This is a genomic window from Pseudomonas sp. GYB4201, assembly GCF_056312595.1.
The window spans coordinates 222,446-277,092 of record NZ_JBWGIG010000002.1 but is presented as its reverse complement, the minus strand read 5'-3'; the positions used below and the strand labels follow the sequence as shown (position 1 = coordinate 277,092).

At 65.1% G+C, this 54,647-nt stretch carries 54 protein-coding genes, 1 tRNA gene and 1 riboswitch (2 of these 56 running past the window's edge); of the genes, 21 read left to right on the top strand and 34 right to left on the bottom strand.

Features of this window, described 5'->3' with window-relative positions; genetic code table 11:
* Positions 1-2,873, top strand: partial view of a non-ribosomal peptide synthase/polyketide synthase gene (locus AC0Z2B_RS03465; protein WP_476295138.1) — the 3' portion only. Its footprint begins 11,161 nt before the window's first position; only the last 2,873 of its 14,034 coding nucleotides appear in the window; its start codon lies off the left edge, out of view; the stop codon is at positions 2,871-2,873.
* 26 nt (positions 2,874-2,899) lie between these two features.
* Positions 2,900-3,868 (top strand): alpha/beta hydrolase, encoded by a 969-nt coding sequence (locus tag AC0Z2B_RS03460; protein ID WP_476295136.1) that lies wholly within the window; start codon positions 2,900-2,902, stop codon positions 3,866-3,868.
* Between the two features lie 229 nt (positions 3,869-4,097).
* Here the strand turns inward: AC0Z2B_RS03460 and AC0Z2B_RS03455 are convergent, their stop codons facing one another.
* From AC0Z2B_RS03455 to AC0Z2B_RS03435, 5 genes are all read right to left on the bottom strand, one after another.
* Positions 4,098-6,569, bottom strand: coding sequence for a TonB-dependent siderophore receptor (locus tag AC0Z2B_RS03455; RefSeq protein ID WP_476295135.1), 2,472 nt, complete (start codon positions 6,567-6,569; stop codon positions 4,098-4,100).
* Between the two features lie 79 nt (positions 6,570-6,648).
* Positions 6,649-7,386 (bottom strand): siderophore-iron reductase FhuF, encoded by a 738-nt coding sequence (gene fhuF, locus AC0Z2B_RS03450; protein ID WP_476295134.1) that lies wholly within the window; start codon positions 7,384-7,386, stop codon positions 6,649-6,651.
* Positions 7,383-9,401 (bottom strand): Fe(3+)-hydroxamate ABC transporter permease FhuB, encoded by a 2,019-nt coding sequence (gene fhuB, locus AC0Z2B_RS03445; RefSeq protein WP_476295133.1) that lies wholly within the window; start codon positions 9,399-9,401, stop codon positions 7,383-7,385. Before fhuB ends, fhuF begins: the two co-directional genes overlap by 4 nt.
* Positions 9,394-10,284, bottom strand: a complete 891-nt coding sequence (locus AC0Z2B_RS03440; protein WP_476295131.1) for an ABC transporter substrate-binding protein — start codon at positions 10,282-10,284, stop codon at positions 9,394-9,396. Before AC0Z2B_RS03440 ends, fhuB begins: the two co-directional genes overlap by 8 nt.
* A gap of 10 nt (positions 10,285-10,294) precedes the next feature.
* Entirely contained in the window at positions 10,295-11,965 is a 1,671-nt protein-coding gene (locus tag AC0Z2B_RS03435; RefSeq protein WP_476295129.1) for a cyclic peptide export ABC transporter, read from the bottom strand.
* A gap of 256 nt (positions 11,966-12,221) precedes the next feature.
* On the opposite strand from AC0Z2B_RS03435, the gene AC0Z2B_RS03430 reads away from it, so the two are divergent.
* Both AC0Z2B_RS03430 and AC0Z2B_RS03425 read left to right on the top strand, forming a co-directional pair.
* Positions 12,222-13,568, top strand: a complete 1,347-nt coding sequence (locus tag AC0Z2B_RS03430; RefSeq protein WP_476295127.1) for a lysine N(6)-hydroxylase/L-ornithine N(5)-oxygenase family protein — start codon at positions 12,222-12,224, stop codon at positions 13,566-13,568.
* 253 nt (positions 13,569-13,821) lie between these two features.
* Positions 13,822-15,117 (top strand): lipase family protein, encoded by a 1,296-nt coding sequence (locus AC0Z2B_RS03425; protein ID WP_416422499.1) that lies wholly within the window; start codon positions 13,822-13,824, stop codon positions 15,115-15,117.
* On the opposite strand, the gene AC0Z2B_RS03420 is transcribed toward AC0Z2B_RS03425, so the two are convergent.
* Both AC0Z2B_RS03420 and AC0Z2B_RS03415 read right to left on the bottom strand, forming a co-directional pair.
* Complete coding sequence (locus AC0Z2B_RS03420; RefSeq protein ID WP_475507077.1) at positions 15,071-15,868, bottom strand: ATP-binding cassette domain-containing protein; 798 nt, start codon at positions 15,866-15,868, stop codon at positions 15,071-15,073. The genes AC0Z2B_RS03425 and AC0Z2B_RS03420 overlap by 47 nt on opposite strands.
* A gap of 161 nt (positions 15,869-16,029) precedes the next feature.
* Positions 16,030-16,899, bottom strand: a complete 870-nt coding sequence (locus AC0Z2B_RS03415) for a restriction endonuclease (protein ID WP_476295126.1) — start codon at positions 16,897-16,899, stop codon at positions 16,030-16,032.
* 315 nt (positions 16,900-17,214) lie between these two features.
* Here AC0Z2B_RS03415 and AC0Z2B_RS03410 point away from each other — a divergent pair, with 315 nt between their 5' ends.
* Together AC0Z2B_RS03410 and AC0Z2B_RS03405 are read left to right on the top strand one after the other, a co-directional pair.
* Positions 17,215-18,198 (top strand): Abi family protein, encoded by a 984-nt coding sequence (locus AC0Z2B_RS03410; protein ID WP_476295125.1) that lies wholly within the window; start codon positions 17,215-17,217, stop codon positions 18,196-18,198.
* 423 nt (positions 18,199-18,621) lie between these two features.
* Positions 18,622-18,966 carry a BRO-N domain-containing protein gene (locus AC0Z2B_RS03405; RefSeq protein ID WP_476295123.1) on the top strand — a complete coding sequence of 115 codons (345 nt, stop codon included), beginning with the start codon at positions 18,622-18,624 and terminating at the stop codon, positions 18,964-18,966.
* 165 nt (positions 18,967-19,131) lie between these two features.
* On the opposite strand, the gene ychF is transcribed toward AC0Z2B_RS03405, so the two are convergent.
* From ychF to AC0Z2B_RS03365, 8 genes are all read right to left on the bottom strand, one after another.
* On the bottom strand, positions 19,132-20,232 hold the full coding sequence (gene ychF, locus AC0Z2B_RS03400; RefSeq protein WP_416422505.1) for a redox-regulated ATPase YchF: 1,101 nt from the start codon (positions 20,230-20,232) through the stop codon (positions 19,132-19,134).
* A gap of 21 nt (positions 20,233-20,253) precedes the next feature.
* Positions 20,254-20,838: an aminoacyl-tRNA hydrolase gene (gene pth / locus AC0Z2B_RS03395; RefSeq protein ID WP_008373249.1), complete on the bottom strand. Its 585-nt coding sequence runs from the start codon at positions 20,836-20,838 to the stop codon at positions 20,254-20,256.
* Between the two features lie 146 nt (positions 20,839-20,984).
* Positions 20,985-21,581, bottom strand: a complete 597-nt coding sequence (locus AC0Z2B_RS03390; RefSeq protein ID WP_416422508.1) for a 50S ribosomal protein L25/general stress protein Ctc — start codon at positions 21,579-21,581, stop codon at positions 20,985-20,987.
* 137 nt (positions 21,582-21,718) lie between these two features.
* Positions 21,719-22,660, bottom strand: a complete 942-nt coding sequence (locus AC0Z2B_RS03385; RefSeq protein ID WP_008373254.1) for a ribose-phosphate pyrophosphokinase — start codon at positions 22,658-22,660, stop codon at positions 21,719-21,721.
* A 48-nt stretch (positions 22,661-22,708) separates the two neighbouring features.
* Positions 22,709-22,783 (bottom strand) — tRNA-Gln (locus AC0Z2B_RS03380).
* 10 nt (positions 22,784-22,793) lie between these two features.
* Positions 22,794-23,669, bottom strand: a complete 876-nt coding sequence (ispE, locus tag AC0Z2B_RS03375) for a 4-(cytidine 5'-diphospho)-2-C-methyl-D-erythritol kinase (RefSeq protein ID WP_473005402.1) — start codon at positions 23,667-23,669, stop codon at positions 22,794-22,796.
* Between the two features lies 1 nt (position 23,670).
* On the bottom strand, positions 23,671-24,288 hold the full coding sequence (lolB, locus tag AC0Z2B_RS03370) for a lipoprotein insertase outer membrane protein LolB (protein ID WP_416422511.1): 618 nt from the start codon (positions 24,286-24,288) through the stop codon (positions 23,671-23,673).
* A gap of 4 nt (positions 24,289-24,292) precedes the next feature.
* Positions 24,293-26,020, bottom strand: a complete 1,728-nt coding sequence (locus tag AC0Z2B_RS03365) for a tetratricopeptide repeat protein (protein WP_476295121.1) — start codon at positions 26,018-26,020, stop codon at positions 24,293-24,295.
* A gap of 174 nt (positions 26,021-26,194) precedes the next feature.
* Between AC0Z2B_RS03365 and hemA the strand changes: the two genes are divergently transcribed.
* From hemA to AC0Z2B_RS03335, 6 genes are all read left to right on the top strand, one after another.
* The gene (hemA, locus tag AC0Z2B_RS03360) at positions 26,195-27,472 is read left to right on the top strand and encodes a glutamyl-tRNA reductase (protein ID WP_416422513.1); all 1,278 of its coding nucleotides are present in this window, start codon (positions 26,195-26,197) and stop codon (positions 27,470-27,472) included.
* The gene (prfA, locus tag AC0Z2B_RS03355) at positions 27,469-28,551 is read left to right on the top strand and encodes a peptide chain release factor 1 (protein ID WP_416422514.1); all 1,083 of its coding nucleotides are present in this window, start codon (positions 27,469-27,471) and stop codon (positions 28,549-28,551) included. Before hemA ends, prfA begins: the two co-directional genes overlap by 4 nt.
* Positions 28,552-29,382 (top strand): peptide chain release factor N(5)-glutamine methyltransferase, encoded by an 831-nt coding sequence (prmC, locus tag AC0Z2B_RS03350; protein WP_476295120.1) that lies wholly within the window; start codon positions 28,552-28,554, stop codon positions 29,380-29,382.
* Entirely contained in the window at positions 29,376-30,131 is a 756-nt protein-coding gene (locus tag AC0Z2B_RS03345; protein WP_476295119.1) for a molybdopterin-synthase adenylyltransferase MoeB, read from the top strand. Before prmC ends, AC0Z2B_RS03345 begins: the two co-directional genes overlap by 7 nt.
* Positions 30,124-30,915: a glutamate racemase gene (gene murI / locus AC0Z2B_RS03340; RefSeq protein WP_473005405.1), complete on the top strand. Its 792-nt coding sequence runs from the start codon at positions 30,124-30,126 to the stop codon at positions 30,913-30,915. Before AC0Z2B_RS03345 ends, murI begins: the two co-directional genes overlap by 8 nt.
* Before the next feature lie 116 nt (positions 30,916-31,031).
* The gene (locus AC0Z2B_RS03335; protein ID WP_416422518.1) at positions 31,032-31,559 is read left to right on the top strand and encodes an acyloxyacyl hydrolase; all 528 of its coding nucleotides are present in this window, start codon (positions 31,032-31,034) and stop codon (positions 31,557-31,559) included.
* A 224-nt stretch (positions 31,560-31,783) separates the two neighbouring features.
* On the opposite strand, the gene AC0Z2B_RS03330 is transcribed toward AC0Z2B_RS03335, so the two are convergent.
* The 10 genes from AC0Z2B_RS03330 to AC0Z2B_RS03285 form a co-directional block, all read right to left on the bottom strand.
* On the bottom strand, positions 31,784-32,254 hold the full coding sequence (locus AC0Z2B_RS03330) for a DUF2878 domain-containing protein (protein ID WP_476295118.1): 471 nt from the start codon (positions 32,252-32,254) through the stop codon (positions 31,784-31,786).
* Complete coding sequence (locus tag AC0Z2B_RS03325) at positions 32,247-33,512, bottom strand: class I SAM-dependent methyltransferase (protein WP_416422520.1); 1,266 nt, start codon at positions 33,510-33,512, stop codon at positions 32,247-32,249. Before AC0Z2B_RS03325 ends, AC0Z2B_RS03330 begins: the two co-directional genes overlap by 8 nt.
* Positions 33,505-34,299: a DUF1365 domain-containing protein gene (locus AC0Z2B_RS03320; RefSeq protein WP_476295117.1), complete on the bottom strand. Its 795-nt coding sequence runs from the start codon at positions 34,297-34,299 to the stop codon at positions 33,505-33,507. Before AC0Z2B_RS03320 ends, AC0Z2B_RS03325 begins: the two co-directional genes overlap by 8 nt.
* Positions 34,296-35,540 carry an NAD(P)/FAD-dependent oxidoreductase gene (locus tag AC0Z2B_RS03315; RefSeq protein ID WP_476295115.1) on the bottom strand — a complete coding sequence of 415 codons (1,245 nt, stop codon included), beginning with the start codon at positions 35,538-35,540 and terminating at the stop codon, positions 34,296-34,298. The genes AC0Z2B_RS03320 and AC0Z2B_RS03315 overlap by 4 nt, the downstream gene beginning before the upstream one ends.
* On the bottom strand, positions 35,540-36,316 hold the full coding sequence (locus tag AC0Z2B_RS03310; protein ID WP_476295113.1) for an SDR family NAD(P)-dependent oxidoreductase: 777 nt from the start codon (positions 36,314-36,316) through the stop codon (positions 35,540-35,542). Before AC0Z2B_RS03310 ends, AC0Z2B_RS03315 begins: the two co-directional genes overlap by 1 nt.
* Entirely contained in the window at positions 36,309-37,754 is a 1,446-nt protein-coding gene (gene phrB / locus AC0Z2B_RS03305) for a deoxyribodipyrimidine photo-lyase (protein WP_476295111.1), read from the bottom strand. Before phrB ends, AC0Z2B_RS03310 begins: the two co-directional genes overlap by 8 nt.
* Before the next feature lie 22 nt (positions 37,755-37,776).
* A complete protein-coding gene (locus tag AC0Z2B_RS03300) occupies positions 37,777-38,706 on the bottom strand; it encodes a MerR family transcriptional regulator (protein WP_476295109.1) in 930 nt (309 codons plus the stop codon).
* Between the two features lie 4 nt (positions 38,707-38,710).
* Positions 38,711-39,667 carry a YbgA family protein gene (locus AC0Z2B_RS03295; RefSeq protein ID WP_476295108.1) on the bottom strand — a complete coding sequence of 319 codons (957 nt, stop codon included), beginning with the start codon at positions 39,665-39,667 and terminating at the stop codon, positions 38,711-38,713.
* A gap of 210 nt (positions 39,668-39,877) precedes the next feature.
* Entirely contained in the window at positions 39,878-40,093 is a 216-nt protein-coding gene (locus AC0Z2B_RS03290; RefSeq protein WP_416427536.1) for a TIGR02450 family Trp-rich protein, read from the bottom strand.
* Between the two features lie 8 nt (positions 40,094-40,101).
* Complete coding sequence (locus tag AC0Z2B_RS03285; RefSeq protein WP_416422527.1) at positions 40,102-41,088, bottom strand: NAD(P)/FAD-dependent oxidoreductase; 987 nt, start codon at positions 41,086-41,088, stop codon at positions 40,102-40,104.
* Between the two features lie 192 nt (positions 41,089-41,280).
* Between AC0Z2B_RS03285 and AC0Z2B_RS03280 the strand changes: the two genes are divergently transcribed.
* Positions 41,281-42,183 (top strand): TIGR01777 family oxidoreductase, encoded by a 903-nt coding sequence (locus tag AC0Z2B_RS03280; protein WP_416422528.1) that lies wholly within the window; start codon positions 41,281-41,283, stop codon positions 42,181-42,183.
* A 14-nt stretch (positions 42,184-42,197) separates the two neighbouring features.
* Entirely contained in the window at positions 42,198-43,220 is a 1,023-nt protein-coding gene (gene hemH / locus AC0Z2B_RS03275) for a ferrochelatase (RefSeq protein ID WP_476295107.1), read from the top strand.
* Between the two features lie 66 nt (positions 43,221-43,286).
* Here hemH and AC0Z2B_RS03270 read toward each other — a convergent pair whose 3' ends face one another.
* The 4 genes from AC0Z2B_RS03270 to upp form a co-directional block, all read right to left on the bottom strand.
* Entirely contained in the window at positions 43,287-43,691 is a 405-nt protein-coding gene (locus AC0Z2B_RS03270) for a helix-turn-helix domain-containing protein (RefSeq protein WP_476295106.1), read from the bottom strand.
* 3 nt (positions 43,692-43,694) lie between these two features.
* On the bottom strand, positions 43,695-43,982 hold the full coding sequence (locus AC0Z2B_RS03265; protein WP_476295104.1) for a type II toxin-antitoxin system HigB family toxin: 288 nt from the start codon (positions 43,980-43,982) through the stop codon (positions 43,695-43,697).
* Positions 43,983-44,164: 182 nt separating this feature from the next.
* Positions 44,165-45,427 (bottom strand): uracil-xanthine permease family protein, encoded by a 1,263-nt coding sequence (locus AC0Z2B_RS03260; RefSeq protein WP_416422531.1) that lies wholly within the window; start codon positions 45,425-45,427, stop codon positions 44,165-44,167.
* Between the two features lie 2 nt (positions 45,428-45,429).
* Positions 45,430-46,068: a uracil phosphoribosyltransferase gene (gene upp, locus AC0Z2B_RS03255; protein ID WP_416422532.1), complete on the bottom strand. Its 639-nt coding sequence runs from the start codon at positions 46,066-46,068 to the stop codon at positions 45,430-45,432.
* Between the two features lie 164 nt (positions 46,069-46,232).
* Here upp and AC0Z2B_RS03250 point away from each other — a divergent pair, with 164 nt between their 5' ends.
* The 3 genes from AC0Z2B_RS03250 (at position 46,233) to AC0Z2B_RS03240 (ending at position 47,794) form a co-directional block, all read left to right on the top strand.
* A complete protein-coding gene (locus AC0Z2B_RS03250) occupies positions 46,233-46,790 on the top strand; it encodes a hypoxanthine-guanine phosphoribosyltransferase (RefSeq protein WP_416422533.1) in 558 nt (185 codons plus the stop codon).
* 179 nt (positions 46,791-46,969) lie between these two features.
* Complete coding sequence (locus tag AC0Z2B_RS03245; protein WP_476295102.1) at positions 46,970-47,440, top strand: hypothetical protein; 471 nt, start codon at positions 46,970-46,972, stop codon at positions 47,438-47,440.
* A gap of 66 nt (positions 47,441-47,506) precedes the next feature.
* Positions 47,507-47,794, top strand: a complete 288-nt coding sequence (locus AC0Z2B_RS03240) for a PA4642 family protein (protein ID WP_476295100.1) — start codon at positions 47,507-47,509, stop codon at positions 47,792-47,794.
* A 54-nt stretch (positions 47,795-47,848) separates the two neighbouring features.
* On the opposite strand, the gene mqo is transcribed toward AC0Z2B_RS03240, so the two are convergent.
* Positions 47,849-49,363 (bottom strand): malate dehydrogenase (quinone), encoded by a 1,515-nt coding sequence (gene mqo, locus AC0Z2B_RS03235; RefSeq protein WP_416422536.1) that lies wholly within the window; start codon positions 49,361-49,363, stop codon positions 47,849-47,851.
* A gap of 778 nt (positions 49,364-50,141) precedes the next feature.
* Here mqo and AC0Z2B_RS03230 point away from each other — a divergent pair.
* A complete protein-coding gene (locus tag AC0Z2B_RS03230) occupies positions 50,142-50,726 on the top strand; it encodes a YajG family lipoprotein (RefSeq protein WP_416422537.1) in 585 nt (194 codons plus the stop codon).
* A gap of 66 nt (positions 50,727-50,792) precedes the next feature.
* Here the strand turns inward: AC0Z2B_RS03230 and AC0Z2B_RS03225 are convergent, their stop codons facing one another.
* Positions 50,793-50,999, bottom strand: a complete 207-nt coding sequence (locus tag AC0Z2B_RS03225; RefSeq protein WP_416422538.1) for a hypothetical protein — start codon at positions 50,997-50,999, stop codon at positions 50,793-50,795.
* A 160-nt stretch (positions 51,000-51,159) separates the two neighbouring features.
* Positions 51,160-52,326 (bottom strand): 1-acyl-sn-glycerol-3-phosphate acyltransferase, encoded by a 1,167-nt coding sequence (locus AC0Z2B_RS03220; RefSeq protein ID WP_476295098.1) that lies wholly within the window; start codon positions 52,324-52,326, stop codon positions 51,160-51,162.
* A gap of 102 nt (positions 52,327-52,428) precedes the next feature.
* Here AC0Z2B_RS03220 and AC0Z2B_RS03215 point away from each other — a divergent pair, with 102 nt between their 5' ends.
* Genes AC0Z2B_RS03215 through AC0Z2B_RS03205 form a run of 3 tightly spaced genes read left to right on the top strand, consistent with a single transcriptional unit; the run spans position 52,429 to position 53,534 of the window.
* The gene (locus AC0Z2B_RS03215; protein ID WP_008371118.1) at positions 52,429-52,617 is read left to right on the top strand and encodes a CPXCG motif-containing cysteine-rich protein; all 189 of its coding nucleotides are present in this window, start codon (positions 52,429-52,431) and stop codon (positions 52,615-52,617) included.
* A complete protein-coding gene (locus AC0Z2B_RS03210; protein ID WP_416422540.1) occupies positions 52,617-52,877 on the top strand; it encodes a putative signal transducing protein in 261 nt (86 codons plus the stop codon). Before AC0Z2B_RS03215 ends, AC0Z2B_RS03210 begins: the two co-directional genes overlap by 1 nt.
* A gap of 36 nt (positions 52,878-52,913) precedes the next feature.
* Positions 52,914-53,534, top strand: a complete 621-nt coding sequence (locus AC0Z2B_RS03205; protein ID WP_416422541.1) for an SOS response-associated peptidase — start codon at positions 52,914-52,916, stop codon at positions 53,532-53,534.
* Between the two features lie 67 nt (positions 53,535-53,601).
* Here the strand turns inward: AC0Z2B_RS03205 and AC0Z2B_RS03200 are convergent, their stop codons facing one another.
* Positions 53,602-54,189 carry a TMEM165/GDT1 family protein gene (locus AC0Z2B_RS03200; protein WP_027979127.1) on the bottom strand — a complete coding sequence of 196 codons (588 nt, stop codon included), beginning with the start codon at positions 54,187-54,189 and terminating at the stop codon, positions 53,602-53,604.
* Positions 54,190-54,277: 88 nt separating this feature from the next.
* A riboswitch (yybP-ykoY riboswitch) is annotated at positions 54,278-54,401 on the bottom strand.
* A gap of 42 nt (positions 54,402-54,443) precedes the next feature.
* On the bottom strand, positions 54,444-54,647 hold the 3' portion of the coding sequence (locus AC0Z2B_RS03195) for a methyltransferase (protein WP_476295097.1). 792 nt of this gene lie beyond the right edge of the window; only the last 204 of its 996 coding nucleotides appear in the window; its start codon lies off the right edge, out of view — the gene reads right to left on this strand; its stop codon occupies positions 54,444-54,446.

Genomic DNA, 54,647 nt, shown 5'->3' with positions numbered 1-54,647 from the left:
CTGCCTACCTGCCGCTGGACATCGACTACCCGCCGGAGCGCCTGGCCTACCTGATGCGCGATTCGGGCATGCGCGTGCTGCTCACCGATCGCGCCACCCAGGGCCGCCTGCCGCTGCCTGAAGGGCTGGAATGCTGGGCACTCGAGGACCTGCCGGTGGACGGCGCCGGCCTGCCGCCGCTGCAGCCGAAGCTGCACGCCGACAGCCTCGCGTACCTGATCTACACCTCTGGCTCCACCGGCCTGCCCAAAGGCGTGGCGGTGGCCCACGGGCCGCTGGCCATGCACTGCCAGGCGATCGGCGAGCGCTACCAGATGACGCCCGAAGACCGTGAGCTGCACTTCATGTCGTTCGCCTTCGACGGCGCCCACGAGCGCTGGCTCACGCCGCTCAGCCATGGCGGCTGCGTGGTGCTGCGTGACAACCAGCCGTGGAGCATCGAGCAGACCTGGCAGGCCTTGCATGAGCAGCGCATCAGCGTGGTGGCGTTCCCGCCGGCCTACCTGCAGCAATTGGCCGAGCAGGGCGCGCGCGACGGCAACCCGCCGCCAGTGCGCATCTACTGCTTCGGCGGCGACGCGGTGCCCGAGGCCAGCCTGGCGCAGGTGCGCCGTTACCTGCGGCCGCAGCACGTGATCAACGGCTACGGCCCCACCGAAACCGTGGTCACCCCGCTGCTGTGGAAAGCAGCGCCCGAGACGCCGTGCGGCGCGGCCATCGCGCCCATCGGCGAGCGGGTCGGCGCGCGGACCACCTGGGTGCTGGACCCGGACCTGAACCCGGTGCCGGCCGGCACCAGCGGCGAGCTGTACATCGGTGGCCAGGGCCTGGCCCGTGGTTACCACCAGCGCCCGGGCTTGAGCGCCGAGCGCTTCGTTGCCGACCCGTTCAGCCAGGAGGGCGGGCGCCTGTACCGCACCGGCGACCTGGTGCGCGCCCGCGCCGACGGTACCTACGATTACCTGGGGCGTATCGACCAGCAGGTGAAAATTCGTGGCTTCCGCATCGAGCTGGGCGAGATTGAGGCGCGCCTGCGCGCCGAGCCGCAGGTGCAAGCAGCAGTTGTCGTGGCCATGGAAACCGCCGGCGGCAAGAAACTGGTGGGCTACGTGGCTGCCGCGCGCATCGACGGCCTGGCCGAGCGGCTGCTGGCCAGCCTGCACAGCCAGCTGCCCGAGTACATGGTGCCGGCGCAGATCCTGGTGCTCAGCCAGCTGCCGCTGAACGCCAACGGCAAGGTCGACCGCAAGGCGCTGCCCGAGCCGCAGTGGCAGGGCGGCGACTACGTGGCACCGCGCAACGCGCTGGAAGCCCAGTTGGCGGCCATCTGGGCGCAAGTGCTGGGGGTCGAGCAGGTGGGTGTGTTCGACAACTTCTTCGAGCTGGGCGGCGACTCCATCCTCAGCCTGCAACTGGTGTCCAAGGTGCGCAACAGCGAGGGCCTGGGCATAGAGATCAAGCTGCGCGACCTGATGCGCTACCAGACCATCGACGCCTTGCTGGCGCGCAGCGCCGACGATAGCGATACCTCGCCGATGGCGCTGGACAGCCAGCCCCAGGGCGCTGGCGAGCGCTTTGGCCTGTTGCCGATTCAGTCGTGGTTCTTCGAACAGCGCATGGCCGAGCCGCACCACTTCAACCAGGCGCTGATGCTGAGCATGGTCGCGCCGCTGGACGTCGCCGCGCTGGAGCAGGCGTTGCAGGCGCTGGTGCAGCACCACGATGCCCTGCGCCTTCGCTTCGAACAGGCTGGCGATGGCCAGTGGCAACAGCGTTATGCCGAGCATGACGCCAGCCAGGCGCTGCTGTGGGATGAACGGCTGGCGTCTGCGGAGGCTATCGAAGCCTTGGCCAACCGTGCCCAGCGCAGCCTGGACCTGCACGCCGGGCCGTTGCTGCGCGCGGTGCAAATGCACCTGCCCGACGGCACGGCGCGGCTGCTGCTGGTGATTCACCACATGGTGGTGGATGGCGTGTCCTGGCGCATCCTGCTGGACGATGTGCAGGCGCTGTACCAGGCGCAGGTCAGCGGCGTGCCAGCAAACCTGCCGGCGCGCACCAGCAGCTACCGCCTGTGGGTGGAGCGCTTGCAGGCCATGGCCGCCGACGAGCAGGGGCTGCCGTTCTGGCTGCAACTGCTGGACGACGCCCCTCGCGAACTGCCACGCGACAACCCCCGCGGCCGCAACCTGGTGGGCGTGCGCGGCAACGCGCAGATGAACCTTGACCGTGAGCGCACCCAGGCGCTGCTCAAGCGTGTGCCGGGGGCGTTGCAGGCGCAGATCAACGACCTGTTGCTGACCGCCCTGGCCCGCGTGCTGTGCCGCTGGACCGGCGACAGTTCGGCGCTGATTCAGCTCGAAGGCCACGGCCGCGAGGACCTGTTCGCCGACCTCGACCTGAGCCGCACCCAGGGCTGGTTCACCACCATGTACCCGGTGCACCTGAAACCCGGCACCGGCAGTGATTTCGCCGAGGCGGTGGGCCGCGTGCGCCGGCAGTTGCAGCGCATTCCCGACAAGGGCATCGGCTACGGCCTGCTGCGCCACGCCGGCAGCGCACAGGCGCGCCAGCAGTTGCAGGCCATGGCGCAGCCGCGCATCACCTTCAACTACCTGGGGCAGTTCGACCAGACCTTCGAGGGCGGCCTGTTCACCCCGGCGCGCGAGTCCATGGGCGATGTCTACAGCCCGGTGGCGCAGTTGGCCAACTGGTTGGAAATCATCGGCCAGGTCTACGACGGCAGCCTCAGCCTGCGCTGCGTGTACAGCCGCAAGTGCTACCGGCCAGAGACCGTGCAGGGCCTGATGGACGCCCTGCGCGCAGAGCTTGAGCAACTGGTGGACAGCACCTTGGCGGTGGCCGCGCTATGAACCTTCTTTCGCATGGAAAACAGACAATGGCGTTGAACGCTGAACTGGCGGCCTTTCTCGACCTGGTGGACGAGGGCCGCGACGCCGGGCGCCCGGCAATGCACGAACAGACAGTGGCGCAGGCGCGCGCCGAATTCGAACGCTCCACCCAGGAGCTGGGCTGGCAGGTGGCGGGGCCGGTGACGGTCAGCCAGCACCGGTTCAGCGGCCGTGACGGCGCCAGCGTGCCGGTGCGCCTGTACCTGCCCGCCGATGTGCCGGAGCGCCGGCAGCCCTGGCCGGTGCTGGTGTATTACCACGGCGGTGGTTACGTGGTGGGCAGCCTCGACTCCCATGACCAGGTGTGCCGTGAGTTCTGCTGGCGCACGCCGTGCGCGGTGCTGTCGGTGGGTTACCGGCTGGCGCCGGAGCAGCCGTTCCCGGCGGCGGTGAACGACGCCGAGGACACCCTGGTGTGGTTGTGGGAGCAGGCGCCGGCTCTGGGCCTGGACCGCAACCGCGTAGCCTTGGCGGGTGACAGCGCCGGCGCCACCCTGGCCACGGTGGCGGCGATTGCGGCGGGGCAGGGTGCCTTGCCTATGCAGCCGTGCCTGCAAATGCTGTTCTACCCGGTGACCGATGCGGCCGGCAGCACCACCTCGGCCGACCTGTTCGACCAGGGCTACCTGCTGGAGACGCCGACGCTGGCGTGGTTCTACGACCATTACCTGCCCAACGTGGAACAACGCAGCGACTGGCGCGCCTCGCCGTTGCGCGCCCAGATCCCACCGGCCACCGCCCCGGCCTACATCGCCGTGGCCGGCTTCGACCCGCTGCTGGACGAAGGCCGCGCCTACGCCGCCCACCTGCGCGCCGCCGGCGTACCGGTGACCCTGCACTGCCAGGCCGACCTGACCCACGACTTCCTGCGCATGGCCAGCATCACCCCGGCGGCGCTGCCCCTCTACGAAACCTTCACCGCCGTGCTCGCCCAGGCGCTCCACGCGAAAGCCTGACGCAGCCTTCGGCAGCTGCTACGCAGACGCGCGCAACCTGCCGATCGCGGCCAAGGCCGGCTCCTACCCCGCACGGCGTAGGAGCCGACTTTAGTCGCGATGCAGACGCCGCCGTTTTTCAACCCGTAGCAGTGGCCGCAGGCCGCGTCCCTAGACGCCGCAATCACCCGCCCATAAAAAAACGCCAACCCCGCAAGGGGCTGGCGTTTTTTTGTGCCGCAGGGGGCGCTTACCAGTTGTAGCTCAAGGTCGCGATCACGTTGCGGCGCGGGCCGTAGTAGCAGGCGGCGTAGTTGCTGCAGCTGGCCACGTATTCCTTGTCGAACAGGTTGCTGGCGTTGACCGCCACCTTGGTGCCGTCCAGTTTGCTCGACAGTTTGCCCAGGTCGTAGTGCACGGCGGCGTCGACGATGGTGAAGTTGCCGGTCTCGATGCGGTTGTACACCGCCGATGGCGAGGACACGCTGCTGCCCCACAGGTCGCCGGTGTAGCGCGCGCCCAGGCCGGCGCCGAGGCCGTCCATCAGGCCTTCGTGGAAGGTGTAGTCCAGCCACGCGGAGGCTTGCTGGCGTGGGGTGAACGGCAGTTCGTTGCCCTTGTCGGTGTACGACGAGGTGACATAACCGGTGCGGGTCACTTCGCTGTCGGTGTAGGTGTAGGACGCCAGCAGGTCGAGGTTCTTGCTCAGCACGGCCTTGCCTTCCAGTTCGAAGCCGCGGCTTTCGGCGGCGCCGATCTGGATGGTGTTGTTGATGTTGGTCGGGTCAGCCGTGGTCACGTTCTTCTGTTTCAGCTTGTACACCGAGGCGGTGATGTAGCTGTCCTGGCCCGGCGGCTGGTACTTGATGCCCAGCTCGTACTGTTCGCCCTCGGTGGGCTTGAAGATCGGCGTGGCGGCGCTGACCGCGGTGTTCAGCTGCGGGTCGAACGACTGCGAGTAGCTGAAGTAGGGCATCACGCCGTTGTCGAACAGGTAGGCCACGGCGTAGCGGTAGGTGCCCTTGTGGTTGTCCTGGTCGATGTAGCGGTTGGTGGCGTTGCTGCGGTCGGGGCGGTAGTGGCTTTCCGAGTCAGCCCAGTCGAAGCGCCCGCCCAGGGTGAACAGCCAGTGGTCCAGCTTGATCTGGTCTTGGGCGTACACGCCGGTCTGCTTCTGCACCTGGTACATGTCGCGCGAGGTGTAGATGTTGGTGCGCGTGCCGCTGCTGTTGCCGCCGGCGTAGGGGTTGGTGGTGGTGTAGCTGCTGTTCACCACGTTGTTGTCCAGGGTGCTGCGGCGGAAGTCCAGGCCGGTGAGCAGGGTATGCTCCAGCGCGCCGGTGTTGAATTTGCTTTCCAGCTGGTTATCGACGTTGAAGATCTGCAGGTTGCGCTTGATGTCCGAGGTCAGGCGCGACAGGTTCGGGCTGGTGGCTTCGTTGACGTAGCCGTTGCCAAACGCGGTGCGGTTCTCGATGTTGACCTGGCTGTAGCGCAGGTTCTGGCGGAAGGTGAACACGTCGTTGAAGTGGTGCTCGAACAGGTAGCCCAGCTGCGAGCTTTCGCGGCGCAGCTTGTCGAAGTCGCTGTCACCCAGCAGGGTGTCGCTGGAGATCTTGCCGTACTGGGAGTGGTGCAGGGTGCCCGACTCCGGGTAGTACTGCTCGGTGCTGCCACCCCAGTCGCGCTGGTAGTTGGCCAGCACGGTCAGCGAGGTGTCGTCGTTGGGGCGCCAGGTGAACGCCGGGGCGATGAAGTTGCGGTTGTTCTGCACGTGGTCGACCTGGGTGCCGCTGTCCTTCACCAGGCCCGTCAGGCGGTAGCTGAACACGCCCTGGTCGTCGATGGGGCCGCCGAAGTCGAAGCCCAGCTGCTTGAGGTCATAGCTGCCGCCCTGCACCTGGATCTGGTGGTAGGGGGTGCTGGTGGGCATCTTGCTGGTCAGGTTGATCAGGCCGCCTGGGCGGCTCTGGCCGTAGAGCATGGACGCCGGGCCGCGCAGCACTTCCACGCTTTCCAGGCCGTAGGGTTCGGACATGCCGCCCTGGCCGCTCTCGCCGTAGGGCAGTTGCAGGCCGTCCTGGAACACGTAGGGCGAGAAGCCGCGGATGCGGAACTGTTCGCGGGTGTTGTTGGCGCCGGTGTATTCGCCGAACACGCCGGGGGTGTAGCGCACGGCGGAGCTGACGTCCTGCACGGCCTGCTCGTCCATCTGCTTGCGGGTGACCACCGAGATCGACTGCGGGGTCTCGCCGATGGGCGTGTCGGTCTTGGTCGCGGTGTTGGTGCGCTTGGCGACGATGCTGTATTCGGGGGTGTAGCCGCTGCCGTCGCCGGCGGCGTTGATGTTGACGTTCTGCAGCAGCATGGCGTTGCCATCGGCGGTGGCGGCGCCCACGGTGATGGTGTTGCCGTTCACTTCATAGCGCAGGCCGGTGCCGCGCAGCATCTGTTCCAGGGCCTGCTGTGGCTCCATGGTGCCGTCAACGCTGAGGCTGTTGCGGCCTTTGATCGAGTCGGCGCTGAACAGCACCTGCATGTTGGTCTGGGTGCCGAACTGCATCAACGCATTGGACAGCGGTTGCGCCGGGATGTGCACGGCTACCGGTGCCGCCAGGGCCTGGGCGCTGTACGCGGCCAGGGCCAGGCTTGCCGCCAACAGGGTCTTGGTGAAACCGGATCCTTGTGTTTCACGCCCTTTGTTGTGTCGAAACTCGAACATTATTAGCACTCGTTAAGGTTAGCTTATAAGAATCGTTTCCAATAAGACGAAACCCGCGCGCAAAACCAGAATGATTTTTTCACTTTTTTTTGCACTGCCGCCGATTGGCTGGCAACGGGCAGGACGGGCAGTAATCCACGCTGTCCAGGCGGTAGCGCAGGCAGCACACGCGGCGGGTGCTGGCGCTGGTTTCGTCATCGGCTACGGCGAAGCGCACGGGTTCGAACAGCGGGTTGCTGCAGCCGTTCGGCCACTGTTTGGCGCTGAGCAGTTCACGCCCCGGCGCCGCCCGTTCAGCGCCGCCCAGCGGGTGGCGGGCGACCACGCCCACGGCCCAGGCCACGCGCACCCCGGCGTTGCTCCACAGCACCCGTGGCGACAGGCCGCTGAACTGGGCGAGGGTGGCGCACAGCGGCGCCAGGTGGTCGAACACCAGTGGCGCGAAACGCTCGAACGCCGAGCGCGGCTGGCGCACCTGGCCGTCGTCGCTGAGTTCGACCCGCTGCGGGTTGCCTTCGGCGTCCAGGTGCAGGCGGGTGTGGTCGAGGCTTAGTGGCAGCAGGCGGTCCTGCAGCAGGTCGAGGATGACCACCGGCGGCACCAGCACCGAGAAGTACCATTGCGTCCACAGTGACACCAGCGCCTTGGTGTCGCCGCCGGGGTAGCGCTGGGCGAACGCCGCCAGCGGTGGCTGGTAGCGCTGCGGGTCGAGCAGGTCGCTGAGGATGATGCCCGGCGCGGCGCCGTCGGCCAGCGCCAGCGACTCGCCGACCCCGGCCAGTGGCCCGGGAAAGGCGCTGGCGAAGGCGGCGATCATGCGCCACCCCGGCGGCGGATCATCAGCCACATGAAGTACGGCCCACCGACGAAGGTGGCCAGCAGCCCGGCCGGAATCTGCCAGGGGAAGATCAGCGTGCGGCCCAGCCAGTCGGCCACCACCATAAGCAGCGCGCCCAGCAGCGCCGCGCCGTACAACTGCACCAGCGCCCGGCGCAGGCCCAGCAGCCGCGCCATGTGCGGCGCCATCAGGCCGACGAAGCTCAGCGGGCCGACCACCAGGGTGGCAGCGCCGGTCAGCAGCGCGGTCAGGGTCAGCAGCGCCAGGCGGCTGCGGCCCAGGTTCAGGCCGAGCATGCTGGCGGTGCTGGGGCCCAGGGCCAGCAGGTCGAGCCAGCGGCGGATCAGCGGCGCCAGCGCCAGGCCGACCACGGCCACGGCGCAGGCGACCACCGCCTGGGGCGCGCTGACCCGGTAGGTGGAGCCGGCCATCCAGCTGAGCAGGGTGCCCAGGCGCGGGTCGCCGCTGACCAGAATGATGCTGGAGAAGGCCCCGGAGATGGTCGCCAGGGCGATGCCGGTGAGCAGCAGCCGCTCGGGTGAGAAGCCGTGGCGCCAGCCAAACGACAACAGAATCAGCAGGGTGACCAGCGCCCCTGCGCTGGCGGTCAGCAGGATGACGCCGGGGTTGAGCGGCAGGTTGGCGAGGAATACCAGGATCACCCCCAAGGCGGCTCCGGAGCTGACCCCCAGCACTTCCGGGCTGGCCATGGCGTTGCCGGTGGTGCGCTGGATCATGGTCCCGGCCATGGCCAGCATGGCGCCCGCAGCCATGGCGGCGAACAGCCGTGGCGCACGCCAGGGCAGCAGTTGCAGGGTTTCACTGACGCTGCTGAAGGCCCAGCCGCTGGGGCCGGGGGCCAGGGTCAGCGCCAACGCCAGGCACACCACCAGGGCCACGGCGCTCACCGCGACGATGCGTGCCGGGTGGCGCGGTTTGGGCTGCTGGGCGTCGGGCGTGCTGCGCGGCGGGTGCAGGCTGCGGCGCATCTGCGGCAGCAGCCACAACAGCAGCGGCGCGCCCAGCAGCGCGGTGGCGGTGCCAGTGGGCAGCAGCGGGGCGAAGTTCTGGATGACCTGGTCGGCCAGCCACAGCAGCAGCGCGCCGAACAGCGGCGCGCACCACAGCTGCTGGCGCAGCCGGCGAGCACCGAGCAGCCGCGCCAGGGCCGGCGCGGCCAGGCCGACGAAGGCGACCATGCCGATGTGGCTGACCACCGTGGTGCTGAGGAACACCGCCAGCGCCAGGCCCAGGGTGCGGCTCCAGGACAGCGACAGGCCCAGGCTGCGCGCACTTTCATCGGACAGTTGCAGCACGTCCAGCGGCCGCACCAGCAGCAGCGCGGCGAGCATGCCGGGGATCAGGCTGAAGGTCAGGTCGCGGGTCAGGCCCCAGCCGTTCTGGGCCAGGTTGCCGGTCTGCCAGACGAACAGCTCGCCCAGGTATTCGTGGTTGAACAGCACCATGATCGAGCCCAGGGCGCCGCAGTACAGGCCGATGATCAGGCCCGCCAGCACCACCGCCAGCGGTGCCAGCGCCTGGCGCCAGGCCAGGGCGAACACCAGCAGCATCGCCAGGCCGCCGCCGGCGCTGGTCAGCAGGGTGCGGCCCTGGTCCAGCAGGCCGGGGGCGAACAGCAGGCCCACCACCAGCATCAGGTTGGCGCCGGCGGAAATGCCCAGGGTGGAGGCGTCGGCCAGCGGGTTGCGCAAAATGCTTTGCAGCAGCGCGCCACTCAGGCCCAGGGCCGCGCCTGCCAGCAGGCTCACGGCCAGGCGCGGCAGCCAGGCGTGGTGGACCAGCAGCTGCGCGGTGTCGCTGGCGCTGGGGTGCACGGCGGCGCTCCACCACAGGCCGGGCGGCAGGTGGCGCAGCAGGCCGTGCAGGCTCAGGGCCACGGCGGCCAGCGCCAGCAGGCCGACCACCAGCAACCAGCGCCGCTGCTGCGGGTTGCGTGTTTTTGCGGCGGCGTAATCGAGGGCGGAACTAGCCATGGGCGTACTCCGGGTCGGCGGGCAGGTGTTCCACCAGCAGCTCGGCGAAGCGCGCCGCAGTCTGCGTGCCGCCAAATACGTAGGTCGGGGGGATGGCGCTCAGACGTCCTTCGCGCACGAAGGGCAGCACGTTCCACAGGGTGCTGGCACTCAGGGTCTTGAGCGAGCGCTGGCTGGCCTTGCCGAAGTTCAGGTAGAGCATGCGCGCCTCGGGGCGTTCCACCAGTTGTTCCAGCGGCACCAGGGCGAAGCCGGCCGGGCCCAGTTCGCCGTCCCAGGCGTTCACCAGGCCGACCCGCGCCAGGGCGTCGCCCAGCAGGCTGTTGTGGCCCCACAGGCGCACGTGGCTGCCGCCCTGGTCGATGTCCGCCAGGTATATCGGCCGGTGCTGCTGGCCGAGGATGCGCGTGCGGGCAGCGTCCAGGCGGGCGCCGAGGCTGGCCACCAGGGCCTGGGCCTCGGGCTGGCAATGCAGCCACTCGCCCACTTCGCTGATGGCGGCCAGGCCACGGGGGATGGGCGCAAGAGTAGTGGGCACGTCCAGCACCCGCACCGGGGCGATGGCGGCGTACTGCGCCTGGGCCATCTGCTGCACGGGGCTGAGCAGGATCAGGTCGGGCTTGAGCCGTGCCAGCAGTTCCAGGCTCGGCTCCCATGACGCGCCCAGGTCCAGCACGCCGGCCGGCAGCGGCGGCTGCGGCACGCGGGCGCGGTACATGTCCAGGCTGGGAATGGCCAGCGGAGAAACGCCAAGGCCGAGCATGATCTCGGCCAGTTGCCAGTCCAGCGGGGCTACCCGCCGGGCCTGGGGTTGAGCGTGGAGCAGCGGGCTTGCCGCCAGTGCCGCCACGCTCATCAGTTGCAGGAATGAGCGCCTGTGCATGATCGCGTTGTCAGGCCTCCACGGAGTGTTGCTGGCGGGTGTCTTCGTAGATGCGCCCCGGCTCCATGCGCACCAGGCGGTCGGCGATATGGAAGTAACGGTCGTCGTGGGAAATGACGATGATGGTCTTGCCCAGGCGTTGCAGGTCCGGCAGCAGTTCGGTGTAGAAAATGCGTCGGAAGGCCGGGTCCTGGTCGGCGGCCCATTCGTCGAACACCAGCACCGGCCGGTGGTCCAGCCAGGCCTGCACCAGGGCCAGGCGCTTGCGCTGGCCGGTGGACAGGTCGGTGGTGGTGAAGTTGCCGTCCTGGATGCTGACCTTGTGGCTGATTTCAAGGCGGTCGAGGTACTGGTGGGCCTCGTCGGGCAGTTTTTCGTCGGGGCCCATCAGGTCGTCGAACAGGAAGTAGTCGGCGAAGATGGTGGTGAACAGCTGGCGGTAGTCGTCGCGGTTCTCCACGCCCACTTCCTGGCCGTCCAGCAGGATGCTGCCCTGCTGCGGCGCGTACAGGCCCAGCAGCACCTTGATCAGGGTGGTCTTGCCGGCGCCGTTCTCGCCGGCGATGAACATGATCTCGCCAGCGTTCAGGCGCAGGTTCACCGGGCCCAGGGTGAAGGGTGTCACGCCTTCGACGCTGGGGAAGGTGTAGCGCGCGTCACGCAGTTCGATGCTTTGCAGCGGCGTCGCCGGTTTCACAGTGCCTTCGAGCAGCAGGTGCGGCTCGGGCGAGGCGAACTGCGCGGACAGGTCGGCGATGCGGCGGAACGACACCTGCGCGCGGCTGACGATGGGCAGGTTGCCGATCAGGTGTTCCAGCGGGCCCTTCATGAACAACAGCACCAGGATGAAGCCGCTGAGGGTGGCCTTGTCGGTGTTGGGGTAGAGGCTCTGGTACACCAGCACCACGCCGATGACGATGAAAAACAGCGTCGAGCCGAAGGTCTTGGCCACCACGAACAGCTTGATCGAGCGCAGCTGGATGTCGCAGATTTTCTCCACGGTCTTCTGCAGGTGGTCGCGGTACACGCGGAAGCGGCGCGGGCGGTGGATGCGCAGTTCCTTGGCGCCTTCGGAGATGGCGCGGTAGTGCTTCTGCAGGTCATCCTCGGCCTCGCGGGCCTCGAAGAAGCCGCGGATGCCTTTCAGGCGCGCGAAGTACTGGGCGGTGGTGCCCAGCAGGATCGCCACCACGGTGCAGACGAACATCGGGAACGACAGGTGCGCCAGGTAGCCCATGCAGCCCAGGGTCACGGTCAGCGACACGGCCAGGGGCGAGAAGGCGAAGGCGAAGTCGCTGATGACGTCGACGTCGTGGGTCAGCACCGGGATCAGCCGGTGCGACTTGTAGCGCTCGATCTGCTCGATGGGCGCGGAGAGGATCTTGCTGCCCAGGTCCTTGCGCAGCTTGGCGATGACGTGCTGGCCGACGTGGTTGGTGCCGATGTCGGAGAAGATCGACCCCAGCAGCGCCAGGCTGCACAGGCCGCCGAACGCCAGCAGCAGGGTGCCGGCGGCGGGGCCGTCGGCGTGCAGGCTCTGGTTGATGGTGGCCAGCAGCGCGGTGATGCTCAGGCCGCCCATGATGCCCAGGGTGATGGACACCGCCAGGATGGGCCAGAACGGCTTGAGCAGGCTGAACAGTTCGGAGAGCGTACCTTTGGGGGGCTTGGGCTGCGTCATTGGGCTGTCGTCACAAATGGGATTCATATCCAGATAGGACGCACGAGCGGGGTAAAACCTTAAAAATTAATTTCTTGGCGGCGTTGGGCGATATCGCGAATGAGTGCCGTTTAAATTTTCCCACAGGCTTCTCGTCACCACTTGGGTAAGCGTTCCGACAGGGGACGCCGTTCCTGGGCGATACGCCTGGCGCCGCCCTTGGGGCCGCCGCGGGTGTTCGTGCCAATCGACTAATGGATCGAAAGGTATTGGCGAGATGACTCAAACAGTAACTACAAGCACGCCGCTGGATGTGCTGGGCATCGGCTTCGGGCCTTCCAACCTCGCGCTGGCCATCGCCCTGGAAGAGCTGGGCGTGAAGCGCGGCCGGCACCTGGACGCGCTGTTCCTCGACCGCCAGCAGGACTACCGCTGGCACGGCAACACCCTGGTGGCGCAGAGCGAGCTGCAGATCTCGTTCCTCAAGGACCTGGTGACCCTGCGCAACCCCACCAGCCCCTTCAGCTTCGTCAATTACCTGCACCAGCACGGGCGCCTGGTGGACTTCATCAACCTGGCCACCTTCTACCCCTGCCGCATGGAGTACAACGACTACCTGCGCTGGGTGGCCGGACACTTCACCGAGCAGTCCGCCTACGGCGAGAACGTGCTGGCGGTGGAGCCGGTGCACAGCGGCAACAGCATCGAGCAACTGCGGGTGATTTCCCAGGACAGCCAGGGCCGCGAACAGGTGCGCCACACCCGCTCGGTGGTGCTGAGCACCGGCGGCACGCCGCGCATTCCCGAGGTGTTCCGGGCCCTCAAGGGCGACGCCCGGGTGTTCCACCACTCGCGCTACCTGGAGCGCATGAACGAGCAGCCCTGCGCCAACGGCCAGCCCATGCGCATTGCGGTGATCGGCGGTGGGCAGAGCGCTGCCGAGGCGTTCATCGACCTCAACGACAGCTTCCCCAGTGCCCAGGTCGACATGGTGCTGCGCGCCGCCGTGCTAAAGCCGGCCGACGACAGCCCGTTCGTCAACGAGATCTTCTCGCCGCAGTACACTGACCTGGTGTTCAACCAGCCGGAGCTGGAGCGCGAGCGCCTGATCAACGAGTACCACAACACTAACTATTCGGTGGTGGACCTGAACCTGGTGGAGCGCATCTACTCGATCTTCTACCGCCAGAAGGTCTCCGGGCAGCCGCGCCACGGCTTCCTGTGCCGGCGCTCGATCGAGTCGGCCAAGGCCGATGCCAACGGTATCGAGCTGGTGCTGCGCGACCTGGCCACCGGCGACACCGAGGTGCACCGCTACGACGCGATCATCCTGGCCACCGGCTACGAACGCATCTCGCACCAGCAGATCCTCGCGCCGCTGGCCGAGTACCTGGACGAATACCAGGTGAACCGCGAGTACCGCGTGCAGGCCGACCCGCGCCTTAAGGCGCCGGTGTTCATCCAGGGCTTCAGCCAGTCCAGCCATGGCCTGAGCGACACGTTGCTATCGATTCTGCCGATTCGTGCGGAAGAGGTGGCGACGGCGCTGCATGAGAATCTCAAGTCCGGCTTTGATGGCGCACCGGCGAAGACGGCCCAGCGCGCCACCGCCAGCAACGCTTGAGTGCCGCGCGCCGGCATAGGAATGCCGGCGCATTTTTACGCGTTCGCTATATCCACGTCTTCCCCGGTGGGAGCGGGTTCTACCCGCGAAGAAACCCGCGCGTGTCGCCAGATACCACGCGGTGTTCTTTTCGCGGGTAGAACCCGCTCCCACAAAGGAAACCGTGGCCATAGGTGCGTGAAGACTGCTTGACCAAGGAGCTTCAGTGTCTGATCGAACTCGATATGTGTGTGCAATAACGACGTGGTTGGCCATGCTGGGCGCAGGAACGGCCCAGGCGGATGCAACGGCAGGGCAGCGCGGGACGCTGCTGGAGGTGAAGGAGGTGGCGCGCTACAGCGCCGCGCAGATCAACCAGGCAACGGAAAGCCAAAGGACGTTCGTCGACAAGGTCGACTGCGGTGTGAAGGTGGTAGCGGTGCAATACCGCACCATCGGCGTCAAGGGCGAACCCGCCGACGCCTCCGCCGCGCTGGTGGTGCCCGACGGCGCCGCCTGCCAGCAACCAGCGCCCCTGCTGGGCTGGGCCCGCGGTACCGAAACCGATCGTCACCGGCAACAGGCGCAACTGGCCGCCGCTTCCGCCGGCTACCCCCTCAACTCCGTCTATGCCGCCCGCGGCTACGTGGTCATCGCCAGCGATTACCTGGGCCTGGGCAACTCCCACTATCCGTTCCACCCCTACCTGCACGCCGACTCCGAGGCCAGCACCATGGTCGACGCCTTGCGCGCGGCGCGTTTGGCGGGTGCGCAACTGGGTGTGAGTTTCTCTGGCAAGGTAATGCTCGGCGGCTACTCCCAGGGCGGCCACGTGACCATGGCGACCCAGCGCGCCATCGAGCGCGACCATCTGGGTGAATTCAACCTGGTGGCCAGCGCGCCCATGTCCGGCGCCTACGACCTGCCGCACACCTTCCGCGAGTCGTGGAACGGCGTCACCAGTGCCGGGCCCAATCAGCTGTCGCCCTACCTGCTGGCCTACACAGTGCTAGGCATGCAGCGGGTGTACGGCAACCTCTACGGCCAGCCCGAGGAGGTGTTCAAGGCGCCTTATGCCCAGGCGGTGCAGGGCGCGTTCCCCGGGCCGCTGGGCCTGCGCGCGCTGATCGGCCAGGCGCCGTTCAATCAGCTGCGCTCAATCGATGATATGCGCCAACCCGGGTTCGCCAAGGCCTTTGTCGAGCAGCCGAACACGCCGTTCCAGCAGGACCTGGCGCGCAACAGCACCCTGGACTGGACCCCGCGCACGCCGATGATGCTGTGCGGCACCGACCGCGACGGTGTGGTGCCGTTCGACAACGCCGCACGGGCCCAGGCGGCGTTTGCCGGGCGCGGCGTGCAGGTGCCAGTGGTGAATGTGGACGAGGCGGTGCCGGCCAAGGCCACCGGGGCCCAGGCGCACATGATCTGGGCGTCGCTGGCCTGCTACAGCGCCATGCGCAAGATGCTCTTCGACCCGGCGCGCTGGGGCAGTGCGCTGTCGCTGGCGCGGGGCGCGGCCTTCAGCCTGCCATACCCGCTGCAGTGGCCGGCGAGTCGAGGTAGCTGATCAGCGAACCGTCGCCGGGGTGGCGCATCACGCCCATGGGGATGCCGTAGATGCGCTCCAGGGTCTCGCTCTGCATCAGCTCGGCGGGGCTGCCCTGGGCCAGCAGGCGACCGCTGTGCAGCGCCAGCAGGTGGTCGCAATAGCGCGCGGCCATGTTGACGTCGTGCAGCACCACCAGCACGCCCAGGCCCAGTTGGCGGCTGAGGTCGTGCACCAGTGACAGCACTTCCACCTGGTGGGCGATGTCCAGCGCCGAGGTGGGCTCGTCCAGCAGCAGGAAGCGGCTGTTCTGCGCCAGCAGCATCGCCAGCCATACGCGCTGGCGTTCGCCGCCGGACAGCAGGTCCACCTGGCGTTCGGCAAAGGCGCTGATGTGGGTCAGCTCCAGCGCCCGCTCCACGGCCTCGCGGTCTTCATCGCTGAAACGCCCCAACGCACCGTGCCAGGGGTAGCGGCCGAAGCCCACCAGCTCGCGCACCGTGAGGTTGTCGGCGGCTGGCAGCTGCTGGGGCAGGTAGGCCACCTGCTGGGCGAAATCACGGTTGCCCCAGGCCGGCAGCGGCTTGCCGTCCAGCACAATCTCACCGCTGGCGGGTACCTGCTGGCGCGCCAGCAGCTTGATCAGCGTCGACTTGCCCGAACCGTTGTGGCCGATCAGGCCGATCATCTTGCCGTGGGGAATCTGCAGGTCCAGCGGTTGCAGCAAGGTACGGCCAGGGACTTTGAAGCTGACGGAGCGCAATTCGAACATGAGGCTTCCACGATCGCTTGAAAAGGGCAGGGCACGACAGTAGTAAATTTGCTAATGCTTATCAATTGAATATTCCGTAGCAGCTGCCAAAGGCTGCGTCCCGCCCCAACGCGATCCCCAGGCAGACCGCGTTGGGGCAGGACGCGGCCTGGGGGCCGCTGCTACGGGGGCGGGGTTTGCGGGAAGATGGCGCGCATGCCGCGGCATTTGGGGTAGTCGCTGCAGCCCCAGAAGTTGCCGCCGGCGTTGCGGCCGGTGCGCGCCACCTTGATCACCATGGGTTTGCGGCAATGAGGGCAGGCGGGCGCCTTGGGTTGCGGCTCGACGGGTGGCGGCGGCCCCGGTACTGGGGCCGGGGTCGGCTTGGGCGCCGGCTGCGCAGTCTGTTTTTGCGCCGCGGCAATCCAGCGCCGCAGCTGGCGGCCGTCCACCAGCTTGAGGTTGCGCCCGCTGGCGAACTCACGCGCCGGCTCGCTGAAACGGCCGCTGGTGATCACGAAACCACCCACCGCGCCTTCCGCGGCCATGGCCCCGTACAGTTCGCGCACCACCGGCACACCCACCTGCAGCGCGCGCCAGTGCTTGCACTGCACCAGGTACTTCTCGCCCTCCTTGCGGGCGACCAGGTCCACGCCACCATCGGGCCCGGCGCCGCCGCGTTCCTCGATGCTGAAGCCCTGGCGGCGCAACGCCTCGCCCACCAGCAGTTCGAATTCCTGCCAGGTGAAGTCGTTCACCGCATGGCCGGTGTTCAACAGCTCGCGGCGCTTGCGACGGCCGAGGACCGAGGTGATGGCGCCGATGACGAAGATCAGTGGCAGCAGGTATTGGCCGAAGGTCGCCAGGGTTCTGAACAGGCTTTGGGTCATCACCGATTGCAGTTGCGCTGGGTCGCTGACCACCGCGATGGGCGCCGTGGCCACGCCGTGCAGGTAGACGCCGGAGGCCACCGCCAGGATCAGGCTGGACCACCAGGGGAGCTTGCTGGCGAGGAAGATGAGGTCGTCGAAGGTGGAGGTTTTCTTGGCCATGTCCGTGGTCTGTTGGGGTGGGGGGTGTAGCCGCTGCCGCAGGCTGCGCTGGCCCGTGTGTGCGCTGCATAGCTTCAGCGAGGCAAAGGGCCAGCGCAGCCTGGCGGCAGCGGCTACGGGCGTCAAGTCGGTTTATCTCGGGTGGAGGTAGGGAAGCGTCCTACAGGGAAACCGGAAGTGGGTGGATATCGCGGAGTGGGGCGTGCGGGATAGGCTTTCCCTGCGGTCAAAGTGGCGGCGTTTAGCAACCAGGGCTTCCCCCGACCGCAATTCTGGATAGGGCAGATGTAACCCAAGGCATGGAAGGAACCACCTATGGTTAAGTACGGTAATTCCTGGGCTAGTTTTAATGAACAGCTGGACTACCTGGCCGAAAGGGGAATGATCATCGCAGACAAAGCTGTGGCGGTGAGCTGGCTAAGCCGGGTAGGTTATTTTCGGTTGAGCGGGTACTGGTACGCATTATGCGACCACCGGGTTCATCAGCTATCGCTCGGAGGGAAGGCCACGGCCACTGGCACGCCGGTGGACATCGATGTTTTCAGGCCGGGTGCCACTTTTCAGGATGCTGTTGATCTTTATGTTTTCGACAAGCAGTTGCGCCTATTGGCCTTGGATGCCCTGGAGCGCATTGAAATAGCGTTGAGGGTTGATATTGGTCATTACCTGGGCGGGCTTCATCCCTTCGCGCACACAAAGCCTGATCTTCTCCATCGGGAGTTCAGCGGCAGGATCAATCCCAGGACTGGAGCTAGCAGGCATCAGGATTGGATGCTACGCCATGAGCAATTGGTAAGTCGGTCGCGAGAGGACTTCATTCTCGCCTGCAAAGCCAGGTATGGATCGCAGCTACCGCTTTGGATAGCAGCAGAAGCTTGGGACTTTGGAACGATGTCCACGCTGTACGACGGTATGAGGGCATGCGACCAAGACGCGATCTCGTCCAAATACGGGATTTCAAACGGTCGGATCTTCGCTTCGTGGTTACGTAGTTTGAATTATCTACGCAACGTTTGTGCGCATCATAGCCGGTTGTGGAATCGAAATATTGTCGACCAGCCAAAGCTTCCCAAGGCGGCCGAGGTGCCATGGGTCACTCATTTTCTTGGGAAAGGGCATGCCTTGGCGCGGTGTTATTTGCTGCTGTGTGTCACTCGTCATTTGATTCAGGTGATATATCCGCGATCCAGTTGGCCGCAGCGAATGAAGCAGCAGTTGCAGGCGTTCCCACAGAGCCAAAGTATCGGTTCGAGAGAGGCGCGCATGGGGCTTCACGAGGGGTGGGAAGCATCGTGGTAAAAATGCCAGCCATTAAAAAACCCCTCAGCAGCAGCATCACGAAGTGACGTTGCCGAGAGGGGCCGTGTTGGATCTGATGGTAGAGGTCAACATGAACAAGGTCAATCTGCCTGCCCGGGGCAGTGTGTAACAAAAAGCCCCGGCTCTTGCGAGACCGGGGCTTTTTCATTCCTGGTACGGGCATTAAGTGGAGAAGGGTGGTCTATCTGATGCGTTGGTAGGGAAGCGTCCTACAGCAAAACCGGAAGTGGGTGGATATCGCGGAGTGGGGCGTGCGGGATAGGCTTTCCCTGCCATGAAAATGGCCGGGTTTAGCGACCTGAATACCAGCAGAGCGTTATACGTGGCGGGTAATTGTGCCTGCCGATCTAGCCCTGTACCGATGTCGGCAAAAGCTGCATCGGTTGCAAATGGAACAAGCATATGGAAATTGAAGTTGGTACTTCGTCTTGCCTTACCCCCACCGTTTTCCACCGCAACGAACGAATCCTCCGCACCCTGCTGATCAACGACCGTGCCTGGCTATGTGCCCAAGACCTGGGCCGGCTAATGGGCATTGGGCTGGTCGACCATCGTCTTGCCAAGCTGGACGCCGACCAGCAGTGCACGCTTACCCTGATGACTGGCGGGCATGAACGGGAGCGGGTGATGGTCAGTGACTGCGGGGCGTTTGCGTTGTTGGTGTATCACCTGATTCCAGAGAACCGGGCGTTGCGGCGGTGGTTGAGTTGTGAGGTGTTGCCGCAGCTGCGCACCCACGGCCACTAACGGCTACTGCGCTATCTCGTGTAGCAGCGACCGCCAGGTCGCGTCCGGGGCGTAGCTGACGGACCGCGGTGCCGGTGACGCGGCCTGGTGGCCGCTGCTACGTGAATACCATGAAAAAGCCCCGGCTCTTGCGAGACCGGGGCTTCTTGAATGGCCGTAACGCGCTTACACGTTAAAGCGGAAGTGCATCACATCGCCGTCTTTCACGATGTATTCCTTGCCTTCCAGGCGCCATTTGCCGGCTTCCTTGGTGCCCGCTTCACCGTTGTACTGGATGAAGTCGTTGTAGGCGATCACTTCGGCGCGGATGAAGCCTTTTTCGAAGTCGGTGTGGATCACGCCAGCGGCCTGTGGCGCGGTGGCGCCGACCTTGACGGTCCAGGCGCGTACTTCCTCGACGCCAGCGGTGAAGTAGGTCTGCAGGTTCAGCAGCTCGTAGCCGGCGCGGATCACGCGGTTCAGGCCAGGCTCTTCCAGGCCCAGGGCCTCGAGGAACATGTCCTTCTCTTCGCCGTCGTCCAGCTCGGCGATTTCGGCTTCGATCTTGTTGCACACCGGCACCACGATGGCGCCTTCTTCTTCGGCGATGGCGCGGACCACGTCCAGGTGTGGGTTGCCTTCGAAGCCGTCTTCGGCGACGTTGGCGATGTACATGACCGGCTTCGAGGTCAGCAGGTGGAAGCCGCGGATGACCGCCTTCTCGTCAACACCCATGTTCTTCATCAGGCTGCGGGCAGGCTTGCCGTCGGTGAAGTGGGCGATCAGTTGCTCCAGCAGGCCTTTCTGGACCACGGCGTCCTTGTCGCCACCCTTGGCGTTGCGCGCAACCTTCTGCAGTTGCTTCTCGCAGCTGTCCAGGTCGGCGAAGATCAGTTCCAGGTCGATGATCTCGATGTCGCGCTTGGGGTCGACGCTGTTGGAGACGTGAATCACGTTCTCGTCTTCGAAGCAGCGGACCACGTGGGCGATGGCGTCGGTTTCGCGGATGTTGGCCAGGAACTTGTTGCCCAGGCCTTCACCTTTCGAGGCGCCGGCCACCAGGCCTGCGATGTCGACGAATTCCATGGTGGTCGGCAGGATGCGCTTGGGGTTGACGATGGCAGCCAGGGCAGCCAGGCGCGGGTCCGGCATCGGCACGATACCGCTGTTGGGCTCGATGGTGCAGAAGGGGAAGTTCTCGGCCGCGATGCCCGATTTGGTCAGGGCGTTGAACAGTGTGGACTTGCCGACGTTGGGCAGGCCGACGATACCGCAATTGAAACCCATGGTGATTCCCTCTTCGTGGAGTCAGGCCTTTTGGCTGTGCAGGTTTTTCATCGCGCGATTCCACTCGCCGGCGAAGATATCCGGCAACACGCCGAGGGCAAAATCGATACTGGCGTCCAGTTTGTCCTGCTCGGCGCGTGGCGCCCGGCCCAGGACAAAGTTGGATACCTGACTGGCCACACCCGGGTGGCCAATGCCAAGCCGCAGACGGTGGAAGCCGTTGTTGTTGCCCAGCTGCGCGATGATGTCGCGCAAGCCGTTGTGCCCGCCATGGCCGCCGCCCAACTTGAGCTTGGCGACGCCGGGGGGCAGGTCGAGTTCGTCGTGGGCCACCAGGATGGCGTCTACCGGAATGCGGTAGAAATTCGCCAATGCCGCCACGGCCTGGCCGCTACGGTTCATGTAGGTGGTGGGGATCAACAGGCGAACATCATGGCCCTGATGGCTGAAACGCGCCGTCAGGCCGAAATACTTGCGATCGGCTACCAGGCTGACGCCTTGTTTGGCAGCGATGCGCTCAACGAAAAGAGCCCCTGCGTTATGCCGGGTCTGTTCGTATTCCTGGCCAGGGTTTCCCAGGCCAACGATCAGTTGAATGGCGGTCACGACAGGGGCTCTTCCTTGGAATCGAATTGAACATCGCCACCGGGCTGGCCGGTGGCATGAGGGGACGAGGTCGGTTGTGTAAACTTCGCGATCTCGTCCGCTTATGCTACCGCGATGTCATTACAACTCCGGCGTGCCGAGTAAAATTACTCTGCAGCGCCTTCAGCTTCTGGAGCTACACGTGGAGCGTGGACGTTGGCAACAGCCAGGTCGTTGCCGTGAGCCAGGGCTACGAACTCAACGCCTTTAGGGGCCTTGAGGTCGGACAGGTGAACGATCGAACCGATTTCGGCGTTGGCCAGGTCGACTTCGATGAACTCAGGCAGGTCCTTGGCTTCGCAGGAAACTTCGATCTCGTTGACAACGTGGGAGATCTCGCCGCCTTTCTTCACTGGAGCTTCTTCGTTGACGAAGTGCACAGGAACGATAGCGGTCAGTTTCTGGCCAGCAACAACGCGGACGAAGTCAGCGTGCATGATGAACTGCTTGGCTGGGTGACGCTGCATGGCCTTGACCACGACGTTTTGCTTGGTGCCGTCAACGTTCAGTTCGATAACGTGGCTGAAAGCAGCTTCGTTTTCGAACAGCTTGGCGATTTCTTTGGCCAGGATGCTTACGGATTCAGCTTCTTTGTCGCCACCGTAGATTACGGCTGGGACTTGGGCGGCGAGACGACGCAGGCGGCGGCTCGCACCTTTCCCCAGGTCGGTACGCGCTTGGGCGTTCAGGATGAAATCAGTCATTTTACATCTCCAAAATAGCCATGCCCGGGTAACGTTTGCGACCAGCGTCAAACCGGGATGGGCAAAAAAGCCCCGCCCCAACGGAAGTGTTGGGGCGGGGCGCTTTTCGTCAACGAGGTGTTCGCAGGGCAGGGCCCTTAGCGGAACATCGCGCTGATCGATTCTTCATTGCTGATGCGGCGGACCGCCTCGGCAACTACCGGTGCGATATCCAGTTGACGGATACGTACACAGGCTTGTGCTGCAGCGGACAGCGGGATGGTGTTAGTGACCACCAGCTCGTCCAGCACGGAATTTTCAATGTTCTCGATCGCCCGGCCCGACAGCACAGGGTGTGTGCAGTAGGCAAAGACCTTGGCAGCGCCATGCTCTTTCAGGGCTTTCGCCGCGTGGCACAGGGTGCCGGCGGTGTCGACCATGTCATCGACCAGAATACAGGTACGCCCTTCGACGTCGCCGATGATATGCATCACTTCGGAGTGATTGGCTTTCTCACGGCGCTTGTCGATGATACCCAGATCAACGCCCAGGGACTTGGCAACAGCACGTGCACGCACGACGCCGCCGATGTCCGGGGACACGATCATCAGGTTCTCGAAGCGTTGATCCTCGATGTCATCCACCAATACTGGGGAGCCGTAGATGTTATCTACCGGAATATCGAAGAAACCCTGGATTTGGTCAGCATGCAGATCCACCGTGAGAACACGGTCGATCCCCACCACGGTGAGCATGTCAGCGACGACTTTCGCGCTGATGGCAACACGTGCGGAACGCGGACGGCGATCCTGGCGGGCATAACCAAAGTAAGGAATCACCGCAGTGATTCGGGACGCTGAGGAGCGGCGGAAGGCATCGGCCATCACAACCAGTTCCATCAGGTTATCGTTCGTCGGAGCGCAAGTCGGCTGAATGATAAAGACGTCCTTACCGCGGACGTTTTCATTAATCTCAGTGCTGATTTCGCCGTCGGAGAACTTACCGACAGAGACATCACCCAGTGGGATATGCAGCTGACGTACTACACGCCGAGCCAGATCGGGGTTAGCGTTCCCCGTAAAGACCATCATCTTGGACACGCGCAGTACCTGCCGGCTGAGGGTATACCTGGATGAGTATAAGGAAAATGGCAGGGGCGGCTGGATTCGAACCAACGCATGGCAGGATCAAAACCTGCTGCCTTACCGCTTGGCGACGCCCCTGTATCTGTTGCTACGAGTGCCCAGCACTCGTTTCCTGTGACAGACTCTGTAGTTTTCGGTGCAACATGGAGATGTTGCTGCCTTTGGCTACAAACCCTGTAAGGGTATCTGCAAGAAGGTGCGAAACTCTATCAGCTTCCGCTTTGCTTGGGAAGGCCCCAAACACACAACTTCCAGTTCCGGTGAGTCGTCCATCACCAAATTTCTTCAGTGAATTCAAGGCGTTAAGTACTTCTGGATAACGTCTTGTGACTACCGCTTCGCAGTCATTTCTGCTGTTTCCCTTGGGAACGGGGCGCACTTTAATGGGAAGTGAATCGCGTGTCAACAACGGATCTGAAAAAATTTCTGCTGTACTAACAGAGACTTGCGGGACGAGCACCAGGTACCAGGGTTCCTCGGGCTCGGCCGGGGTAAGGATTTCGCCCACGCCCTCGGCGAACGCCGCGTGCCCGCGGACGAAAACCGGCACGTCGGCGCCCAGGGAAAGGCCCAGCTCGGCCAGGCGGTCGATGCCGGCGCCGGTGTTCCACAAATGGTCCAGGCCCAGCAGGGTGGTGGCGGCGTCGGAACTGCCGCCGCCGATGCCGCCACCCATGGGCAGCACTTTATGCAGCCAGATGTCGGCGCCCAGCGTGGTGCCGGTCAGCGCCTGCAGCTTGCGCGCGGCTTTCACGATCAGGTTGCTGTCGTGGGGCACGCCCTCGATGTCGGTGTGCAGGCGGATCTCGCCGTCCTGGCGCACGGCGAATTGCAGTTCGTCGCCGTGGTCGAGGAATTGGAACAGGGTCTGCAGCTCGTGGTAGCCGTCGGCGCGGCGGCCCAGGATGTGCAGCATCAGGTTGAGTTTGGCCGGGGCGGGCAGGGTCAGGCGTGGCTGGGTCATGTCAGTGCCCCAGCTGCCGTGGCTGCCATGACTTGACCACCAGGGTCACGTCCAGGTCCTGGCCGTGCAGCTTGATGCGCTCGGGCAGGGCGTAGCCGTTCTGTTCGGTGTAGCTGAGGTATTCGACGCTCCAGCCATCCTGTTCCAGGCTGGCCAGGCGGCTGTCGCCGTCCAGGGTCAGCTTGCTCTTGGTGTCCGGGGCGGGCAGGCCGCGCACCCACCACACCAGGTGCGACACCGGCAGGTTCCAGCCCAGCTGTTCGCCCAGCAGTTGCTCGGGGGTGGCTGCTTCATAGCGGCCCTGGTTGGCGACTTCCAGCACCACCTGGCCCGGGCGCCCGGTCAGGCGCGCGGCACCGCGGCCCAGCGGGCCGGACAGGCGGATGTCGTAGTAGTCCTGGCGTTGCAGCCAGAACAGGGTGCCGCTGCCCGAGTCCTTGGGCGCGCGGATGCCGACCTTGCCGTCGATCTGCCAGCCGTCCAGCTGGGTCAGTTGCGCCTTGTGGGCGCTCCATTGTTGCGGGTTGCCCTGGCCCTGCAGGGCCTCGCGGGAACCGAAGCCGGCACAGCCGGCGAGCAGGGCGATCAGGCTGAAGGTGATGACGTGGCGCAAAAACATAAGGTTATAGAGTCTCGGATCCGGTCAGGCGCAGCACGGTGGCGCGCAGGGTAGGGCTCTCGGCGGGTTCTTTCAGGTACTTGGCCCAGATTTCGCGGGCTTCGCGCTGCTTGCCGTTGGCCCACAGCACTTCGCCCAGGTGGGCGGCCACTTCCTGGTCGGGGAAGGCGGCCAGGGCCTGGCGCAGCAGGCGCTCGGCTTCGTTGAGGTTGCCCAGGCGGTAGTTGACCCAGCCCAGGCTGTCGAGCACGGCGGGGTCGTCGGGATTGATGCTGTGGGCGCGTTCGATCAGCTCCTTGGCCTCTGCGTAGCGCGTGGTGCGGTCCGACAGGGTGTAGCCCAGGGCGTTGAGGGCCATGGCGTTGTTCGGCTCGCGCTTGATGATGGCGCGCAGGTCGGCCTCCATCTGCTGCAGGTCGTTGCGTTTTTCCGCGAGCATGGCGCGGGTGTAAAGCAGATTAAGGTCGTCGGGGTAGAGCGTCAGCGCCTTGGCCAGCAGCTGCCAGGCAGCGTCCTGCTGGTTGTTGTTGGCCAGGGTCTCGGCCTCCACCAGGTACAGCTGGATGGCGTAGTCGGGCTGGGCTTCGCGTGCCGCGGCCAGGCGTTTGCGCGCCTCGTCGACGCGGCCGCTGGCCATCAGGATGTCGGCCTGGCGCAGCTGCGCGGGCAGGTAGTCGTTGCCGCCACCGACCTGGGCGTATTCCTCGAGGGCGCCCTGCGGGTCGCCTTTTTCCTCGGCGATGCGGCCCAGGTTCAGGTGCGCGGAGTCGACGTGGGCGCCGCGGTCCACCAGCTCGTGCAGGTAGTCGGCGGCCTCGTCCCAGGCCTTGGCTTCCAGGCAGACCAGCGCCAGGGAGTAGCGCAGCTCGTCGTCCTCGGGGTACTGCTGCACCAGGCTGGCGAACTGCACCTTGGCGTCGGCCATGCGGTTCTGTTCCACCAGCATGCGCGCGTAGGTCAGGCGCAGGCGCTTGTCGTCAGGGTATTTGCGCAGGCTTTTTTCCAGCAGCGGCACCGCTTCCTTGCCGCGGTCCAGCAGTTGCAGCAGGCGTGCGTGCAGCAGGATAGGGGCGATTTCGCCGTCCTGCGGCGGGTTCTTCTCCAGCAGCGTCAGCGCACCCTGGTTGTCGCCGTCTTGCTGCAGCAGCAAGGCCTTGCCGAACAGCAACTGGCTGTTGCGTGGGTACTTCACCAGCAGCCGGTCAAAACTTTGCAACAGGCCATTGCGGGTGTCCTGGTCGGTGTCGGCGGCCGACAGCGCGAGGAAATCGAAATGGGTGTCGCCCTGGCCCTGCAGGACTTTTTCCATGTACACCATGGACTCGTCGTAACGGCCATTGCGCGCCAGCTGGATGGCCGCGGTGCGTTGGGCGTCCAGATCGGCAGGGGCGTTTTTCGCCCACATCAGCGCGGTGTCCAGGGCGGCCTGGTCGGCGCCCACGTACTCGGCGATGCGGTACGCGCGTTCGGAAACGCCGGGGTCACCGGTCTTGCGCGCCTGATCCACGTAGTTGTCCAGGGCGATGTCGAAGCGGTTGCGCTGGCCGGCCAGCTCCGCCGTCAACAGGCTGAAGACCGTGTCTTCAGTGAACGAGCCATACACCACCGGTTTCTCGGCAGGCTTTGGAGTGCTGTCCTGGACGGCAGCGGCGTCTTGTGGCTTGCCGGGGTGCCAGGCCTGGCAACCATTGAGCAAGACAAAAGCAAGGAACAACGCGGAGGATCTATTCATAGGGAGTTTTGGCGACTTACCTGCGGTCGGATCATCATGACACAAGCCTGTGGGCAAACCCATAAGCGATGGCACCTGCGGGGGCAGACTATTAGGACAATAGACTGCGGTAGTTGTTCTGGGGCGGACTAAGTAGGACAATTGTCGGCTTATCGACATCATCAGCGACCTTGAATGGCCTTCCTTGCCCTCGGTATCAACCATAAGACTGCCTCGGTGGATGTGCGCGAACGCGTGGCTTTCACCCCCGAGCAGCTGGTCGAAGCCTTGCAGCAGCTCTGCCGCCTGACCGACAGCCGCGAAGCTGCGATCCTCTCTACCTGCAACCGTAGCGAGCTTTATATAGAACAGGACCACCTGGCCGCAGAGACTGTGCTGCGCTGGCTGGCCGACTATCACAAGCTCAGCTACGACGAATTGCGTGCCAGTGCCTACGTGCACGAGGACGACGCGGCCGTGCGCCACATGATGCGCGTGGCCTCGGGCCTCGACTCGCTGGTGCTGGGCGAACCGCAGATCCTCGGGCAGATGAAGTCCGCCTATGCCGTGGCCCGCGAGGCAGGTACCATTGGCCCGCTGCTGGGCCGGTTGTTCCAGGCCACGTTCAGTGCCGCCAAGCAGGTGCGCACCGACACGGCCATCGGCGAGAACCCGGTGTCGGTGGCGTTCGCCGCCGTGAGCCTGGCCAAGCAGATCTTCAGCGATTTGCAGCGCAGCCAGGCGCTGCTGATCGGCGCCGGCGAGACCATTACCCTGGTCGCCCGGCACCTGCACGAGCAGGGCGTGAAGCGCATCGTGGTGGCCAACCGGACCCTGGAGCGTGCCAGCACCCTGGCCGCGCAGTTCGGTGCCCACGCGGTGTTGCTGTCCGACATCCCGCAGGAACTGGTCAACAGCGACATCGTCATCAGCTCCACTGCCAGCCAGTTGCCGATCCTGGGCAAGGGCGCGGTGGAAAGCGCGCTGAAGCTGCGCAAGCACAAGCCGATCTTCATGGTCGACATCGCCGTACCGCGCGATATCGAGCCAGAAGTCGGCGAGTTGGACGACGTTTACCTGTACAGCGTCGACGACCTCCACGACGTGGTGGCCGAGAACCTCAAGAGCCGCCAGGGCGCTGCCCAGGCCGCCGAGCAACTGGTCAGCGGTGGCGTCGACGATTTCATGGCGCGCCTGCGCGAGCTGGCGGCGGTGGACGTGCTCAAGGCGTACCGCCAGCAAAGCGAGCGCCTGCGCGACGAAGAATTGCAAAAGGCCCAGCGGTTGCTGGCCAATGGCAGCAGCGCCGAGGAAGTGCTGGTGCAACTGGCCCGCGGGCTGACCAACAAATTGCTGCATGCGCCGAGCGTGCAGCTTAAAAAGCTGTCTGCCGAAGGCCGCCTCGATGCGCTGGCCATGGCCCAGGAACTCTTTGCCCTCAACGAGGGCCCCACGGATAAACCCCCGCAATGAAAGCGTCACTGCTCAATAAACTGGACACGATCCAGGATCGTTTCGAGGAACTGACCGCCCTGTTGGGCGACGCCGAGATCATTTCCGATCAGGCCCGTTTCCGCGCCTTCTCCCGTGAATACGCGGAGCTGGAGCCGATCGTGGCCGGCTACCAGGCCTGGTGCAAGGTGCAGGACGACCTGGAAGGCGCCCAGGCGCTGCTCAAGGACAGTGACCCCGACATGCGCGAGATGGCCGTCGAGGAAGTGCGCGAAGCCAAGGAGCAACTGCAGGTGCTGGAAGGCGACCTACAGCGCATGCTGCTGCCCAAGGACCCCAACGACAGCCGCAACGTGTTCCTCGAGATCCGCGCCGGCACCGGTGGCGACGAGGCGGCGATCTTCTCCGGCGACCTGTTCCGCATGTATTCGCGCTACGCCGAGAAGCGTGGCTGGCGGGTCGAGATCCTCTCGGAGAACGAGGGTGAGCACGGCGGCTATAAAGAGGTGATCGCCCGGGTCGAGGGCGAGAACGTCTACGGCAAGCTGAAGTTCGAGTCCGGTGCCCATCGCGTGCAGCGTGTGCCGGAAACCGAGTCCCAGGGCCGTATCCACACCTCGGCCTGCACCGTGGCGGTGCTGGCCGAACCCGATGAGCGCGTGGCCATCGAGATCAACCCGGCCGACCTGCGCGTCGACACCTTCCGCTCCTCGGGCGCCGGCGGCCAGCACGTCAACACCACCGACTCGGCCATCCGCATCACCCACTTGCCCACCGGCACGGTAGTGGAATGCCAGGAAGAGCGCTCGCAGCACAAGAATCGTGCGCGCGCCATGGCCTGGCTGTCGGCCAAGCTCAACGACATGCAGACCAGCGCCGCGGCCAACGCCATCGCCAGCGAGCGCAAGCTGCTGGTGGGCTCGGGCGACCGTTCCGAGCGCATCCGTACCTACAACTTCCCGCAGGGCCGGGTGACCGACCATCGTGTCAACCTGACCCTGTATTCCCTGGACGAAATCATGGCCGGTGGTGTCGACGCGGTCATCGAGCCGCTGCTGGCCGAATACCAGGCGGATCAACTTGCGGCATTGGGTGAGTAAATGACGATCATTGCCAGTCTGCTCAGAAGCGCCGAACTGCCCGAGTCCCCGACGGCGCGCCTGGACATCGAATTGCTGCTGGCGGCAGCCCTGGGCAAGAACCGCAGCTACCTGCACACCTGGCCGGAGCGCATCGTCACCACCGAGGCGGCGGCCACCTTCGACAGCTACCTGCAACGGCGCCGCCAGGGCGAGCCGGTGGCCTACATCCTCGGCCAGCAGGGCTTCTGGAAGCTGGACCTGGAAGTGGCGCCGCACACGCTGATCCCGCGGCCGGACACCGAGCTGCTGGTGGAAACGGCCCTGGAGCTGCTGCCGGCCACGCCGGCCAAGGTGCTCGACCTGGGCACCGGCACCGGCGCCATCGCCCTGGCCCTGGCCAGCGAGCGCGGTGGCTGGCAGGTGACCGCGGTGGACCGCGTGGCCGAGGCCGTGGCCCTGGCCGAACGCAACCGCGAGCGCCTGCGCCTGGGCAACGTGCGGGTGCTGGAAAGCCACTGGTACGGCGCCCTGCAGGGCGAGCGTTTCCAGATGATCATCAGCAACCCGCCGTACATCCGCGCCGCCGACCCGCACCTGGTGGCGGGCGACGTGCGTTTCGAACCCGCCAGCGCGCTGGTGGCCGGCGACGATGGTCTCGACGACCTGCGCACCATCATTGCCCAGGCGCCGGCCCACCTGGAGGCCGGTGGCTGGCTGCTGCTGGAGCACGGCTACGACCAGGCTGCCGCCGTGCGCGAGCTGCTGGCCAAGCATGATTTCGAACAGATCGAGAGCCGCGAAGACCTCGGCGGCCACGAACGCATCACCCTCGGGCGCCTGGCATGCTGAGCGACGAGGAACTGCTGCGCTACAGCCGCCAGGTGCTGCTGTCCCAAGTGGACATCGACGGCCAGTTGAAGCTCAAGGCCAGCCGCGCGCTGATCGTCGGCCTGGGTGGCCTCGGCTCGCCCGTGGCCCTGTACCTGGCTGCCGCCGGGGTGGGTGAGCTGCACCTGGCCGACTTCGACACCGTGGACCTCACCAACCTGCAGCGCCAGGTGTTGCATGACACCTCCACCGTGGGCATGAGCAAGGTCGATTCGGCCCTGCAGCGCCTGGAGGCGATCAACCCCAAGGTCAAGCTGGTGGCCCACCGCGCGGCGCTGGATGAAGACTCGTTGGCCGCCGCGGTGGCGGCGGTGGACCTGGTGCTGGACTGCTCCGACAACTTCGGCACCCGCGAGGCGGTCAACGCCGCGTGCGTGGCGGCTGGCAAGCCACTGGTCAGCGGCGCCGCCATCCGCCTCGAAGGGCAACTGTCGGTGTTCGACCCGCGCCGCCCGGAAAGCCCCTGCTACCACTGCCTGTACGGCCACGGCAGCGAGGCCGAACTGACCTGCAGCGAGGCCGGCGTGGTCGGCCCGCTGGTGGGCCTGGTGGGCAGCCTGCAAGCCCTGGAGGCCCTGAAGCTGCTGGCCGGTTTCGGCGACCCGCTGGTGGGCCGCCTGCTGTTGGTGGACGCCCTGGGCAGCCGCTTCCGCGAGCTGCGGGTCAAGCGCGACCCGGAGTGCAGCGTCTGTGGCCCGGCCCGTGGCTGAAGCGCCGGTCGGGGTCTTCGATTCCGGCGTCGGCGGGCTGTCGGTGCTCGGTGAAATCCGCGCCCTGTTGCCCCACGAATCCCTGTTGTACGTGGCCGACTGCGGCCACATTCCCTACGGCGAGAAGTCCCCGGCGTTCATTCGCGAGCGCTGCGTGGCCGTGGCCGAGTTCTTCCGCGAGCGGGGCGCCAAGGCCCTGGTGCTGGCCTGCAACACCGCCACGGTAGCGGCGGTGGCGGACCTGCGCGAGCGCTACCCCGATTGGCCCATCGTGGGTATGGAACCGGCGGTGAAACCTGCCGCCGCAGCCACCCGCAGCGGCGTGGTGGGCGTGCTGGCCACCACGGGCACCCTGCAGAGCGCCAAGTTCGCCGCGCTGCTGGACCGCTTTGCCAACGACGTGAAGGTGGTGACCCAACCCTGCCCGGGCCTGGTGGAGCTGATCGAGACCGGCCAGTTGCACAGCGATGCCCTGCGCACCTTGCTGCAGCACTACGTGACGCCGCTGCTGGCCGCTGGCTGCGACACGCTGATCCTGGGCTGCACGCACTACCCCTTCCTCAAGCCGCTGTTGCGGGAAATGATCCCCGGCAACGTTATCCTCATTGATACCGGCGCCGCCGTGGCCCGCCAACTGCAGCGCCTGCTGGACCAGCGCGGCCTGCTGGCGGCTGGCCCGGCCACCCCCGCGCACTTCTGGACCAGCGGTGATCCCCAGCACTTCCAGAATATCCTGCCTATGCTTTGGGAAAAATCTGACATTGTTAGTGGATTTGTACGATAAATAATCGTACAAACTCCTAATGTGGCGATGAACCATCATCGATGTCCGGATTTCTATAGTTTCGTCATTCAAGACGTATAAAACCAAAAAACGGCATTAGACATAGGATGTTCCTGATGAAGAAACTGTTCGGCTTGGCTGCGCTTGCAGCGTTTACCCTGGGACAGAGCATGGCAGCACACGCACTGGATGGTTCGGTGTCGGTGGGGACCACGGGGGAGGGCTCGATGGTCTACCGCCTGGGGCTGCAGTCGGACTGGGACCAGAGCTGGTTCCAGACCAGCACCGGGCGCCTGACCGGCTACTGGGACGGCGGCTACACCTACTGGACTTCATCCAACCGTGGCCCGTCGAACAACACCCTGTCGTTCGCCCCGGTGTTTCGCTATGAATTCGATGGCGGTGCGGTGAAGCCGTTCGTCGAAGCCGGTATTGGCGTGTCGGTGTTCTCGAAGTTGCAGATCGATGACAACAAACTGGGCACTTCCTTCAACTTCGAAGACCGCATCGGCTTCGGCCTGCGCTTCGCGGGTAACCAGGAAGTGTCGATTCGCGCGATCCATTATTCCAACGGCGGCATCAAGGAGCCGAACGACGGTATCCAGGCCTATTCGATCAATTATCGGATGCCGTTGGGGTTCTAATCGGTTTGCGGCCGGACGCCGCCTTCGGCAGCTGCTACGGGCTTGCGTAGCAGCGGCCAAAGGCCGCGTCAGCGGTTAGCCCAACGAACACCGCTGCCCACAAGACCCCACCCCCCGCCATTCTGCCGCCGGCGTAATACGACAACGGCCCTGCTCGATCTTTGCGGCCGGACGCCGCCTTCGGCAGCTGCTACGGGCTTGCGTAGCAGCGGCCGCAGGCCGCGTCAGGGATTAGCCCGGTGTTGCAGCCCAACGAACACCGCTGCCCACAACACCCCCAACCCCAGCATCGTCGGCACCAGCCCATACGGAAAACCCACCCCCGCCATTCTCCCGCCGGCGTAATACGACAGTGGCCCCGCCACCGCGCCCAACCCCGCCGCCAGCCACCAGGGCCGGGCCGTCCAGGCCAGGCAATGGCGCAGGGTGGTGGCCAGCAACGGCCACAGCAGGGCCAGCCACATGGGCAACAGCCGGCCATTGGGGTGGAAGTCGTAGACGTCCAGCCACATCAGGCCGCTGTCCAGCGCCACGCCCAGCACGAACGCCTCGACCATCAGGCGCCCGTCGCCGTGCCAGCACCAGTGCCCCACCAGAATTACCAGCACCACGATCAACCAACCGCTGTTGCCGCCCAGCACGCAGGCCAGCCAGCCGGCCTGGAACAGCACGGCATTGGCCAGCTTCTCAAGCATCGAAGCGCCCGAGCAGCGGTTGTGGTTGCGCCGCCGGCTTGGCCAGCAGCAGTTGCGCGGTGCCGATGGTGCGCTCCAGGAAGCCGCCCTCGCAGTAGCACAGGTAGAACTCCCACAGGCGCAGGAAATACTCGTCGTAGCCCAGTTCGCGCAGGCGGTTGTGGGCGCGGCGGAAGTTGTCGTGCCACAGGCGCAAGGTGCGCGCGTAGTGCAGGCCGAAGTCTTCCATGTGCAGCAGGTTCATGTCGGTGTCGCGGCCGACGATCTGCAGCATCGCCTGCACGGAAGGCAGCGCGCCGCCGGGGAAGATGTAGCGCTGGATGAAATCGACGCTGTGCCGCGCCTGCTCGTAGCGCTGCTCGCGAATGGTGATGGCCTGCAGCAGCATCACCCCGTCGGGCTTGAGCAGCGCCGCGCACTTCTGGAAGTAGGTGGGCAGGAAACGGTGGCCCACGGCTTCGATCATCTCGATGGACACCAGCTTGTCGTAGCTGCCGGTCAGGTCGCGGTAGTCGGACAGCAGCAGGGTCACGCGGTCTTGCAGGCCCTGGGCCTCGATGCGCTGGCGGGTGTAGTCGTACTGTTCCTTCGACAGCGTGGTGGTGGTCACCCGGCAGCCGTAGTGGCTGGCCGCGTACAGCGCCATGCTGCCCCAGCCGGTGCCGATTTCCAGCAGGTGGTCGCCGGGGGTGAGCGCCAGTTTCTGGCAGATGCGTTCCAGCTTGTTCAACTGCGCCTGTTCCAGGCTGTCGTCGGTGCGGGTGAACTGCGCGGCCGAGTACATCATGGTCGGGTCGAGGAATTGCTCGAACAGGTCATTGCCCAGGTCGTAGTGGGCGGCGATGTTCTTCTGCGAGCCCTTGCGGGTGTTGCGGTTGAGCCAGTGCAGGCCGCGCACCAGCGGCCGGCTGAGGCGCGCCAGGCCGCCCTCCATGGCGTCCAGCACGTCGAGGTTGCTGACGAACACGCGAATCACCGCGGTCAGGTCCGGGCTGGTCCAGTAGCCGTGGATAAAGGCTTCGCCGGCGCCGATGGAGCCGCCGCTGGCCACCAGCCCCCAGGCGGAGGCGTCCTGCACGTGAATTTCCCCCACCAGTGGCGAGGCAGGGTTGCCGAACCGCAGGTGCTCGTCGCCTTCCACCACCAGCAACTGGCCGTGGCGCAGCGAGTTCAGTTGCCGCAGCACGCCACGGCGCAGCAAAGCGCTGGTCATGCCGTAAGTGCTGAACGGTGTGGCCTTGGCCTCGAAACTATTCATGGCGTCGTTCCTTTGCGTGGGCGGTGGCGGCGCGATATGAACCCTGCGCGCGACTGTGGTTGACGATGGGAATGCGTTTCAGCGCCAGGCGCAGGGCCTGCCAGTAGATGGCCAGGCAGGTCTTGGCGGTCATCCAGGGAAAGGCCAGCAGCTGGCGATGCAGGTTGCCGCGGCTCATGGCGTGGCGGTGCAGGGTCAAGGTGGCGTCGAAGACCTTGGTCTCGCCCTGCCAGTCGGCCATGTGCACGCCCAGGCGCTGCGCCGGGGGGCTGAAGCTCATGCGGTATTCCAGGTCGCGGGGCAAAAACGGCGAGACATGGAAGGCCTTGGCCACGGCGAAGTGCTGGAAACCTTCACCCCCGGCCGGCAGCACGTAGTGGTAGCGCTCGCGCCAGGGGGTGTTGGTGACCTCGCAGAGGATGGCCACCAGCTGCTCCTGGGCGTTGAAGCAGTAGAAGAAACTGACTGGGTTGAACGCCAGGCCGAAGCTGCGCGCCTGGGTCAGCAGGCGGATCGCGCCGTCGGGGCTGAAGCCCAGGGCCCGCGCCACGCACTGGCGCACGGCGTCGGCCAGGGGCAGGCCGCTGGCCGTGTGTTCGCGCAGGTAGTCGCTTTCGCGAAAGGCGAACGGCGCCCAGCGGCTGTGCCCTGCCAGCGGCGACAGCCCCAGCACCTGGGCCTGTTCGGCCAGGTCCAGGTACAGCAGGCCGATGCGGTAGCGGAACTGGTGCCCGCGCGGGGCGAACCGCCGGTGGCTGACCCAGCCGCTGTACAGGGCGCTGTTCATAGCGCCTGCCCGAACGCGTGGGCCACGCGCAGGGCGCTGGTGACCCCGTCTTCGTGGAAGCCGTTGGCCCAGTAGGCGCCGCAATAGTAGGTGTGTTGCACGCCGTGCAGTTCCTGCCAGCGCGCTTGCGCGGCCATCCCCGCCAGGCTGTATTGCGGGTGGGCGTAGGTGTAGCGCGCCAGCACCTGGGCCGGGTCGATGGCCGCGCTCTGGTTGAGGCTGACGCAGAAGGTGGTGGGGCCTTGCAGGCCTTGCAGGATGTTCATGTCGTAGGTGACGGCGGCGGCCAGGCCGCTGCCGTCCAGCCGGTAATTCCAGCTGGCCCAGGCCAGGGGGCGGGTGGGCAGCAGGCGGGTGTCGGTGTGCAGCACCACGTCGTTGTCGGCGTAGGGCAGGGCGCCGAGGATCTGTTGCTCGGCGTCGCTGGGCGCGGCCAGCAGCGCCATGGCCTGGTCGCTGTGGCAGGCAAACACCACCTTGTCGAACCGCTCGGCGCCGCGCGGGCTGTGCAGGGTCACGCCGTCGGCGTCACGTTCCACGCGGCTGACGGCGCAGTCCAGGTGGATATGCTCGGCGAAGCCTGCGGTGAGCGGCGCAATGTAGCGGCTGGAGCCACCTTCCACCACGAACCACTGCGGCCGATGGGTGACCGAGAGCAAGCCGTGGTTCTTGAAGAACCGCACGAAGAACTGCAGCGGAAAACCCAGCATGTCCTGCAGTGACATGGACCAGATAGCCGCGCCCATGGGCACGATGTAGTGATTGATGAAACGCTGGCCGTAGCCCTTGGTGCGCAGGTACTGGCCCAGGGTGGTCTGCGCGGTGATGCGGTGGCTGGCAAGGTCGGCCACGGCTTCGCGGTTGAAGCGCAGGATGTCCTTGAGCATGCCCCAGAAGCCGGGGGACAACAGGTTGCCGCGCTGGGCGAACAGGCTGTTGAGGTTGTTGCCGTTGTATTCCAGGCCGCTGCGCGGGTCGCTGACCGAGAAGCTCATCTCGGTGGCCTTGAAGGGCACGCCCAACTGGTCCAGCAGGGCAATGAAGTTGGGGTAGGTCCACTCGTTGAAGACGATGAAGCCGGTATCGATCGCGTAGTGCCGGCCCTGGTGCTCGATGTCCAGGGTGTGGGTGTGCCCGCCGATCCACGAGGAGGCTTCGAACACCTCCACCTGGTGCTCGCGGCTGAGCAGGTAGGCGCAGGTCAGGCCGGCGATGCCGCTGCCGATCACGGCGATTTTCATCAGTTGTCCCCTTCCAGTGGGTTCGGGCGCACCATGCGCTTGCCGATGATCAGCTTGAGCCGCGCCGGCAGCCGCGACAGCGGCCACAGGGCGGTCATGAACAGGGCCGGGAAGGCGATTTCCAGCGGCCGCTTGTCCAGGCGCTCGACTATGTGCCGGGCGGCCTCTTCGGCGCTGATCATCATCGGCATGGGGAAATCGTTTTTCTGCGTCAGCGGCGTGTCGACAAAGCCGGGGCTGACCACGGTGACGTCGATGTGCTCCTGGGCCAGGTCCACCCGCAGCGACTCGAACAGGTAGCGCAGCCCCGCCTTGGAGGCGCCGTAGGCTTCCGAGCGCGGCAGCGGCAGGTAGGTGACCGCGCTGGCGACGCCGGTGAGGTGCGGGCGCACGCCCTTGCGCAGCAGCGGCAGGGCCGCCTCGATGCAGTAGCTGCTGGCGAACAGGTTGGTGCGGATCACCCGCTCGAAAATTAGCGCGTCGAAGTGCTGGGCGTCGACGTACTCGCAGGTGCCGGCGTTGAGGATCACGCTGTCCAGCGCGCCCCAGGCCTGCTCGATGCTGGCGCCGATGGCCTTGACCTGGTCGTGGTCGGTGAGGTCGCCGGGCACCACCAGCACCTGGCCGGGAAAGCGCCGTTCCAGCAGGCGCAGCGGCCCTTCGGAACGGGCGCTGATCGCTACCTGCGCACCTTCCAGCAGCAGGGCTTCGGCCATGGCCTCGCCCAGGCCGCTGCTGGCGCCGGTCAGCCAGATGCGGCGGGGCACGTCAGCCATGATGGCCTCCACTGACCTGGCGCTGCGGCAGGTTCTTGAACGCGGTGAGGGCGCGGTCGCGGCTCTTGCCCAGGTCGACGATGGGGCGCGGGTAATCCGCAGGGCCAAACAATCCGCCGGCGCCGGCCGGGTTGTGGATTTCCTTGCTGCCCAGGTCGGCCAGTTCCGGCAGCCATTCCTTGAGGAACACCCCGTGTTCGTCAAAACGTGCCGACTGGCTGTGGGGGTTGAAGATGCGGAAGTAGGGCGCCGCGTCGGTGCCGGTGGAGGCGCTCCATTGCCAGCCGCCGTTGTTGGCGGCCAGGTCGCCGTCGATCAGGTGGCGCATGAAGAAGCGCTCGCCTTCGCGCCAGTCGATCAGCAGGTTCTTGGTCAGGAACATCGCCACCACCATGCGCAGGCGGTTGTGCATCCAGCCGGTTTCGAGCAACTGGCGCATGGCCGCGTCGATGATCGGGATACCGGTGCGGCCGCGCTGCCAGGCTTCCAGTTCCTTGGGCGCATGGCGCCAGGCCAGGGCCTCGGTCTCGCTGCGGAAGGCGCGGTGCATGGACACCCGCGGGTAGCCCACCAGGATGTGCTTGTAGAACTCGCGCCACAGCAGCTCGTTGATCCAGGTCACCGCGCCGACGTTGCCGCTGTCGAACTCGCCATGGTTGTGGTTGAGCGCGGCGTGCAGGCACTGGCGCGGCGAGATCACCCCGGCGGCCAGGTAGGCCGAGAGCTGGCTGGTGCCCGGCCGCGAGGGAATGTCCCGCTCGTGCTGGTAGTACTCGATGGGCTCGTCGACGAACTGGTCCAGGCGGTGCTTGGCCTCGTCCTCGCCGGCCGGCCACAGCGCCTGCAGTGCGGCGCTGGGGGTGGGGAAGCCTTGCACTTCGGCGGGCACCTTGTCGCGGGCGATGTGCACGGGCGCCTGGGCCTTGGGCGCGCGGACCACGGCGGGAATGCCGTGGTGCAGGCGCTCGTAGCAGACCTTGCGGAACTGGCTGAACACCTGGAAGTAGTTGCCGGTCTTGGTGAGGATGCTGCCGGGCTGGAACAGCAACTGGTCCAGGTGGCTGTCGAAGCCGATGCCCGCGGCGTCCAGCGCCTGGGCCACGGCGGCATCGCGGTGGCTTTCGTTGACGCCGTATTCCTCGTTGCAGTGCACGTGCTCGACGTGGTGTTGTTGGCACAGTTGCAGCAGTGCCTCGGGCGCCTGGTCCCAGGTGTCGATGGTGCGGATCAGCAGGGGAATATGCTTTTGCGCCAGCTGTTCGCTGAGCTGTTGCACGTTGCGCAGCCAGAAGTCGACCTTGCAGGCGGCGTCGTCGTGCTGTTGCCACTGGCCAGGGCTCACCAGCCACACGGCCAGGGTCGGGCCCTTGGCGCAGGCGGCGGCCAGGGCGGTGTTGTCGTGCAGGCGCAGGTCAGTGCGGAACCAGATCAGTTGCATGGGTTTTCCGTGTGTAGTCATGTCAGAGCACCCCCAGGCGCTGCAGGCATTGCTGGGCTGCCAGCGGGGTGTCGAGCAGGTGCAGGCGCCCGGTCTCGAGGTTATGTACGGGCCAGTCGTGCTGATGGATGCATACCGTTGGTCCGACTATCAGGGTTTCGCCGTCCAGCCCGGCCAGCAGCCGCGGCAGCTGCGCAAGGTTCAGCGGCCTGGCCGAGTACAGCAGCACCGCCCGTGCGCCCAGGCGTTCGGCGGCCAGGGCCAGTTCACCGGGCGGCAGCGGCCAGTCGAACACTTCCACCGGGCAATCGGCGCTGCTGGCCAGCCAGGCGCACAGCCACAGGTGGGGTTCCAGGGGCAGGTCGGACTGGTTCACCAGCAGCAGCGGGGCGCCATTGAGCTGGCGGTTGTTGTGGTAGATGCGCGCGCCCAGCTTGCTGCGCAGCCAGGACAGGAAGAACACCCGCTCCATCTGTGCGCCGAACTGGCCTTGCCAGCGTTGTTCCAGTTCCTCCAGCAAGGGCAGTAGCAGGTGCTCGCACAGGGTTACCGGCGGGTACAGGGCCATGGCCTGGTTGAAGGTGTCGTCGACGCGGCGCTCGGCCAGCTCGCCAATGGCCTGCAGCAGGCTGGCGCGCAGCGGCATCCAGTCGCCGCCGTCATGGGCCAGGGGCGTGGCCGCCTGGCCGTTGTCGAGCAGGGCCATGACCTGGCCCACGGCCACGCCGCGGCCCAGCCAGGTGAGGATCTGCTGAATGCGCTGCACGTGCTCGGCGCCGTACAGGCGGTGGCCCTTGGCGGTGCGGTGCGGCACGATCAGGCCGTAGCGCCGCTCCCAGGCGCGCAGGGTGACCGGGTTGACGCCGGTCTGGCGCGCCACTTCGCGAATCGGCAGCCAGCCGTCACGCATGGCCTGGATGGCGTCGTCGCCCTCGGGGGTTGGAGTGTTCATGGGGTCAGATCGCATTTCGAAGGCTGAGGTTTTCCGGGTGCGGCTGCAGGTACACCTGCTGGCTCACATAAGGGTCGGGGTGCAGGCGCAGGTGATGCTTGAGCAGGGTGAGGGGCACCACCAGCGGCACGATGCCCAGGCGGTACTGTTCGATCAGGTGCTGCATTTCCTGGCGGTCGCCGTCGCTGAGGGTGCGCTTGAAGTAGCCGCTCAGGTGCTGCAGCACGTTGCTGTGGGTGCCGCGGGTGGCGCAGCGTTTCAGCGCTTCCATCAGCTCGCTGAAATAGCGCGGGCCGATTTCACTGGCGTCGCCACGGCCCATGGTGCCCAGCAGCTTGCCCAGCACCTTGTATTGCAGCGGGTTGTTGGCCATCAGCTGGTACTTGTAGCGCGAATGGAACTGCATCAGGCCGCCACGGCTCAGGCCTTCGCGCAGCAGCGCCTGCCAGTCGGCGTAGGCGTACACGCGGACGATGAAGTTCTCGCGCAGCACGGCGTCGCACAGGCGCCCGTCTTCTTCCACCGGCAGGTCGGGCCGCGCGGCGCAGAACGCTTCGGCGTAAATGCCGCGGCCGCCTTCGTGCTGTGGCGCGCCGTTGTCGCGGTAGACCTTGACCCGCTCCAGGCCGCAGGACGGCGACTTGTGCATGAAGATGTAGCCGCTGAGGTCTTCCATCTGCGCGGCCATTTGTGTGCCGTAGTCGGCCAGGGGCTGGGTCACATCGACGCTGGCGTCAACGGTGCCCAGCGCGCGGGGCGCCTGGGCGTCGCCCACCAGGCGGATGGGCTGGCGCGGGATGCCCAGGCCAATCGCGACCTCAGGGCAGGCCGGGACGAAATCAAAATGTTCGGCCAGGGCGTGGGTGCACAGGCGCGATTCCTTGTGCCCGCCGTTGTAGCGCACCTCGGCGCCGAGCAGGCAGGCGCTGATACCGATGCGGGGCTTGGGGGAGTTGGGCATGGGCGTACACTCTTGTACAGGCAGGTGATCTTGTACAACTTACCTTCATAGTAGAACGAAGGCTGTACAAGTCAAACAGTTTGTACAAGATTTAAGCCCCCGTAGCAGCTGCCGCAGGCTGCGTCGGCCATTATGCGGTGTGCCTGATGCTGCGCGGTGGCAGGGACGCGGCCTGCGGCCGCTGCTACGGGGGAGTTTGGCGGGGGGGTGTCAGCGCCAGCCCATCAGCCAGGTCTGCGCATCGCGCAGCGCCTGCCACGGCATTCGTTCGCTGCGCCGGGTCAGGACGGCCTGCAGTTCAATCTCGAGGACGGTGCCTTCCTCGTCCCGAAACAGTTCGGTCACCAGGAAGTGTTTTTCCCGTTGCCGGGGATGGGCTGCCGTCCATTTGGACAGCAGCAGTTTGCGCGGGTCAAGGCGGTGCAGCGGGGCAGTCATTCCAGGTGTTCAAGCAGCCGGCGGGCCGCTTCCAGGCCGCTGAGCCAGGCGCCTTCCACCCGGCCGGACAGGCACCAGTCGCCACAGGCGTACAGCCCCAGGTCGGCGTCGGCCAGGGCGCCCCACTCGTGCGCGGACGCAGGGCGGGCGTAGAGCCAGCGGTGGGCGATGCTGAACACCGGCGCCGGCATGGCGCAGTTGGCCAGTTCGGCGAAGGCGCCGTGCAGTTGCTCGATCACCTCTTCCTTGGGCAGGTCGATGTGCTGTTTGCTCCAACTGCTGGTGGCGTGCAGCACCCAGGTGTCCAGGGTGGCTTCGCGCCCTGGCTTGCTGCGGTTGCAGGCCAGCCAGTCGAGCGGGCTGTCTTGCACGAAGCAGCCTTGCATGGCGGTTTCCAGCGGCTTGTCGAACGCCAGGGCGATGGCCCAGGTGGGCTCCATCTGCACCCCGGCGGCCACGCCGGCAAGTTTTGGCGCGGCGGCCAGCAGGGCGGTGGCCTGGGGCGCGGGCAGGGCGATGATCACGTGGCTGAACGGGCCGTGGCTGCAGCCTTCGGCGTCCAGCAGGTGCCAGTGGTGCTTGCCGCGGAACACCTCGGTGATGCGGCAGCCGAACACCGCGTTCATGTCGCCGAGCATGGCCTTGGCGATCGAGCCCATGCGCGGGGTGCCGACCCAGCGGGTCTGTTCGTCGGGGGAGGGGCTGAGCAGGCTGCCGCGGGCGTTGAACAGCTGCGGCTTCCATTCTTCCACGCAGCCCACGCTTTGCCAGCGTTGCACCTGGTCGACGAAGCGCCGGTCGCGGGCGGTGAAGTACTGCGCCCCCAGGTCCAGGGAGCCGGCGTCGCTGCGCTTGCTGGACGCACGGCCACCCGGGCCGCGGCTTTTGTCGAAGAGGTGTGGCGCGTGCCCGGCCTTGAACAACGCCTGGGCAGCGGAGAGTCCGGCAATGCCGGTACCGATGATCGCAATAGGTACTGTCATGGTGGCCTCGTTACTTCTTTGCACAGACTACGCTTAAGGACAAACCTGTACAATAATCATTGTTAGTATAAGTTACTGTCGTCCTTTTTCCGTTTGCTCTGTGTCTATGTGAGAGCAGTCCGTGGGCAAAAGTGCCTTCTCTCTTAAAAATAGACTAGCGATTTGCCTTCAACGCTACACGAGGAAGCAGTCATGCACATTTTGCTGACCGGCGGTACGGGCCTTATCGGTCGCAGGCTTTGCCAGCACTGGCTGGCGCAGGGCCACCGCCTCACGGTGTGGAGCCGCCAGCCGACGAGCGTGGCGCGTTTGTGCGGCCGCGAGGTGGCAGGTATCGGCCGCCTGGACGAGCTGGGCGAAGAGACCGTCGACGCGGTCATCAACCTCGCCGGCGCGCCCATCGCCGACCGGCCGTGGACGGAGCGCCGTCGCCAGCTGCTGTGGAAAAGCCGCGTCGGCCTCACCGAGCAACTGATCGCCTGGCTGGAGCAGCGCCAGCAGCGCCCCCCGGTGTTGATATCCGGCTCGGCGGTGGGCTACTACGGTGACGGCGGCGAGCGCGAGCTTACCGAGCAGTCGCAACCGGTGCGCAAGGATTTCGCCAGCGACTTGTGCATTGCCTGGGAAGAGACAGCCCAGCGTGCCGAAGAGTTGGGCATACGCGTGGTGCTGGTGCGTACCGGGCTGGTGCTGGCCAGCGAGGGCGGCATGCTCAAGCGCCTGAAGGTGCCGTTCAAGCTGGGCGTGGGCGGGCCCATCGGCAGTGGCCGGCAGTTCATGCCCTGGGTGCACATCGACGATCAAATCGGCCTGATTGATTTTCTTTTGCACAAGGACGACGCCAGCGGTCCTTATAATGCCTGTGCGCCAGAGCCGGTGCGCAACCGCGAGTTCGCCCGGCGCCTGGGCCGTGCCCTGCACCGGCCTGCGTTCATGCCCTTGCCGGGACTGGTGCTGCGGGTGGGCCTGGGCGAGATGTCGGATTTATTGCTGGGCGGCCAACGGGCCCGCCCGGTGCGTTTACTGGCGGCAGGGTTTACCTTCCGTTTCAATGATCTGCAATCGGCGCTGGGCGACCTCGTCCCGCGCCTCTGAAATTAGGACGTTGCATGACCGATCACGCTCTGCTGCTGGTCAACCTGGGTTCGCCAGCTTCCACCTCCGTGGCCGACGTGCGCCGCTACCTCAACCAGTTCCTGATGGACCCGTACGTCATCGACCTGCCCTGGCCGGTGCGGCGGCTGCTGGTGTCGCTGATCCTGATCAAGCGCCCGGAGCAGTCGGCCCACGCCTACGCCAGCATCTGGTGGGACGAAGGCTCGCCCCTGGTCGTGCTCACCCGCCGCCTGGAAGCGGTGATGCGCGAACAGTGGACCCACGGCCCGGTGGAAATCGCCATGCGCTACGGCGAGCCGTCCCTGGACACCGTGCTCACCCGCCTGGCCGCCCAGGGCGTGCGCGACATCACCCTGGCGCCGCTGTACCCGCAGTTCGCCGACAGCACCGTGACCACGGTCATCGAGGAAGCGAAAAAGGTGGTGCAGGAGAAAAAGCTGCCGGTGCGCTTCAAGCTGCTGCAGCCGTTCTTCGACCAACCCGAGTACATCGACGCCCTGGTGGCCAGCGCCAGGCCGTACCTGGACGCCCAGCCGTTCGACCACCTGCTGCTGAGCTTCCACGGCCTGCCCGAACGCCACCTGACCAAGCTCAACCCCGGCCACGACGTGCGCCGCCCCGACTGCTGCGCCGAGTCCAGCCCCGAAGTGCTCGCCAACTGCTACCGCGGCCAGTGCATGCGCAGCGCCGCCGCCTTCGCGGCAAAAATGGGCCTGCCGGACGGCAAGTGGTCCGTGTCGTTCCAGTCGCGCTTGGGCAAGAACAAATGGATCGAACCCTACACCGAGGCACGCCTCGACGAGCTGGCCAAGCAGGGCGTGAAACGCTTGCTGGTGATGTGCCCGGCGTTCGTCGCCGATTGCATCGAGACGCTGGAGGAGATTGGTGATCGAGGCAAGGAGCAGTTTATCGAGGCGGGGGGGGAGGAGTTGGTGTTGGTGCCTTGTTTGAATGACAACCGGCAGTGGGGGGAGGCGTTGAAGGTGCTTTGTGAGCGGGCGCCCGTCATGGCGTGACACGCCCCGTAGCCCAACCATCGGGCTGCGGCTACGGGCCGACTTTTTATAACCAATAATGTCTTCTCACCCCAGGAACGTCTCAGCCGTGACGCCAAAGCGCTGGGCCAGCGCCTGAATCTGACGAACGCTTAGCTTGCGTTTGCCCGACAGCAACTGCGAGACCGTCGATTGATTGCCCAGCTCAGGGAGGTCGGCCTGAGTAAGCTTGTGCTCTTCCATGAACGAGCGCAGTACGTCGATGCCTGAGGCTCTTGGCATCGGGCGTACTCGCAGGTCATAGGCCTCGATCAGGGCAGCGATCATGTTGACCAAGCCGTCCAGCGGGTGGTTGTTGTCGTAGCCAGTAATTTCCTGGAGCTCGTCCAATGCATCGACCAGCGCGTCGTATTGTTCCTCGTTTTGAGGCGGGCTCAGCAGTGGAGCCACAAACGACCAGTGTTCTTTGGCTGCTTCTACCATGGCGTTCATGTATTAAACCTTCCACTTGTCTTTGTCGTATTCCGCATGACTTAACACATGCTTGATGAAGACCTGTTGCGTGCTGTACGAGACGCCGGCAATGAGTCTGATCTTGTTTCCGCCAATATCGAAGACATGAAATTTGCCCACGAAATCGGTGGCGGGAAAAATCGACTTCATTTGCGCGAAATTCACCGGGTCGTTTCGCATTATCTTTTCGTACCAGCTTTGCAGGGAAGTTGCTGTCTGCGGCCACCGTTCCTGTGCTTCCTTGATTCGTTTGTACGAAATGACTCGCATCGGCTCCCTTATATTTGTTTTTGCAATATCTCTACGGTAGCCGTTTACCTCCCGTATTGCAAATTCGAATATTGAGTGCCTGATGGATGGTGCTGGGAGGGAAAGGGAGGGCTGTACAACGCAAAACGCCGCTACCCACTAAAAGCGAGTAACGGCGTTCGGTGTTTCACAAGGTCAGCAAATCACTCCCCAACCTTCTCCTTCCACTCCCCATGCCCCGGCAGGATCAGGTTCAGCGCAATCGCCACCACGGCGCACAGCGCAATCCCTTTCAGGCCAAAGTCATGCGGCCCGGTACCGGTACCGATCAGCACGCCACCGATGCCGAACACCAGGGTCACCGAGATGATCACCAGGTTGCGCGCCTCGCTGAGGTCGATCTTGTGGCGGATCAGGGTGTTCATGCCCACCGCGGCGATGGAGCCGAACAGCAGGCAGAGGATGCCGCCCATCACCGGCACCGGGATGCTTTGCAGCAGGGCGCCGAACTTGCCGATGAACGCCAGGCTGATGGCGAAGATCGCCGCCCAGGTCATGATTTTCGGGTTGTAGGCCTTGGTCAGCATCACCGCGCCGGTCACTTCGGCGTAGGTGGTGTTGGGCGGGCCGCCGAACAGGCCGGCGGCGGTGGTGGCGATGCCGTCGCCCAGCAGGGTGCGGTGCAGCCCCGGGGTCTTCAGGTAGTCGCGGCCGGTGACGCTGCCCACGGCGATGACGCCGCCAATGTGTTCGATGGCCGGCGCCAGGGCGACGGGCACGATGAACAGGATGGCCTGCCAGTTGAACGCCGGCGCGGTGAAGTGCGGCAGCGCCAGCCAGGAGGCGGCGGCGATCTTCGCGGTGTCGACCACGCCGAAGGCGAACGACAGGCCGAAGCCCACCAGCACGCCGGCGATGATCGGCACCAGGCGGAAGATGCCCTTGCCGAATACGGCGACGATCAGGGTGGTGAGCAGCGCTGGCATGGAGATGAACATGGCGGTGCTGTAAGGCAGCAGTTCGGTGCCGTCACCGGCCTTGCCCATGGCCATGTTGGCGGCGATCGGCGCCATGGCCAGGCCGATGGAGATGATCACCGGGCCGATGACCACGGGTGGCAGCAGGCGGTCGATGAAACCGGTGCCCTTGATCTTCACGGCCAGGCCCAGGAAGGTGTAGACGAAGCCGGCCGCCATTACCCCGCCCATGGTCTCGGCCAGGCCGAACTGGCCCTTGGCGAGGATGATGGGGGTGATGAAGGCGAAGCTCGAGGCCAGGAACACCGGCACCTTGCGCCCGGTGACGATCTGGAACAGCAGAGTCCCGAGACCTGCGGTAAACAGCGCGACATTGGGATCCAGGCCGGTAATCAGCGGCATCAACACCAGCGCGCCGAATGCCACGAAAAGCATTTGCGCACCGGAGAGGATCTGGCGCCACAGCGGGTCGTTGAACTCGTCGGCCATGCTCAAGCGTCCTTCTGCTTGGTGCCGAAGATCTTGTCGCCGGCGTCGCCCAGGCCAGGAATGATGTAACCGTGTTCGTTCAGGCGCTGGTCAACCGAGGCGGTGTAGATTTTCACGTCCGGGTGGGCCTTCTCGACCACGGCGATGCCTTCGGGCGCAGCCACCAGCACCATGGCGCGGATGTCCTTGCAGCCGGCTTTCTTCAGCAGGTCGATGGTGGCGACCATGGAACCACCGGTGGCCAGCATCGGGTCGATGATCATGGCCAGGCGCTCGTCGATCTCGGGCACCAGTTTTTCCAGGTAGGTGTGGGCTTCCAGGGTCTCTTCGTTGCGGGCAACGCCCACGGCGCTGACCTTGGCGCCAGGGATCAGGCTGAGCACGCCTTCGAGCATGCCGATGCCGGCGCGCAGGATAGGCACGACGGTGATCTTCTTGCCGGCGATTTTCTCGACCTGGACAGTACCGCACCAGCCGTCGATGTCGTAGGTTTCCAGCGGCAGGTCCTTGGTGGCCTCATAGGTCAGCAGCGCGCCGACTTCCTGGGCGAGCTCGCGAAAGTTCTTGGTGCTGATGTCGGCACGGCGCATGAGGCCGAGCTTGTGGCGGATCAGCGGGTGGCGAATCTCGAGGATTGGCATGGGGAAAGGCTCCGGGCGGGCAAAAAAACCGCGCTAGATTAATCTATTCGGATGGCACTGTCGTGCAGACATACTGGACGTTAGTCCAGAAAAGCTTGATCTGTCCCGAACGGATGCGTACCTTTGCCCGCTTTTCTCAGACCACCCCCCCTTTGGAGAGCGTCATGTCCGCTGATCTCGAGCATATCCGTCAAGTCATGGACGAGGCCGACTGCCTGTACACCGAAGCCGAAGTAGAGGCTGCCATCGTTCGTGTTGGCGCGCAGATCACGGCCGAGATGGCCGACAGCAACCCGGTGGTCTTCTGTGTGATGAACGGCGGCCTGATCTTCGCCGGCAAGCTGCTTACCCAGCTGAAGTTCCCGCTGGAAGCCAGCTACCTGCACGCCACCCGCTACCGCAACGAAACCAGCGGCGGCGACTTGTTCTGGAAGGCCAAGCCGGAAGTGTCGTTCATCGACCGCGACGTGCTGATCATCGACGACATCCTCGACGAAGGTCACACCCTGAGCGCCATCATCGACTTCTGCAAGCACGCCGGCGCCCGCGCCGTGCACACCGCCGTGCTGATCGACAAGGACCACGACCGCAAGGCCAGCCCGGGCCTGAAGGCCACCTATTCGGGCCTGCCGTGCATTGACCGCTACATCTTCGGTTATGGCATGGACTACAAGGGCTACTGGCGCAATGCCGCGGGCATCTACGCCGTAAAAGGCATGTAAACCTCCCGTAGCAGCGGCCAAAGGCCGCGTCACCGGCGCTGCCGCAATGCCGGGCACACCGCGTTCGGCCCAGACGCGGCCTGGCGGCCGCTGCTACGGGGGGTTGTGTAGCAGCGGCCAACGGCCGCGTTACCAGGAGGGTGTGCTAGAGTGCTGGGCTGCCTTCCAGGAGCTCGCCCATGCGTTCGATGATTGCCGCACTTGTCCTGCTGTCCAGTCTGCCCCTCGCCGCCGCCCCCCTGCACGCCCAGTTCCTGCCGCCCGATGACCTGGGCCTGCGCAAGGAACAGCCCGAGCAACAGCAATTGCTGCAGATCACCGATTTTTCCGTGGTGGTGGGCAACCAGCGGCTATCCAACCAGCAGCCCATTCCGGTGACTTCCTCGGTGCTGGTGCGGCTCAAGGGCAAGCCACTGAACAAGGGCGCCACCATCGGCCAGGTGCTGCTGACCTTCGACGCCGAAAGCAAAAGCCTGAAGAAGCCCAGCTATGACGACGCCAGCAAGACCCTCACGCTGAATTACCCGCTGGGCCAGTACCGCACCATCATGGACCTGCTGCGCAACGACACCGTGTACGTGCAGTTCCTGACCTACCCCAATGGCCATATCTGGGCTGACCTGCACACGGGCGCCGTTCACGCGCGTTGAGCCGCCTGGCGCGCGGGGGTAAACTCGCTGTCCCGTGAAATGACCGCGATAGAGTTGGAGTGGGCAATGCGTAAAGACAAGAAGCAGCTGATTGGTGACGAGATCGGCGACGAGCAGGTCAAGTTGTTCCTGGAATTCGAACCGGTCGACGCTACTTCGCCGTCGCTGCACAAGCTGATCAAGGCCTACCGCGGCCTGCGCGTGGACGATTTCGAGCGCTTCGTGGGGTTCTTCCTTGAAGCCGGCTACGACCTGGACGGCAAGGACGAGCACGGCAACGACTTCATCGCCCTGATCCGTGACCAGCGCAACGCGCCGGACTACATCGAGATCATCGAGAAAGCCCGCGGCTGATTTCCGTCAGCGCAAAAAAAAACGCCCCGAGGGGCGTTTTTTCATGGGCGGCAGTTACGCCAGGTGCTGCTCGGCGGTGTTCGCCTGCGGCGCCAGTTCCAGCGCGGCGTCGCTCTGGGCGCTGACCCGGCGGTACAGGGCCGCGTCGGTTTCCAGGGCTTTCTCGCGGGCCGGGAAGATTTCCTTGAGCTTGGTGGTCCAGGCTTCGGAACGGTACTTCTCGGGGAAGCAGCGCTCGATCAGTTCCAGCATGATCGACACAGTCACCGAAGCGCCCGGCGAGGCACCCAGCAGGGCCGCCAGCGAGCCGTCGGCCGCCGACACCAGTTCGGTACCGAACTGCAGCACGCCGCCTTTCTTCGCGTCTTTCTTGATGATCTGCACACGCTGGCCGGCCACTTCCAGGCGCCAGTCCTCGGCCTTGGCCTCGGGGTAGAAGCGGCGCAGCGATTCCAGGCGCTGCTCCATGGACTGCATCACTTCGCTCATCAGGTACTTGGTGAGGTCCATGTTGTCCCGCGCCACGGCCAGCATCGGGCCGATGTTGCCGGCACGTACCGACTTGGGCAGGTCCATGAACGAGCCGTGCTTGAGGAACTTTGTGGTGAAGCCGGCGTACGGGCCGAACAGCAGGGAGGTCTTGCCGTCGACGACGCGGGTGTCCAGGTGCGGCACGGACATGGGCGGCGAGCCCACGGCGGCCTGGCTGTAGACCTTGGCCTGGTGGTGCTTGACCACCTCGGGGTTGTCGCAGCGCAGCCATTGGCCGCTGACCGGGAAGCCGCCGAAGCCCTTGCCTTCCTCGATGCCCGACTGCTGCAGCAGCGGCAGGGCAGCGCCACCGGCGCCCAGGAAGACGAACTTGGCGTCGACCTTACGGCTGTTGCCGCTGTTGACGTCCTTGATGGTGACGGTCCAGCCGCTGCCGTTGCGGGTCAGGTCGGTGACGCGCTTGCAGTACTTGACCTGGGCGTCGGGGCCGGCAGCCAGGTGCTTGAGCAGCTTGTTGGTCAGGGCGCCGAAGTTGACGTCGGTACCGTGCATGACGCGGGTGGCGGCGATGGCCTGGTCGGCGGGGCGACCTGGCATCATCAGCGGCATCCACTCGTTCATCTTGGCCTTGTCTTCGGTGTACTCCATGTCGGCGAAGGCGTGATGCTGTTTCAGCATCTCGTAACGCTTCTTCAGGAAGTCGATGCCTTTGTCACCCTCGACGTAGCTCAGGTGCGGGACCGGGTTGATGAAGGCACGGGCCGAACCGAAGGTACCCTGCTTGGCCAGGTACGCCCAGAACTGCTTCGACACCTCGAACTGGGCATTGATGTGCACGGCTTTCTTGATGTCGACCGAACCATCCTTGGCCTGCGGCGTGTAGTTCAGCTCGCAGAGGCCCGCGTGGCCGGTACCGGCGTTGTTCCACGGGTTGGAACTTTCCGCGGCACCGGAGTCCATCAGCTCGACGACTTCCAGCTTGATCGTCGGGTCCAGCTCTTTGAGCAGTACGGCCAGGGTGGCGCTCATGATGCCGGCCCCTACCAATACCACGTCGACTGCTTCGTTATGCGCCATTAACGCGTCTCCAAAATCTTCAGCACCAAATTGACAGCACGGCGTCCCGGTACACATCAGCAGGCCAGGAGTGCCATGTCCGACTCTTCGCAAAAAACGCAAGCTTGTGCGGACGCTACCAACCGGTCCAACAAGTCCCTATGAACTCATTTTCGGGCCCGGTGGGCAATTCGACTTAGGTCAATGCGCCCGCGTTGCCAGTGATCGACCTCAGGCTCCTGACAGGCAGGCGCGGCAGTGCCGACCGTACGGTGCTGAACCGGACGTTGTTAATGCATGTACAGATGCAAAACTGTTCATTTGCTCGCCACACTCTTGTGAAGTAGTGAAAACCGTTTTTTTCACGCTCTTTTGGAGTCGTGAACCTCAAAAAGGCTGCCATGAAGACGCGGGCAGCGGCAGGTCCAGCGAAGGGCGAAAGTGCCGAAAGCATCGGGCACACCGGCTTCAATTGGCCTGTGTGGGCGGCTCTCTGTGGGCTTTGGAGGGCTGGATGCGAGGCATCAGCGGTGTTGCGGGGCCCGATCAGGAGACGTCCTTATAATCGGGGGGAGATTATAACGATGAAACGCGCAGAAAAGATCTTTATTCGTGGAGTTTTCTTGCGCGGCACGTCAAGCGGTGGCCGCGTGACCGATTATCGCACCCTTCCGGGGTTTGGCCGGCGCTGGCTACATGACTTTTCCTACATTTGCGCGGGTAGGTTGAATGCTGGTTCCTGACAGGCCCGCACCGTTATACTGGCACCCTATCAATGCCTATTCCTGGAGAGATGAGCATGCTGCAACGCCTGTTGTTCGGTTTGATCGCTGTGACCACCCTGACGCTGGCCGGTTGTGCCAACAGTCCGCAGCAACTCAGCCCGCAACCCGTGCTGAACGCGCAGCTGGCGCCCGTTGGCCAGGGCCAGCCGGTGGTGGTACGCGTGGTGGATGGTCGTCCTTCGCCAACCCTGGGCACCCGTGGTGGCCTGTACCCGGAAACCAGCGCGGTGACCGTCAACGCCAACGACGTGATCCCCAAGCTGCAAGCCCAGGCTGAAGCCGCCGTGCGCCTGTTGGGCTACACCCCGTCGGCCAACAACGGCAGCGCGCCGGTGCTGACCGTGACCCTGGCCAGCCTCACCTACCAGTCGCCGAAAGAAGGCATGTACGTGACCGAGGCCACCATCGGCGCCAACTTCCGTGCCGACGTGAACAACAACGGCCGCCACTACGCTGGCGCCTACGGTGCCTCGCTGAACCAGCGCTTCGGCATGGCGCCGAACGTGGACACCAACACCAAGCTGGTCAGCGACGTGCTCAGCGACGCCCTGACCCGCCTGTTCAAGGACCCGAGCATCGGCCGTACCCTGGGCAACTGATCCAGGCGTCGTCACGAAAAAGCCCGCGCTCCTTCACGGGGGCGCGGGCTTTTTCATGGCCGGGGTTCAGGCGGCTTCGGCGTACAGCTCCAGGAAGCTGATGCCGGTGTCAGCGTCCAGCTCCGGGCAGTCGTCGTGGGGGCAGCCGGCCAGGGCGCAGTAGACGAGCCAGTGGCGGTCGTGAACGTTGAACGATAAACCGTTGATCAGAGCTTCCTGCTCTTCACTCTGGGTAACCAGATACAGACGATCCTGATTCTGTGCATGCAACATGACCAGCTCCGTGTCGTGGGTGAGGGTGCACAGAGTGACGGGTTCTGATGACGGCGGTGTGACGCAGGTCAATGTATCGATGTGCTGGCCTCATCGCGACCAAGGTCGGCTCCTACCAAGGCCTGCGTAGGAGCCGACCTTGGTCGCGATGGGGGCGGCGTTACAGCGGCAGGCCGGCTTTCACGCGGTACTGGTTGCGCACCGGGGTGGCGTATTGCAGCACCAGGTAGGGGCGCTGCTCGGCCGGGCAGGCTTCCAGGCGGCGGGCCCATTCGGCGCGGGCCTTGTCCAGTTCCTCGGCGCCGAACACGTCGCTGGCGGCCGGCACGGCCAGGCTCGGGTCGGCGTCGGCCCATTGCGCGTAGGCCAGGTAATGCACCGGGAACAGGCGGTAGCCAGCGAGGATCTGCCGGTCAATCTCGGCCGCCAGCAGCTTGGTGTCCTCGAACGCCTGGCTGATGGGCGGGGCGAAGTTGATGTGCACGCGGCCTTTGTAGCCGGTGATGCCCTGGGCGATGCTGATGTCGTCCTCGCCCGGCGCCTTCTTGTAGGAGCCGGTGGTGGCGCGGGTGTACAGCTCGCGGGCCTTGGCCAGGTCGCAGGGGTCGTATTCGTAGCTGATCGACACCGGGGTCAGGTTCAGCGACTGGATCACCTCGCCGAAGGCTTCGTCCTTGCGGCTCATGTGGAACATCTTCAGGATCGCCGAGTCGGTGCGGTCGTCACCGTCCTTGGCGCGGCCCTCGGCCTGGGCGATCCAGATGGACTGGCAGTCGGTGCGGATCGAGTGGTTGATGTACGCCGACAGCAGCTGGTAGGCCGCCAGCTTCTCGCGGCGGCCGCTGATGGAGCGGTGCACGATGAAGCTCTTGTTCAGGCGCATCAGGTCGCTGACGAAGGGCTTCTGCAGCAGGTTGTCGCCAATGGCGATGCGCGGCGTGGGCAGCCCGGCGTGGTACACGGCGTAGTTGACGAAGGCCGGGTCCATGACGATGTCGCGGTGGTTGGCCAGGAACAGGTAGGCACTGCCGGACTTGAACTGCTCGACGCCGGTGTAGGTCACACCGTCAGTGGCACGATCGATGGTGTGATCCACGTAGACTTCGACTTTATCCTGCAAGGTCGCGACACTTTCGATGCCGGCGAACTCGCGGCGCAGCCGATGAGCTATAAGAGGTTTGAGCAGCCAGCCGAATGCACCGGCCAGGCGCGGGAAGCGGAAGTGGGTGAGGATATCGAGGAACGCCGGGTCGCTGAGCAGGCGTGCCAGAACGGCAGGGACCTCGGCGTCGTCGTACGGTCGGATGGCATCGAATTCGCCCATCATGCTCTCTTGTTGGAAACGGCTAGGGTAATGAAGTAAGGGCATATCAATAGCCCTTCAAATAGACCGGCGATTATACGCACAAGTCACTACCGGGAGACGGTCATGCTGTTCCAGGAAAGCGAAGACATCGAGTGCCCCTACTGTGGTGAAACGATTCCGGTGCTGCTGGACTTGTCTGGCGGCGATCAGGAATACGTGGAAGATTGTTCCGTGTGTTGCAAACCCATCCGCTTCATACTGCAAGTGCACGATGATGAGTGGATGCTCGACGTCAAAGGCGAGAACGATTGATGCAACGTATCTATGACCCGGAAAGCCTGCTGGAAGCGGAAATGCTGTTGGGCATGCTCGACAGCGAGGGCGTGGCCGCGCACCTGGTGGGGCGCGACCTGGTAGGCGGCATCGGCGACCTGCCGGCCATCGGCCTGCTGGGCCTGACCGTGGCCAATGACCAGGCCGAGCACGCACGCCAGCTCATCGCCGCGTACAATGCCGCCTTGCCGCTGCCGGGCGAAGAACCGGATAGTTTCCAGGGCGTGCTGGTGTGTTGAGCCGCGCGCCTGTCATCTGAAGAGTCTTGTTGCCCCATGTGTGGACGTTATGCGCTGTTTCGCTGGTCGCCGGCCTTTGCCGCCTTGCCCGGCTTCCCTGCCGACCAGCAGGCGCAATGGAATATTTCCCCCGGTGATTCGGTGCTGATGCAGCGCAACCTCGACGGCCGCCTGCAGCTGGACCGCGCCCGCTGGGGGCTGACCCCGCCGTGGCTCACCGACCTGTCGCGCACTCCGGCCCAGGGCCGCGCCGAAACCCTGGCCGAACAGCCAATGTTTCGTGATGCGCTGCGCCTGCGTCGCTGCCTGCTGCCGGCCAACGGCTTCTACGAATGGCGTGGCACGGTGCGCAAGCGGCCGTTCTGGCTGACGCCAGGGGAGGGCAGTTCGCTGTTTTTCGCGGCGGTGTGGGAGGCGTATCCGGTGCAGGAGCAGGTGTGGCTGAGCACCGCGGTGGTGACCCAGGCGGCCATGAGCCAGCGCCGGCCGTTGATTCTCGATGCCGCGGGGCAGGCAGCGTGGCTGGACCCCGCAACGCCGTTGCCGGCGCTGCAGTCGTTGCTGGCCAGCAACCCCGTCGCCTTGCGCGAGCGGCCGCTGGCCAACCTGGTGAACGATCCGAAGCTCAATGCGCCGGAGTGCTTGACCCCGGCTTAGGCGGTGCTGCTGACGCGGCCTGCCGGCCGCTGCTACACAACCTGCGTAGCAGCTGCCGAAGGCGGCGTCAGCCCACCCAGCCGCTGACCTGCATGGCCTTGTACACCGCCACCACCGCCAGCACGAAGAACGCACAGGCCGCCAGGCGACGAATCAGGGTGAGTGGCAGTTTCTCGGCGGCGAAGTTGCCCGCCAGCACCACCGGCACGTTGGCCAGCAGCATGCCCAGGGTGGTACCCAGGATCACCAGCAGCAGGTGCGGGTATTGCGCCGCCAGCATCACGGTGGCGACCTGGGTCTTGTCACCGATTTCCGCCAGGAAGAACGCGATCAGGGTGGTCAGGAACGGCCCGAACTTGCGCGCGGTGCTGGCCTCGTCGTCGTCCATCTTGTCGGGCACCAGGGTCCACAGCGCGGTGGCGGTGAAGCTGGCGGCCAGGATCCAGTGCAACGTGGCATCGGAGAAGAAACTGCCGAACCAGGCCCCCACGGCGCCGGCGGCGGCATGGTTGGCGAGGGTGGCGGCGACGATACCGGCAATGATCGGCCATGGCTTGCGGAAGCGCGCAGCCAGGATCAAGGCGAGCAATTGGGTCTTGTCGCCGATCTCCGCCAGGGCAACGATCGCGGTAGGGACAAGAAGTGATTCCAGCATCAGGATTTCCTATGGGGGCGGGTCGACACGGCTATGACACGTACAGCCTCCCCGCCCCGGGTAAGGTGTGCGTGTCATAGGTCTTGTCAAACCCTGAGCCTGTCTGATGCAGGCTGTTAGGTCGCATGCGCCATGGTCTGTGGACCAAGTATGTTGACGCATGCCATGCAAGCTGTTTGCTTGCGGGAGACTACTCCCCTAGGACGGAGCGGATTCTGCCTAGGGAATTTCATTTGGGCAAGCGAAGAATTTAATCAGCGTGTTGCCTGGTAAATCTTGAAACCCTGGCCTTCGGCGCGCACGTGGCAGCTGCCCAGGTGCTCTTCAATCAGCGGCTGGTAGCGCAGGAAGCTGTTGGCAACAATGCGCAGTTCGCCGCCTTTTTTCAGATGTTGTGCCGATTTTCGCAGCAAGTTTTCCGAAGCCTGGTAGTTGGTGTGCACCCCGGTGTGGAACGG

What these genes read in the sequence shown, in the direction of transcription:
- AC0Z2B_RS03460 (WP_476295136.1), top strand. Translation starts at nt 2,900, where the DNA reads ATGGCGTTGAACGCTGAACTGGCGGCCTTTCTCGACCTGGTGGACGAG.
- AC0Z2B_RS03455 (WP_476295135.1), bottom strand. Translation starts at nt 6,569, where the DNA reads ATGTTCGAGTTTCGACACAACAAAGGGCGTGAAACACAAGGATCCGGT.
- fhuF (WP_476295134.1), bottom strand. Translation starts at nt 7,386, where the DNA reads ATGATCGCCGCCTTCGCCAGCGCCTTTCCCGGGCCACTGGCCGGGGTC.
- fhuB (WP_476295133.1), bottom strand. Translation starts at nt 9,401, where the DNA reads ATGGCTAGTTCCGCCCTCGATTACGCCGCCGCAAAAACACGCAACCCG.
- AC0Z2B_RS03440 (WP_476295131.1), bottom strand. Translation starts at nt 10,284, where the DNA reads ATGCACAGGCGCTCATTCCTGCAACTGATGAGCGTGGCGGCACTGGCG.
- AC0Z2B_RS03435 (WP_476295129.1), bottom strand. Translation starts at nt 11,965, where the DNA reads ATGACGCAGCCCAAGCCCCCCAAAGGTACGCTCTCCGAACTGTTCAGC.
- AC0Z2B_RS03430 (WP_476295127.1), top strand. Translation starts at nt 12,222, where the DNA reads ATGACTCAAACAGTAACTACAAGCACGCCGCTGGATGTGCTGGGCATC.
- AC0Z2B_RS03425 (WP_416422499.1), top strand. Translation starts at nt 13,822, where the DNA reads ATGCTGGGCGCAGGAACGGCCCAGGCGGATGCAACGGCAGGGCAGCGC.
- AC0Z2B_RS03420 (WP_475507077.1), bottom strand. Translation starts at nt 15,868, where the DNA reads ATGTTCGAATTGCGCTCCGTCAGCTTCAAAGTCCCTGGCCGTACCTTG.
- AC0Z2B_RS03415 (WP_476295126.1), bottom strand. Translation starts at nt 16,899, where the DNA reads ATGGCCAAGAAAACCTCCACCTTCGACGACCTCATCTTCCTCGCCAGC.
- AC0Z2B_RS03410 (WP_476295125.1), top strand. Translation starts at nt 17,215, where the DNA reads ATGGTTAAGTACGGTAATTCCTGGGCTAGTTTTAATGAACAGCTGGAC.
- AC0Z2B_RS03405 (WP_476295123.1), top strand. Translation starts at nt 18,622, where the DNA reads ATGGAAATTGAAGTTGGTACTTCGTCTTGCCTTACCCCCACCGTTTTC.
- ychF (WP_416422505.1), bottom strand. Translation starts at nt 20,232, where the DNA reads ATGGGTTTCAATTGCGGTATCGTCGGCCTGCCCAACGTCGGCAAGTCC.
- AC0Z2B_RS03390 (WP_416422508.1), bottom strand. Translation starts at nt 21,581, where the DNA reads ATGACTGATTTCATCCTGAACGCCCAAGCGCGTACCGACCTGGGGAAA.
- ispE (WP_473005402.1), bottom strand. Translation starts at nt 23,669, where the DNA reads ATGACCCAGCCACGCCTGACCCTGCCCGCCCCGGCCAAACTCAACCTG.
- lolB (WP_416422511.1), bottom strand. Translation starts at nt 24,288, where the DNA reads ATGTTTTTGCGCCACGTCATCACCTTCAGCCTGATCGCCCTGCTCGCC.
- AC0Z2B_RS03365 (WP_476295121.1), bottom strand. Translation starts at nt 26,020, where the DNA reads ATGAATAGATCCTCCGCGTTGTTCCTTGCTTTTGTCTTGCTCAATGGT.
- hemA (WP_416422513.1), top strand. Translation starts at nt 26,195, where the DNA reads ATGGCCTTCCTTGCCCTCGGTATCAACCATAAGACTGCCTCGGTGGAT.
- prfA (WP_416422514.1), top strand. Translation starts at nt 27,469, where the DNA reads ATGAAAGCGTCACTGCTCAATAAACTGGACACGATCCAGGATCGTTTC.
- prmC (WP_476295120.1), top strand. Translation starts at nt 28,552, where the DNA reads ATGACGATCATTGCCAGTCTGCTCAGAAGCGCCGAACTGCCCGAGTCC.
- AC0Z2B_RS03345 (WP_476295119.1), top strand. Translation starts at nt 29,376, where the DNA reads ATGCTGAGCGACGAGGAACTGCTGCGCTACAGCCGCCAGGTGCTGCTG.
- AC0Z2B_RS03335 (WP_416422518.1), top strand. Translation starts at nt 31,032, where the DNA reads ATGAAGAAACTGTTCGGCTTGGCTGCGCTTGCAGCGTTTACCCTGGGA.
- AC0Z2B_RS03330 (WP_476295118.1), bottom strand. Translation starts at nt 32,254, where the DNA reads ATGCTTGAGAAGCTGGCCAATGCCGTGCTGTTCCAGGCCGGCTGGCTG.
- AC0Z2B_RS03325 (WP_416422520.1), bottom strand. Translation starts at nt 33,512, where the DNA reads ATGAATAGTTTCGAGGCCAAGGCCACACCGTTCAGCACTTACGGCATG.
- AC0Z2B_RS03320 (WP_476295117.1), bottom strand. Translation starts at nt 34,299, where the DNA reads ATGAACAGCGCCCTGTACAGCGGCTGGGTCAGCCACCGGCGGTTCGCC.
- AC0Z2B_RS03315 (WP_476295115.1), bottom strand. Translation starts at nt 35,540, where the DNA reads ATGAAAATCGCCGTGATCGGCAGCGGCATCGCCGGCCTGACCTGCGCC.
- AC0Z2B_RS03310 (WP_476295113.1), bottom strand. Translation starts at nt 36,316, where the DNA reads ATGGCTGACGTGCCCCGCCGCATCTGGCTGACCGGCGCCAGCAGCGGC.
- phrB (WP_476295111.1), bottom strand. Translation starts at nt 37,754, where the DNA reads ATGCAACTGATCTGGTTCCGCACTGACCTGCGCCTGCACGACAACACC.
- AC0Z2B_RS03300 (WP_476295109.1), bottom strand. Translation starts at nt 38,706, where the DNA reads ATGAACACTCCAACCCCCGAGGGCGACGACGCCATCCAGGCCATGCGT.
- AC0Z2B_RS03295 (WP_476295108.1), bottom strand. Translation starts at nt 39,667, where the DNA reads ATGCCCAACTCCCCCAAGCCCCGCATCGGTATCAGCGCCTGCCTGCTC.
- AC0Z2B_RS03285 (WP_416422527.1), bottom strand. Translation starts at nt 41,088, where the DNA reads ATGACAGTACCTATTGCGATCATCGGTACCGGCATTGCCGGACTCTCC.
- AC0Z2B_RS03280 (WP_416422528.1), top strand. Translation starts at nt 41,281, where the DNA reads ATGCACATTTTGCTGACCGGCGGTACGGGCCTTATCGGTCGCAGGCTT.
- hemH (WP_476295107.1), top strand. Translation starts at nt 42,198, where the DNA reads ATGACCGATCACGCTCTGCTGCTGGTCAACCTGGGTTCGCCAGCTTCC.
- AC0Z2B_RS03270 (WP_476295106.1), bottom strand. Translation starts at nt 43,691, where the DNA reads ATGAACGCCATGGTAGAAGCAGCCAAAGAACACTGGTCGTTTGTGGCT.
- AC0Z2B_RS03265 (WP_476295104.1), bottom strand. Translation starts at nt 43,982, where the DNA reads ATGCGAGTCATTTCGTACAAACGAATCAAGGAAGCACAGGAACGGTGG.
- AC0Z2B_RS03260 (WP_416422531.1), bottom strand. Translation starts at nt 45,427, where the DNA reads ATGGCCGACGAGTTCAACGACCCGCTGTGGCGCCAGATCCTCTCCGGT.
- upp (WP_416422532.1), bottom strand. Translation starts at nt 46,068, where the DNA reads ATGCCAATCCTCGAGATTCGCCACCCGCTGATCCGCCACAAGCTCGGC.
- AC0Z2B_RS03250 (WP_416422533.1), top strand. Translation starts at nt 46,233, where the DNA reads ATGTCCGCTGATCTCGAGCATATCCGTCAAGTCATGGACGAGGCCGAC.
- AC0Z2B_RS03245 (WP_476295102.1), top strand. Translation starts at nt 46,970, where the DNA reads ATGCGTTCGATGATTGCCGCACTTGTCCTGCTGTCCAGTCTGCCCCTC.
- AC0Z2B_RS03240 (WP_476295100.1), top strand. Translation starts at nt 47,507, where the DNA reads ATGCGTAAAGACAAGAAGCAGCTGATTGGTGACGAGATCGGCGACGAG.
- mqo (WP_416422536.1), bottom strand. Translation starts at nt 49,363, where the DNA reads ATGGCGCATAACGAAGCAGTCGACGTGGTATTGGTAGGGGCCGGCATC.
- AC0Z2B_RS03230 (WP_416422537.1), top strand. Translation starts at nt 50,142, where the DNA reads ATGCTGCAACGCCTGTTGTTCGGTTTGATCGCTGTGACCACCCTGACG.
- AC0Z2B_RS03225 (WP_416422538.1), bottom strand. Translation starts at nt 50,999, where the DNA reads ATGTTGCATGCACAGAATCAGGATCGTCTGTATCTGGTTACCCAGAGT.
- AC0Z2B_RS03220 (WP_476295098.1), bottom strand. Translation starts at nt 52,326, where the DNA reads ATGATGGGCGAATTCGATGCCATCCGACCGTACGACGACGCCGAGGTC.
- AC0Z2B_RS03215 (WP_008371118.1), top strand. Translation starts at nt 52,429, where the DNA reads ATGCTGTTCCAGGAAAGCGAAGACATCGAGTGCCCCTACTGTGGTGAA.
- AC0Z2B_RS03210 (WP_416422540.1), top strand. Translation starts at nt 52,617, where the DNA reads ATGCAACGTATCTATGACCCGGAAAGCCTGCTGGAAGCGGAAATGCTG.
- AC0Z2B_RS03205 (WP_416422541.1), top strand. Translation starts at nt 52,914, where the DNA reads ATGTGTGGACGTTATGCGCTGTTTCGCTGGTCGCCGGCCTTTGCCGCC.
- AC0Z2B_RS03200 (WP_027979127.1), bottom strand. Translation starts at nt 54,189, where the DNA reads ATGCTGGAATCACTTCTTGTCCCTACCGCGATCGTTGCCCTGGCGGAG.